Origin of the sequence: Streptomyces bikiniensis, from assembly GCF_000716625.1 — a bacterium.
GTDB lineage: Bacteria > Actinomycetota > Actinomycetes > Streptomycetales > Streptomycetaceae > Streptomyces > Streptomyces bikiniensis.
This window is the reverse complement of the sequence record NZ_JNXJ01000015.1, coordinates 171,540-229,210: the sequence shown is the minus strand read 5'-3', so window position 1 is coordinate 229,210 and position 57,671 is coordinate 171,540. Positions and strand designations below refer to the sequence as shown.

27 protein-coding genes and 2 pseudogenes (1 of these 29 only partly in view) are annotated in these 57,671 nt (G+C 75.2%); 17 read left to right on the top strand and 12 right to left on the bottom strand.

Annotated elements, in window-relative coordinates:
* From OO47_RS34995 to OO47_RS14185, 4 genes and pseudogenes are all read right to left on the bottom strand, one after another.
* Positions 1 to 4,483 (bottom strand): annotated as a pseudogene (locus OO47_RS34995) (amino acid adenylation domain-containing protein) (its annotated part extends 1,424 nt beyond the left edge of the window); the annotation flags it as partial.
* Positions 4,484 to 4,778: 295 nt separating this feature from the next.
* Positions 4,779 to 12,458 (bottom strand): annotated as a pseudogene (locus OO47_RS37770) (amino acid adenylation domain-containing protein); the annotation flags it as partial.
* A 153-nt stretch (positions 12,459 to 12,611) separates the two neighbouring features.
* The gene (gene entS, locus OO47_RS14190) at positions 12,612 to 13,955 is read right to left on the bottom strand and encodes an enterobactin transporter EntS (protein WP_033209057.1); all 1,344 of its coding nucleotides are present in this window, start codon (positions 13,953 to 13,955) and stop codon (positions 12,612 to 12,614) included.
* Positions 13,942 to 14,211: a phosphopantetheine-binding protein gene (locus tag OO47_RS14185; RefSeq protein ID WP_030213667.1), complete on the bottom strand. Its 270-nt coding sequence runs from the start codon at positions 14,209 to 14,211 to the stop codon at positions 13,942 to 13,944. Before OO47_RS14185 ends, entS begins: the two co-directional genes overlap by 14 nt.
* Positions 14,212 to 14,350: 139 nt before the next feature.
* Between OO47_RS14185 and OO47_RS14180 the strand changes: the two genes are divergently transcribed.
* A complete protein-coding gene (locus OO47_RS14180; protein ID WP_030213665.1) occupies positions 14,351 to 14,854 on the top strand; it encodes a GNAT family N-acetyltransferase in 504 nt (167 codons plus the stop codon).
* A gap of 53 nt (positions 14,855 to 14,907) precedes the next feature.
* Here OO47_RS14180 and OO47_RS14175 read toward each other — a convergent pair whose 3' ends face one another.
* Positions 14,908 to 15,117: an MbtH family protein gene (locus tag OO47_RS14175; protein WP_030213663.1), complete on the bottom strand. Its 210-nt coding sequence runs from the start codon at positions 15,115 to 15,117 to the stop codon at positions 14,908 to 14,910.
* 203 nt (positions 15,118 to 15,320) lie between these two features.
* Positions 15,321 to 16,067 carry a helix-turn-helix transcriptional regulator gene (locus OO47_RS14170; RefSeq protein ID WP_051715989.1) on the bottom strand — a complete coding sequence of 249 codons (747 nt, stop codon included), beginning with the start codon at positions 16,065 to 16,067 and terminating at the stop codon, positions 15,321 to 15,323.
* A 138-nt stretch (positions 16,068 to 16,205) separates the two neighbouring features.
* Here OO47_RS14170 and OO47_RS14165 point away from each other — a divergent pair, with 138 nt between their 5' ends.
* The 6 genes from OO47_RS14165 (at position 16,206) to OO47_RS14140 (ending at position 23,985) form a co-directional block, all read left to right on the top strand.
* Positions 16,206 to 17,276, top strand: a complete 1,071-nt coding sequence (locus OO47_RS14165; RefSeq protein ID WP_063831906.1) for a FecCD family ABC transporter permease — start codon at positions 16,206 to 16,208, stop codon at positions 17,274 to 17,276.
* The gene (locus OO47_RS14160; protein WP_051715986.1) at positions 17,276 to 18,352 is read left to right on the top strand and encodes a FecCD family ABC transporter permease; all 1,077 of its coding nucleotides are present in this window, start codon (positions 17,276 to 17,278) and stop codon (positions 18,350 to 18,352) included. Before OO47_RS14165 ends, OO47_RS14160 begins: the two co-directional genes overlap by 1 nt.
* Positions 18,349 to 19,197: an ABC transporter ATP-binding protein gene (locus OO47_RS14155; protein ID WP_234323168.1), complete on the top strand. Its 849-nt coding sequence runs from the start codon at positions 18,349 to 18,351 to the stop codon at positions 19,195 to 19,197. Before OO47_RS14160 ends, OO47_RS14155 begins: the two co-directional genes overlap by 4 nt.
* Positions 19,198 to 19,199: 2 nt before the next feature.
* A complete protein-coding gene (locus OO47_RS14150) occupies positions 19,200 to 20,255 on the top strand; it encodes an ABC transporter substrate-binding protein (protein WP_030213649.1) in 1,056 nt (351 codons plus the stop codon).
* A 135-nt stretch (positions 20,256 to 20,390) separates the two neighbouring features.
* On the top strand, positions 20,391 to 22,262 hold the full coding sequence (locus OO47_RS14145) for an SIP domain-containing protein (protein ID WP_030213646.1): 1,872 nt from the start codon (positions 20,391 to 20,393) through the stop codon (positions 22,260 to 22,262).
* A 313-nt stretch (positions 22,263 to 22,575) separates the two neighbouring features.
* Positions 22,576 to 23,985, top strand: a complete 1,410-nt coding sequence (locus OO47_RS14140) for an amidase (RefSeq protein ID WP_030213643.1) — start codon at positions 22,576 to 22,578, stop codon at positions 23,983 to 23,985.
* 21 nt (positions 23,986 to 24,006) lie between these two features.
* Here the strand turns inward: OO47_RS14140 and OO47_RS14135 are convergent, their stop codons facing one another.
* Positions 24,007 to 24,765, bottom strand: a complete 759-nt coding sequence (locus OO47_RS14135) for a uracil-DNA glycosylase (protein ID WP_030213640.1) — start codon at positions 24,763 to 24,765, stop codon at positions 24,007 to 24,009.
* Between the two features lie 152 nt (positions 24,766 to 24,917).
* Between OO47_RS14135 and OO47_RS14130 the strand changes: the two genes are divergently transcribed.
* From OO47_RS14130 to OO47_RS14120, 3 genes are read left to right on the top strand one after another with little or no spacing between them, the layout of a single operon-like run.
* Positions 24,918 to 25,778 (top strand): ABC transporter ATP-binding protein, encoded by an 861-nt coding sequence (locus tag OO47_RS14130; protein WP_030213638.1) that lies wholly within the window; start codon positions 24,918 to 24,920, stop codon positions 25,776 to 25,778.
* Positions 25,775 to 26,755, top strand: coding sequence for an iron-siderophore ABC transporter substrate-binding protein (locus OO47_RS14125; RefSeq protein WP_030213636.1), 981 nt, complete (start codon positions 25,775 to 25,777; stop codon positions 26,753 to 26,755). Before OO47_RS14130 ends, OO47_RS14125 begins: the two co-directional genes overlap by 4 nt.
* Positions 26,756 to 26,759: 4 nt before the next feature.
* Complete coding sequence (locus OO47_RS14120) at positions 26,760 to 28,826, top strand: iron ABC transporter permease (RefSeq protein WP_030213634.1); 2,067 nt, start codon at positions 26,760 to 26,762, stop codon at positions 28,824 to 28,826.
* 37 nt (positions 28,827 to 28,863) lie between these two features.
* Here OO47_RS14120 and OO47_RS14115 read toward each other — a convergent pair whose 3' ends face one another.
* Both OO47_RS14115 and OO47_RS14110 read right to left on the bottom strand, forming a co-directional pair.
* Positions 28,864 to 29,562 (bottom strand): MarR family winged helix-turn-helix transcriptional regulator, encoded by a 699-nt coding sequence (locus OO47_RS14115; protein ID WP_199812302.1) that lies wholly within the window; start codon positions 29,560 to 29,562, stop codon positions 28,864 to 28,866.
* Positions 29,563 to 29,711: 149 nt separating this feature from the next.
* Positions 29,712 to 30,659, bottom strand: coding sequence for a methionyl-tRNA formyltransferase (locus OO47_RS14110; protein WP_030213628.1), 948 nt, complete (start codon positions 30,657 to 30,659; stop codon positions 29,712 to 29,714).
* Positions 30,660 to 30,940: 281 nt separating this feature from the next.
* On the opposite strand from OO47_RS14110, the gene OO47_RS14105 reads away from it, so the two are divergent.
* The 3 genes from OO47_RS14105 to OO47_RS14095 all read left to right on the top strand — a co-directional run bounded on the left by OO47_RS14105 (position 30,941) and on the right by OO47_RS14095 (position 48,003).
* Entirely contained in the window at positions 30,941 to 32,293 is a 1,353-nt protein-coding gene (locus tag OO47_RS14105; RefSeq protein WP_030213626.1) for a lysine N(6)-hydroxylase/L-ornithine N(5)-oxygenase family protein, read from the top strand.
* Positions 32,294 to 32,451: 158 nt separating this feature from the next.
* On the top strand, positions 32,452 to 33,510 hold the full coding sequence (locus tag OO47_RS14100) for an iron-siderophore ABC transporter substrate-binding protein (RefSeq protein WP_051715984.1): 1,059 nt from the start codon (positions 32,452 to 32,454) through the stop codon (positions 33,508 to 33,510).
* Between the two features lie 132 nt (positions 33,511 to 33,642).
* Complete coding sequence (locus OO47_RS14095; RefSeq protein ID WP_030213618.1) at positions 33,643 to 48,003, top strand: non-ribosomal peptide synthetase; 14,361 nt, start codon at positions 33,643 to 33,645, stop codon at positions 48,001 to 48,003.
* A 100-nt stretch (positions 48,004 to 48,103) separates the two neighbouring features.
* Here OO47_RS14095 and OO47_RS14090 read toward each other — a convergent pair whose 3' ends face one another.
* A complete protein-coding gene (locus OO47_RS14090; protein WP_106969404.1) occupies positions 48,104 to 49,945 on the bottom strand; it encodes an ABC transporter ATP-binding protein in 1,842 nt (613 codons plus the stop codon).
* 62 nt (positions 49,946 to 50,007) lie between these two features.
* Complete coding sequence (locus OO47_RS14085; protein ID WP_030213612.1) at positions 50,008 to 51,705, bottom strand: ABC transporter ATP-binding protein; 1,698 nt, start codon at positions 51,703 to 51,705, stop codon at positions 50,008 to 50,010.
* A gap of 258 nt (positions 51,706 to 51,963) precedes the next feature.
* On the opposite strand from OO47_RS14085, the gene OO47_RS14080 reads away from it, so the two are divergent.
* The 4 genes from OO47_RS14080 (at position 51,964) to OO47_RS14065 (ending at position 56,767) form a co-directional block, all read left to right on the top strand.
* Positions 51,964 to 53,040 carry a FecCD family ABC transporter permease gene (locus OO47_RS14080; protein WP_030213611.1) on the top strand — a complete coding sequence of 359 codons (1,077 nt, stop codon included), beginning with the start codon at positions 51,964 to 51,966 and terminating at the stop codon, positions 53,038 to 53,040.
* Positions 53,037 to 54,143 carry a FecCD family ABC transporter permease gene (locus OO47_RS14075; protein WP_051715982.1) on the top strand — a complete coding sequence of 369 codons (1,107 nt, stop codon included), beginning with the start codon at positions 53,037 to 53,039 and terminating at the stop codon, positions 54,141 to 54,143. The genes OO47_RS14080 and OO47_RS14075 overlap by 4 nt, the downstream gene beginning before the upstream one ends.
* Positions 54,140 to 54,997, top strand: a complete 858-nt coding sequence (locus OO47_RS14070) for an ABC transporter ATP-binding protein (RefSeq protein ID WP_030213600.1) — start codon at positions 54,140 to 54,142, stop codon at positions 54,995 to 54,997. The genes OO47_RS14075 and OO47_RS14070 overlap by 4 nt, the downstream gene beginning before the upstream one ends.
* A gap of 189 nt (positions 54,998 to 55,186) precedes the next feature.
* Positions 55,187 to 56,767: an amidohydrolase gene (locus tag OO47_RS14065; RefSeq protein ID WP_030213597.1), complete on the top strand. Its 1,581-nt coding sequence runs from the start codon at positions 55,187 to 55,189 to the stop codon at positions 56,765 to 56,767.
* Positions 56,768 to 56,837: 70 nt separating this feature from the next.
* Here OO47_RS14065 and OO47_RS14060 read toward each other — a convergent pair whose 3' ends face one another.
* Positions 56,838 to 57,569 carry a maleylpyruvate isomerase family mycothiol-dependent enzyme gene (locus OO47_RS14060; RefSeq protein ID WP_051715980.1) on the bottom strand — a complete coding sequence of 244 codons (732 nt, stop codon included), beginning with the start codon at positions 57,567 to 57,569 and terminating at the stop codon, positions 56,838 to 56,840.
* Between the last annotated feature and the right edge of the window lie 102 nt (positions 57,570 to 57,671).

The following is a 57,671-nucleotide window of genomic DNA, read 5'->3' as shown; positions in this document are numbered from 1 at the left end:
AGAACCGGCGATACGCGCCGCCGCGCCCCGCGAACCAGTGCGCCACCGGCGGCAGGACCAGCGGGCCCGTCGCCTGCTCGGCCGGACGCTCCGGCGCCCTGCCCGCCGGGGCGGCGGGCGCGGCGACGGCGGCCAGACCGGCCGGCGTCGGATGCTGGAACACCTGCCGGGCCGTCACGGTGAACCCGGCCTTGCGGGCCTGGCTGACGTACCGGATGGAGACGATGCTGTCACCGCCCAGCTCGAAGAAGTTGTCGTCGGGACCCACGGCGGGCAGCCCCAGGACCTCGGCCATCAGCCGCGCGAGCAGCTCGGCCGGGGTCTCGGAGGCAGCCACCGGTGCGGCCGGAGCCGTCGCCCGGCGGGGCTCCGGCGGCGCCGGCAGGGCGCGCCGGTCCAGCTTGCCGTTCGGGGAGAGCGGCACGGACGGGATCTCCATGATCACGGCCGGGACCATGTACTCCGGGAGCCGCGTCGCCGCGTGCGCCCGCAGCGCGTCCGGGTCCAGCGGTCCTTCGCCCGCCGGGACGGCGTAGGCGACCAGCCTGCGCACGCCCGGCCGGTCCTCGCGGACCACCGAGACGGCACGGGCCACGCCGGGTGCTCCGGAGAGCACCGCGTCGATCTCGCCCAGCTCGATGCGCAGGCCGCGCAGCTTGACCTGGTCGTCGGTGCGGCCGAGGTACTGGAGCCGCCCGTCGTCGTGCCGGACGACCAGGTCGCCGGTCCGGTACATGCGGGTCCCGGCGGGCCCGTACGGGTCGGCCACGAACCGCTCGGCGGTCAGGTCGGGGCGGGAGAGGTAGCCGCGGGCGAGCTGGACGCCCGCGAGGTACAGCTCGCCGGGCACGCCCACCGGAACCGGCCGGAGCCGGTGGTCCAGGACGTGGACGCGGGTGTTCCAGACGGGGGAGCCGATGGAGGCCGAGGCCGCCGTCGAGCCCGGAAGGGCAGAGGCGGCGGTGACGTCCACCGCTGCCTCGGTCGGGCCGTACAGGTTCTCCAGGGCGACCGCGCGGCTCCCGGCGGAGGCGTGGAACCGGTCCACGAGATCCGTCGGAAGGGCCTCGCCGCTGCACACCACGAGCCGCAGGCCCGGGCAGTCCGCGATCTCCACGCCCGCGACGAACGCGGCCAGCATCGACGGCACGAAGTGCAGGACACTGACCCGCCGTTCGCGGATCACCTCGGCCAGGTACTCCGGGTCCTTGTGCCCGTCGGGCCGGGCGATGACCAGGGGCACGCCCTGGGCGAGCGGCCAGAACAGCTCCCACACGGACACGTCGAACGTGGTCGGGGTCTTCTGGAGGACCCGGTCGGCGGGCGTGAGCCCGTACGCGCCCTGCATCCACTGGAGACGGTTGACGATGGCCTCGTGCTCGACCATGACGCCCTTGGGGCGTCCGGTGGAGCCGGAGGTGAAGATGACGTACGCCGGGTGGCGGGGCAGCAGCGGGGCCGACCGGTCCGCGTCCGTCACCGCGTGCGCGTCCGCGCCCGCCCACTCCGCCGCCACGGCGGCCGAGTCGAGCACGATCCGCTCCGCCGCGAGCACGCCCCGGCCGATGAGGAGTCGGGCGAGGCGGTTGACGCGTGCGTCGAACTCCGTACGGGACAGCTCCTCGTCCTCGAAGACCAGCGCCGGACCCTCGGCCTTCGCCGCACCCGCCGCCACCAGATCCGCCAGGGTGCGCGGACCGTCCACGACGCGGTCGGCCGCGTTCCACCCCTCCAGGGCGTGCCGCTCGTCCCCGTCCATCAGGTCCAGGGCGGACACCGGGGCGCCCGGGTCGGCCGCCACGGCGTCCAGGAGCCGGACAAGGCGTTCCACGAGCCGTTCGGCGCCCGGCCGGCCGAAGAGGTCGGTCGCGTACCGCAGACCGCCCTCGATCCGCCCGTCGTCCTCCGAGCCGCCGAACGCGAACTCCAGGTCCACCTTCGACCCGCCGATCTCCACCGGCAGTTCACGGGCCGCGACCCCGAAGAGGGAGGACACCTCGGTGGACACCGAGTGGTACGTCACCATCGTCTGGAACAGCGGGTTGCGGGCCTGCGAGCGGGCCGCGCCCACCGCCTCCGCCACCGCTTCGAGCGGCAGGTCGGCCTGGGCGAAGCCCGCGAGCCCCGTGTCCCGCACCCGGCCGACCAGCTCCGCGAACGTCGGCTCGCCCGACACGTCCGCGCGCAGCACGAGCGTGTTCAGGAAGAAGCCCACGAGCCCGTCGAGCTGTTCGTCGCCGCGCCCGGAGACCGGCGCGCCGAGGGGGATGTCGTCCCCGGCGCCGAGCCGGTGCAGCAGGGCCGCGACGGCCGCGTGCACCACCATGAACATGGTCGCGCCGGAGTCGCGGGCGATCCGGGCGAGCCCGGCACCCGTCGCGGCGGACACGTCGAAGGGGACCACGTCGCCGCCGTGCGTCGGCGTCGCCGGGCGCGGGGTGTCGGTGAACAGCCCCAGCTCCTCCGGAATCCCGGCAAGGGCCTCCCGCCAGTACGCGGCCTGACGCGCCGCCGTGGAGTCCGACTCCTCGGTGTCGCCGAGGAGTTCCCGCTGCCAGAGGGCGTAGTCGGCGTACTGGACGGGGAGTTCGGGGAACTCCGGGGCCCGGCCGGCGGCGCGGGCCGCGTAGGCGGTGTCCAGGTCGGCCAGGAGCGGCCCGGTGGACCACTCGTCGGTCGCGATGTGGTGCAGCAGCACGACCAGCACGTGCACGTGCTCCTCGTCGGACGCGCTGAGCAGCGTCACCCGCACCGGGATCTCACGGGCCAGGTCGAAGACGTACCGGGAGGCGGCCTCCGCCTCGGCGGCCAGGTCCTCGGCGCGGACGCGGCGCGCCGCGAACGGCACCCGCGCCTCGCCCGGCGCCAGGACGCGCTGGTACGGCTCGCCGTCGGCCTCCGCGAACACGGTCCGCAGCACCTCGTGCCGCGCCACCACGTCCTCCACGGCGGCCCGCACGGCCTCCGCGTCCACGGGCCCGTCGAGACGGACCGCGAAGGGCACGTTGTACGCGGTCCCCGGGCCCCGGACGCTGTCGAAGAGCCACAGGCGCCGCTGGGCGTACGAGAGCGGCAGCCGCTCGGGTCGTACGGCGGGGGAGAGAGCGGGCCGCTCGGAGGCGGTCCGCTCCGCGAGCCGGGCCGCGAGCGCCGCGACCGTCCGCGCCTCGAACACGTCCCGCACCGAGCACTCCACGCCGAGCGCGGACCGCATCCTGCTCGCCGCGCGGGCCGCGAGCAGGGAGTGGCCGCCGAGGTCGAAGAAGTCGTCCTCGACCCCGGCCGTCTCCAGACCGAGCACGGCCGCGACGATCCCGAGCAGGATCTCCTCGCGCGCGTCCCTCGGCGCCCGCGAGGGCCCGGCGACGGCGTCCGGCGGTACGGGCAGGGCCCGGCGGTCGAGCTTGCCGTTGGGGGAGAGCGGAACGGCCGGGATCTCCAGGAACACGTTCGGGACCATGTACTCCGGCAGGCGGGAGGCCGCGTGGGCGCGCACCGCGTCCACGGGGACCGGCCCGTCGCCGGTGCCGACGACGTACCCCACGAGCCGCTGCACGCCGGGCCGGTCCTCGCGGACCAGGGTCACCGCGTGCGCCACGCCGGGTGCCCCGGAGAGTACCGCGTCGATCTCGCCCAGCTCGATGCGCAGGCCGCGCAGCTTGACCTGGTCGTCGGTGCGGCCGAGGTACTGGATCCGGCCGTCAGCGTGCCGGACGACGAGGTCGCCCGTGCGGTACATGCGGGAGCCGGCCGGCCCGTACGGGTCCGCGACGAATCGTTCCGCCGTCAGGTCGGGGCGGGAGAGGTAGCCGCGGGCGAGCTGGATTCCGGCGAGGTACAGCTCGCCGGGGACGCCCACCGGGGCGGGCTGGAGGCGTCCGTCGAGGACGTGGACGCGGGTGTTCCAGACCGGGGAGCCGATGGAGGCCGAGGCCGTGGTGGCGCCCGGGAGGGCGGTGGCGGCGGTGACGTCCACGGCGGCCTCGGTGGGCCCGTACAGGTTCTCCAGGGCGACCGTGCGGCCCCCGGCGGAGGCGTGGAAACGGTTCACCAGATCGGTGGGCAGGGCCTCGCCGCTGCACACCACCAGACGGAGGCTCGGGCAGTCCGCCACGTCCACCGAGTCCAGGAACGCCTGGAGCATCGACGGTACGAAGTGCAGCACGCTGACGCGCCGCTCGCGGATCAGCTCCGCGAGGTACTGCGGGTCCCGGTGGCCCTCGGGCCGGGCGATGACCAGCGGCACGCCCTGGGCGAGCGGCCAGAACAGCTCCCACACGGACACGTCGAACGTGGTCGGGGTCTTCTGGAGGACCCGGTCGGCCGAGGCCAGCCGGTAGGTCCCCTCCATCCAGGCAAGGCGGTTGACGACGGCCTCGTGCTCGACCATGACGCCCTTGGGGCGTCCGGTGGAGCCGGAGGTGAAGATGACGTACGCCGGGTGGCGCGGGAGCAGCGGCGCCCGCCGGTCCGCGTCCGTGACCTCGGTGCCCACGAGACCGTCCAGCTCCGCACGCACCTCGGGCGCGTCCAGGACCACCGGCTCGGCCTCCACGCCGGCCGGCAGCGCGCCGAGCCACGCCCCGGCCGATGAGGAGTCGGGCGAGGCGGTTGACGCGTGCGTCGAACTCCGTACGGGACAGCTCCTCGTCCTCGAAGACCAGCGCCGGACCCTCCGCGCGGGCCGTACCCGCCGCCACCAGGTCCGCGAGCGTCCGGGGGCCGTCCACGACACGTTCGGTCGCGTTCCACTCCTCCAGGACCCGCCGCCGCTCGTCCCCGTCCATCAGCGCGGCGGAGGACACGGGCGCGTCGGGCGCGGCCGCCACGGCGTCCAGGAGGCGGACGAGCCGTTCGGTCAGGCGCTCGGCGCCCGCGCGCTCGAACAGGTCGGTCGCGTAGCGCACACCGCAGGTCATGCCGGCACCGGACGCGTTCTCGGTGCGCCGGAACAGGATCTCCAGGTCGAACTTGGCCGCGCCGCCCCGCACCGGGAACTCCCCGGCGTCCGTGCCGAGCAGCCGGGACAGGTCCGGGCCGCCGCCCTCGTACGCCACCATCGTCTGGAACAGCGGGTGGCGGGCGAGCGAGCGGACCGGCGCCACGGCCTCCACGACGGCGTCGAAGGGCAGGTCGGCGTGGTCGAGGACCGCGAGGCCCGCCGTGCGGGCGCGGTCGAGGAGTTCCGTGAAGGAGGGGTCGCCGGACAGGTCGGTGCGCAGGACGGCCGTGTTGACGAAGAAGCCCACGAGCCCGTCGAGGACGCTGTCGCCGCGCCCCGCGACCGGGGTGCCGAGGGGGATGTCGTCCCCCGCGCCGAGCCGGTGGAGCAGGGCCGCGACAGCCGCGTGGACCACCATGAACATGGTCGCGCCGGAGTCCGCCGCCAGCCGGTCGAGGCGGGCCACGAGCTCGGCCGGGAGCTCGGCCGTGACCGTGTCGCCCCGGTGGGTCGGGACGGCCGGCCGGGGCCGGTCGGCGGGCAGCGCCAGCTCCTCCGGCAGTCCGGCCAGGGCGCCCTGCCAGAAGGCGGACTGGCGGGCGGCCAGGGACGAGGAGTCCGCCGGGTCGCCGAGGAGTTCGCGCTGCCAGAGGGCGTGGTCGGCGTACTGGACGGGGAGTTCGGGGAACTCCGGGGTCCGGCCCGCGAGGCGGGCGGTGTAGGCGGTGTCCAGGTCGGTCAGGAGCGGGCCGGTGGACCACTCGTCGGTCGCGATGTGGTGCAGGAGCACGACGAGCACGTGCTCGTCGCCGGGCGTGCCGAACAGCGTTACCCGCAGAGGGAGTTCGTCCTCCAGGCCCAGGGGCTCCGCGATCGCCGCCTCCACCGCGTCCGCGAGCGCGTCGGGGGCCACCTCGCGGACCGCGAACGGCACCTCGGCCTCTCCGGGCGCCAGGACGCGCTGGTACGGCTCGCCGTCGGCCTCCGCGAACACGGTCCGCAGCACCTCGTGCCGCGCCACCAGGTCCCCGAACGCGGCGCGCAGGGCGTCGGCGTCCGGCCGCTCCCGCAGCCGCAGGGCCAGCGGGACGGTGTACGTGGAGCTCGCGCCGTCCATGTCGTACTGGAACCACAGGCGCCGCTGGGCGTACGAGAGCGGCAGCCGCTCGGGTCGTACGGCAGGGGCGAGGGCGGGCCGCTCGGAGGCGGTCCGCTCCGCGAGCCGGGCCGCGAGCGCCGCAACCGTCCGCGCCTCGAACACGTCCCGCACCGAGCAGGCCCGGCCCGCCGCCCGCACCCGGGCCACCAGGCGCGTCGCGAGCAGGGAGTGCCCGCCGAGCGCGAAGAAGTCGTCCTCGGCGCCGACCGACGCCAGGCCCAGGACCTCCGCGAACGCCTCCGCCAGACGCTCCTCCGTCGCGCCGCGCGGGGCGCGGGACGGCGCGGCGGCCGTCACGGCGGGCGCGGGCAGGGCGGTGCGGTCCAGCTTGCCGTTGACGTTCACCGGCAGGACGTCCAGGGCGACGACCGCCGCCGGGACCATGTACGCGGGCAGGCGCCCGGCGACCTCGCGGCGCACCGCGTCCGGGTCGGCGCCGCCGGTCGTGTAGGCCACCAGGCGCGGCACGCCCGGGACGTCCTCGCGGACCAGGACGGCCGCCGAGGCGACGCCCTCGCAGGCCGTCAGTTCGGCCTCGATCTCGCCGAGTTCGACGCGGAAGCCGCGGATCTTGACCTGGTCGTCGGCGCGGCCCAGGAACTCGATCAGGCCGTCGGCGCGGCGGCGCGCCAGGTCGCCCGTGCGGTACATGCGGGAGCCGGCGGGGCCGTACGGGTCGGCCACGAACCGCTCGGCGGTGAGCACGGGACGGCCCAGGTAGCCGCGGGCGTTCTGGACGCCCGCGAGGTACAGCTCGCCGGGGACGCCGGGCGGCACCGGCCGCAGCCGGGCGTCCAGGACATGCGCCCGGGTGTTGTCGAGCGGGCGGCCCACCACGGGGGTCGCGCAGTCGGTGACCCGGGCGACCAGGGCGTCCACCGTGAACTCGGTGGGACCGTAGTAGTTGACCGTCTCCACGTCGGGGACCGCGCGCAGCTCCGTCCACAGGGCGGGCGGCACGGCCTCGCCGCCGAGCAGGAACAGCGGCGGCCGGTGGTCGCCCGCGAGCAGGCCCGCGTCGAGCAGGTGGCGGCCGTACGAGGGGGTGACGTCGAGCGCGTCGATCCGCGCCTCCCGCACGTGGGCGACGACGGCGTCCGCGTCGCGGCGCCCGTACTCGTCCAGGACGTGCAGCTCGTGGCCCGCGATCAGCCACAGCAGCTGCTCCCACGAGGAGTCGAAGGAGAACGAGGCGGTGTGCAGGGCGCGCACGCGCCGCCCGAGCCGGTCCGCGACCGGGCGGTAGAGCTGCCGCTCGTGGTCCCGGTACAGGTTCGTCAGACCGGCGTGGTGCAGGCCGACGCCCTTGGGGCGGCCGGTGGAGCCGGAGGTGTAGATGACGTATGCCAGGTCGTCCGGCCGGGGCGCGCGGAGCGCCGGGCCCTCGGCGGCGGTCAACCGGTCCCGTACGGCCGGGTCGTCCAGGACGAGCCGGGCCGCGCCGTTCACGTCCGGGACCCGGCCGCTCACGGCCTCCGTGGTGACGACGCAGACGGGCGCGGCGTCGCCCAGCATGTACGCCAGGCGCTCCTCCGGGTGGTCCAGGTCGAGCGGCAGATAGGCGCCGCCGGCCTTCAGGACGGCGAAGGCGGCGACGACGGACTCGGCCGAGCGGGGCACGGCGAGCGCCACGACGGCGTCCGGGCCGACGCCCTCACCGGCGAGCAGCAGGGCGAGCCGGGTGACCCGGTCGTCGAGTTCGGCGAAGGTGAGGCGCAGGTCGCCGCAGACCAGGGCGACGGCGTCCGGGGTCTGCCGGACGCGCTCGGCCAGGATCTCCACGACGGTGGCCCCGGGGTGGTCCACGGCGGTGTCGTTCCACCGCTCCAGGAGCGCCCGCTCGTCGTCGGAGCGCAGCTCGTACGCGGAGACCGGGGTCTCCGGGGCGGCGACGGCCTGCTCCAGGAGGCGCAGGAGGCGGGCGGCGAGCGCGTCGGCCGTGGCCCGGTCGTACAGGGCGGACGAGTAGAAGACCTCCAGGTCCAGTTCGTCGCCGTGGGCGCTGTCGGAGAAGGTGATGTCGAGGTCGAACTTGGTGACGCCCGGGTCGGTGCGGTCCACGGCCGCGTCCAGGCCGAACAGGGCGCGCACGTCCTGGGTGACGGTGCTGTGCGACACCATGGTCTGGAAGAGCGGGTGCCGGGTGAGGGACCGCTCGGGGTTGACCGCCTCCACGACCGCGTCGAACGGCAGGTCGGCGTGGTCGAGCGCGGCCAGGTCGGCGCCGCGCACCCGCTTCAGGAGGGCGGCGAACGTCGGGTCGCCGGACAGGTCGGCGCGCAGCACCACCGTGTTCACGAAGAAGCCGACGAGACCGTCCAGGGCCGGGTCGGACCGGCCCGCGACGGGGCTGCCGAGGGGGATGTCGTCGCCCGCGCCGAGCCGGTGGAGCAGGGTGGCGACGGCCGCGTGCACGACCATGAAGACGCTGGTGCCGGACGCGCGGGCCAGGCGCCGGATGCCGGAGGCGAGGGCGGCGGGCACCTCGTGGTGCACCATGCCGCCCGCGTTGTCGGGCTCGGCGGGCCGGGGCCGGTCGGCGGGCGGGGTCGCCTCGGCCGGGAGCCCGGCCAGCGCCTCGCGCCAGTACGCGGCCTGCCGGGCGGCGGGGGACTCCGGGTCCGCCGGGTCGCCCAGGGCCTCGCGCTGCCAGAGCGCGAAGTCGGCGTACTGCACGGGCAGCGGGGCGAACTCGGGCGCCTCACCGCGGAGCCGGGCCGCGTAGGCGTGTTCGAGGCCGTTCAGGAACGGGCCCATCGACCACTCGTCGCCGGCGATGTGGTGGAGCAGCACCACCAGGGCGTCGGCGCCGCGCTCCGTGTCGCGCACCAGGGTGACCCGCACCGGCGCCTCGGCCGACAGGTCGAAGAGGTGCCCGAGGGCCGTCTCCACGGCCGTGTCGACTCCGCCCGTGGCGGTCTCCTCCACGCGCAGCCGCACCCCGGCGTCGGCCGGGTCCAGGATCCGCTGGTACGGCTCGCCGTCCTGCTCGGCGAAGACCGTGCGCAGCGCCTCGTGCCGGGCCACCACGTCCCCGAGGGCCGCGTCCAGGGCCGCCGGGTCCAGGAGCGTGCCGAACCGGGCCACGAACGGGATGTTGTACGTGGCGCTGGGGCCTTCGAGCTGGTGCAGGAACCAGAGCCGGTGCTGCGCGTCGGACAGCGGAAGGATCTCGGGCCGCTCTCCGGCGGTGAGCGCCGGGCGGGCGCCCGTCGCGGTGCGGGCGGCCAGCCGCTCGGCCAGGGCCGCGGGCGTACGGGCCTCGAACACGTCCCGTACGCCGCAGTCGGCGCCGAGCGCGGTGCGCAGCCGGGCGGCGACGCGGGCGGCGAGCAGCGAGTGCCCGCCGAGGTCGAAGAAGTCGTCCTCCGGGCCGGCCGAGGCCAGCTCCAGGACGTCCGCGTACGCCCCGGCGACGATCTCCTCGCGGGCGTCGCGCGGGGTCCGGCCGGCGGTCGCGGCGGCCCCGGCCAAATCGGGCGCGGGCAGCGCGCGCCGGTCGACCTTGCCGTTGGCGGTGAGCGGGAAGGCGTCCAGGACCACCACGGCCGACGGCACCATGTGCGCGGGAAGCCGCTCGCCGACCGCCGCGCGCAGCCCGGCCGCGTCCGGGGCGGGGTCGCCCGCGCCGGTGACGTAGCCGACCAGGAGCGGGGAGCCGGGTGTGTCCTCGCGGACCACGACCACGGCCCGGTCCACCTCGGGGCGGTCCGTCAGGGCGGTCTCGATCTCGCCGAGTTCGATGCGGAAGCCGCGCACCTTCACCTGGTCGTCGGCGCGGCCCAGGAAGTCGATGACGCCGTCGGGACGGCGGCGCACCAGATCGCCCGTGCGGTACATGCGGGAGCCGGGCGGGCCGTACGGGTCGGCCGTGAACCGCTCGGAGGTGAGCGCCGGGCGGCCGAGGTAGCCGCGCGCCAGCTGGTCGCCCGCCAGGTACAGCTCGCCGGGGCGGCCGTGCGGGACGGGGCGGAGCGCCGAGTCGAGGACGTGGGCGCGGGTGTTCCAGAACGGCAGGCCGATGTCCGGGGTGCCGGTGTGCTCGGGGGAGAGGACGGAGGAGGTGGCCCAGACGGTCACCTCGGTCGGCCCGTACACGTTGGTGACCGAGGCGGCCGTGCGGGCGAGGCGTTCGGCGAGGGCGGCGGGCAGCGCCTCGCCGCCGACGAGGACCCTGGTGCGGGCGAGGGCGCGCGGGGCGCCCTCCTCCAGGAGGGCGTGCCACAGCGACGGCGTCGCCTGCATGACGGTCGGCCGGTGGGCCTCGACCAGGGCGGCGAGGGCCGCCGGGTCGCGGACGGTGTCGCGGCCGGCGAGGACGACCGCCGCGCCGCTGATCAGCGGGACGTGGATCTCCAGGGCGGCGATGTCGAAGGAGACCGTGGTGACGGCGACGAGCCCGTCACCGGGTCTCATGGCCAGCTCGTGGGCCTGCATGCGCAGGAAGTTGGCGAGCGCGGAGTGCGGGATCACCACGCCCTTGGGGCGGCCGGTGGAGCCCGAGGTGTGGATGACGTACGCCGGGTGGGCGCCGTCCGGGACCGGAAGCGGTCCGGCCGGCTCGTCGGCCGGGTCCGCGAGGGCGGACAGGGCGTCGGGGGAGTCCAGGACGAGGGTTTCGGTGCCGGGTACGTCGGGGGCGTCGGCCGCGGCGGCCAGGGTGGTGAGGACGCACACCGGGCGCGCGTCCTCGACCATGAACTCCAGGCGCTCGGCCGGGTATTCGAGGTCGAGCGGCAGATAGGCGCCGCCCGCCCTGAGGACGGCGAGCAGGGCGACGATCAGGTCGGCGCCGCGCGGCAGGGCGATGCCGACGAACCGCTCGGGTCCGACGCCGCGCGCGGCGAGCAGCCGGGCCAGCCGGTCGACCCGGGCGTCGAGCTCCGCGTACGTCAGCTCCTCGGCGCCCGCGACGAGCGCGACGGCCTCGGGGTGCTCGCGCACCCGGGCGGCGAAGGCCTCCACGACGGTGCCGGGCGCGATCGCGCGGGCGGTCGCGGCGGCCTGCCCGGCGAGCGTCGCCAGGAGGGCTTCGTCCAGGAGGTCGGGGCGGCCCACGGGGGTGTCGGGGCCGGCGGTGGCGGCCTCGGTGAGGAAGCGGACGAACTCGGCGCAGCGGGCGTTCAGGCCCTCGGCGTCGTAGGCGCGCGGGTTGGCGTCGAGTTCGAAGGCGATCCGGCCGGCGGCCGTGTCGTGGCGGACGGCCAGGGTCAGGTCGTCCACCGGTCCGGCGGCCACGTTGTGCACGGTGCCGGGGGCGCCGGCGAAGTCGAGGGCGTTGTCGAAGGCCTTGACGTTGACCATCGGGCCGAGCGGGCCCCGGTCGCGGCCGACGAGGCCGAGGTCGCGGCGGATGTCCTCGGCGCGGTAGCGCTGGTGGCGGCGCAGGTCGCGGACGCCGGCGGCGACCTCGGCGACCAGCTCGGCCAGCGGGAGGTCCGGGCGGACCGCGACCCGCAGCGGCAGCACGTTGACCACCATCGCGGGGACGGAGAGGGAGGCCGAGCCGAGGCGGGCCATCGCGGGCAGAGAGAGCAGCACGTCCCGGTCGCCGGTCGAGCGGTGCAGGAAGGCGGCGAAGGCGGCCGTCACGGCGTCCGCCCAGGTGGCCTTCGCGACGCGGGCGAGTGCGAACACCCCGGCGGTGGCCTCGGGCGTGAGCGCGGCCTCGGCGCGCAGGAAGTCGGGGGCGGCCGGGAAGGAGGCGCCGGCCAGCGGCTCGTGGTCGCCCCGGTCCGCGAGCCGGTCCCGCCAGTACGCCCGGTCGGCGGCGTACCGCTCGCCGGCGCGGTAGGCGGCCTCCTCCTCGACGACGGCGGACAGCGGGCCGAACGGCGAGGGGGCGGGCTCCTCGCCGCGCGCGAGCGCCGTGTAGACCTCGGCGGTGCGGCGGGACAGGAGCGAGAAGCCGTAGGCGTCCAGGGCGATGTGGTGGACGCGCTGGTACCAGAGCGTGCGGTCCGGGGCGACCTTGTGCAGGGCGAAGCCGAACAGCGGGGCGATGGCCGGGTCGGCGGGCGTCGCCATGTCGGCGCGCATCGCGGCGAGCGCGGCGGCCTCCGGGTCCGGGGCGCCGAGGTGGTCCACGACCTCCACGACGGGGCCGCTCGGGGGCGCGTCGGCGAGGACCTGGGACGGCTGCCCGTTCGCGTCCTCCTCGAAGCGGACGGTCAGGGCCTCGCACTCCCCGACGACCCGGCGCAGGGCCGTGGCGAAGAGGTCGGGGTCGAGCGCGCCGTCGACGGCGACGTACTGCCCGACGTTGTAGACCGGGGAGTCGGGGTCGAGCCGCTGGCCGTACCAGACTCCGGTCTGGGCCCCGGTCAGGGCGAGGCGTCGCAGAGCACGCTCGGTCATGGATCTTGCTCCAGGGGTCACCCGCGGCGGCTCGGGGCCGGCCGCGGGACGGGACGGAGGGGGAGAAGGGGGGGAGAAGGGGGAGGGGAGGGAGGGCGGGGCGCCGGGGCGGTGCCGGGCCGGTGGCACCGGCGGCGCCCCGCCCGGTCGGTGTCAGCCGGTGGCCGACGGGGCGCCCCCGGCGGGGGCGGGGACCGCGCCCACGGCCGGGGCGGGGGTGTCCTCGCCGGGCGGGCCGTCGTCCCCGGGCTCCTCCTCGCGGGGAAGGGTGGCCTTGCGCAGGCCGGGGACGGCGACGGCGACGACCACGGCGGCCGCGGCGCACACCACGCCGTTCACGACGGCGGCGCCGGCCGGGCTGAACCACTTGGCCACCAGGGCGACTTCGACGTCTCCGACGATGTCGCCGGTGGTGCCCTGGGAGGTGAGGACGCTGACCATGCGGCCGCGCAGCCGGTCCGGGGTGTTGTGCTGGACGAGGGCGTACTCGAGGATCTCGTACACCGTGCCGGCGGCGCCGCCCACGGCCAGCATCGCGAAGGCGACGGCGGCGCTGCCGCTGAGGCCGAAGCCGACGATGGCCAGGCCGCCGGTGAACGCGGCGACGAGCAGCAGGCGTCCGGGGCGGGCGGCGCGGGTGATCCAGCCGCTGGTGGCGGAGACGAGGATCGCGCCGACGGCCGGGGCGGTGTAGAGCAGGCCGAGCATGACGTCGCCGCCGCCGAACCGCTTGTCGACCATCTCGGGGAAGAGGACCATCGGCATGTTGAACAGCGCGTTGATCCCGCCGAGGGCGAGCAGGCCGCCGACGACGCGGTTGCGCACGGCGTACCGGAAGGCCGCGAGCGGCGATCCGGAGTCCTCGGCGCCGTCCTCGTCGTCCTCGTCCACGACCGGGGGCAGCGGCCGCAGCCGGAGCAGCAGCAGGGTCGTGAGGGCGGTGGTGGCGGCGGTGAAGGCGAAGACCGGCGCGGGGCCGGCCAGGGCGAGCAGCACGCCGCCGAGGAAGGGGGCGGCGACCGAGCCGATCTCACCGGTGAGGGAGATCAGGGCGCCGGCGGCGGGCAGCTGGTCGGGGCGGACCAGGGTGGGGGCGACGGCCATCAGGGCGGTGACGCTCACCCCGGTGGCGAGTCCGTCCCACGCGACGCACAGGTAGACCGCCCACAGCTGCGGGTCGGGCGTGAAGGCGTTGACCGCGAGGCCGGCGAAGGCGAGGGCGGCGGAGCCGCGGGCCCACAGGATCAGTTTCCGCCGGTCCATGCGGTCGGCCGCCCAGCCGCCCCAGAGGGAGCCCACCAGGACGGTGACGCTCATGATCATGCTGGAGACGGCGACCCCGAAGCTGGACCCCGTCAGCTCGTAGACCTGCTTGGACAGGGCCACCATGGCCATGCCGAGACCGAAGAGGGACACGATCCGGGCGATGAAGATCGCCCGGAAGTCCCGGCTGGTCCGCAGCGGGCCGATGTCGACCAGGAGGTCACCGGCTCGCACGGGACGCTCCCGCCGACTGCCCGAGGAGTACGGCCCACTCGCGGAGTGTGGGACGCTCGGCGAGTTCGACGAAGCCGACCTCGGCGCCGTCGGCGCGCCACGTCTCCACCAGGCTCATCAGCCGGATGGAGTCGAGGCCCTGGTCGAGCAGGCTCTCGTCCGGGTCGATCTCCTCGGCCTCGACGTAGAGCACGTCGGCGACGTCGCGCACGAGCCGCTCCAGGGCGAAGGTCTGCTGTCCGGCCGTGTCGGCCATGGGTGGGTCCTCTTCTTCCCGTCCGATGGATCACGATTGGTTAGGTAAGGCTTACCTAACTCACTATCGTGTAGTCAAACGGCCGCCGCGATGTCGCCGCGGACCGTCGAGCCGTCAGTCACCAGAGAGCGAGAAGACGTTGAGTGCTGCCCTTCCCTGCCCGGAGCTCCCGCCGGCCCCCGTCGCCGCCGTCCGGACCGCCGGGAGCGAGGACGTCGGCGCGGTCCACCGGCTGTCCCGGCCGTTCGTGCGCGAAGGGGCCCTGCGGGACCGGACGGTCGCCGAACTCGCCCGCCGCGCGACGGACTTCCTGGTCGTGGAGGCCGGTCACGGGGATCCGGCGGGGTGCGTGGGGCTCCGTACCCGTACCGACGCGCGGGGGCGTGTGGCGGTCGTGCTCTACAACTTCTGCGTCGCGTCCGGACACCAGGGACGGGGCATCGGCTCCGCCCTGCTCGACGCCGCCCTCGGCGAGGCCGGCGCGCGGGGTGCCGTCCGCGTCTTCACGGCGACCACCGGCAGCGGACTGCTGTTCCTGCGGTACGGGTTCGCCTTCGGCGGCGAGGAGGACGCGCCGCCCGCGTGGCGGGCCTCGCTCGACCCCGCGCGCGGCTCCCGGGTCCTGGTCCGCGCCCTCGGGTGACGCGGCGGACCGGGGTCGCTCCCGGCCGGGGCGCCGGCCGGGACGCGGCGACGTCAGGAACGGGCGACGAGGCTCGCCGGACGCAGGTCCGTCCAGTGCTCCTCGGTGTACGCGGCACAGCCCTGGCGGGAGTCCTCGCCGTGCACCACGGTCCAGCCGTCCGGCACCTCGGCGAAGGCCGGCCAGAGCGAGTGCTGGTTCTCGGCGTTGACGAGCACGTAGTAGCGGGCGTCGTCGTCCTCGAAGGGGTTGGTCGCGGTCATGGGTCTCTCCTCGCGCCGGTGCGGCCCCGCGCGCCGCGCCCGGTGGGGCGGGTGCGGAGGGGCCGGTGGTTCGGGTCGGTGGGGGCGCCCAGGAACTGGGCGTTTAGGTAAGGCTTACCTAAAATCGCCTAGGGGGCGGTGGGTGTCAAGTCACCCCCGGCGGGCGCCCGTCGGCCCGGAGCGCTGCCCGGATCCGGCCCGGCTCACTCCGCGGAGCGCTCCGCGCACTCCTTGGTCCAGGCCCCCGGAGTGCGCCCGAAGTGCCGCCGGAACGCCAGTATGTAGCCGTTCGTGCTCGTGAACCCGACCTTCGCGGCGACCGCGCCGACCTGATGCCCCTGGGTCAGCAGTTCCAGCGAGTGGTTGAGGCGCACCCGGGTCCGCCACTCGGAGAAGGCGATCCCGGTCTCGGTGCGGAAGGCCCGGCGCAGACTGGTCGAGCTGACGTAGAGGCTCTCGGCCCACTCCGTCGCGGTGCGCGGGTCGTCGGGTCGGCGGAGCAGGGTCCTGGCGACGGTGCGGGCCGCCTCGCTGGTCGGCCGGGGCAGCGGGAGCCGGGCGTCGCGGCGGGTCCGGGCGCAGGTCAGTGCGGCGAACATCGCCGCGTCGTCGGCCTCGGCGTCCGCCCCCCGGGTCCGGGCGAGCAGCTGCCGGCGGACGGTGTCGCCGAGGCGGATCGCGGTGGTCCGGGTGAACGGCAGGTGGTGCACGGCGGGGTCGAACGGCTCCGCCAGGACGAGGGATTCGGGGTCGAACCGGGCGCTGTGCGGAGTGCCCGCCGGAAGCCACAGGGCCAGGGGCGAGGCGAGTTCGTGCTCGCCGTCCGGCGTGGTGACGGTGATCCGCCCCAGAGGGGCGTACAGGAGCTGGTGGAAGTCGTGCGCGTGCGTCGGGTGCCCCGCTGCCGTGATGAGCTCCTCGCCCGCCGTCCTCGTTCCGCTGTCGGCCATGAGGCCACCCCCCGGGGGTCCCGGAGCCGGTCGGACTCCGGCCCCTCGCTGCGATCGGTCGACCTCCGGGTTGGATCCCCGAAGGTTAGGCAAGGGTAACCTAAGTCGCCGTACGAGCCGTGAGATCAAGGACAACAGATGACACAACCGCCCACGTCGGTGGTGAAAGCCCCGGTGCCGGAAGGGAGTCGGGGCGTTCCGCAGGTCCGCACCCGGGTCTCCCGGGGCACGGCCGTCGCCGTGTTCGCCGTCGTGGCGGTGCTCGTGACCCTCGTCGCGGGCATCGGGCTCGGATCCCGGGACATCTCGCCCCTGGAGGTCGTCCGCATCCTGCTCCACCCCGGGGAGCAGGCGTTCGACACCCACGTCCTGTGGACCGAGCGCACCCCCCGGACCTTCCTCGGCCTCGCGGTGGGCGCGGCGCTCGGCGCCTCCGGCCTCGTCATGCAGGCGCTCACCGCCAACCCCCTCGCGGACCCGGGCATCCTCGGCGTCGAGCAGGGCGCCTCGATGTTCGTCGTCTTCGGCATCCTGTTCCTCGGCGTCACCGAGGCCGGCGGCTACTTCTGGCTCGCGCTCCTCGGCTCGTCCGTGGCCGCCACCCTCGTCTACCTCATCGGGACCCGCACCGACGCCGGGAGTTCGGCCGTCGGCCTCGTCCTCGCCGGCGTCGCCATGGCCGCCGTGATGTCCTCCCTCATCACCCTCCTCGTCGTCCGCGACAAGGAGGCCTTCGCCCACCTCCGCTTCTGGTCGGTCGGCCAGCTCACCGGCCGCGCCGAGGTCCTGAGCCAGGTCATGCCCTTCGTGATCGCGGGCCTGCTCCTCGCCCTGCCGCTGGGCCGCACCCTCAACGTCCTCGGCCTCGGCGACGACACCGCCCGCGCCCTCGGCGTCCGGGTCGAACGCGCCCGCCTCACCGCCGCGGCCGTCGCCGTCCTGCTCTGCGCCGCCGCCACCGCCGCCGTCGGCCCCGTCGCCTTCGTCGGACTGGTCGCCGCGCACTGCGCCCGGCTCCTCGTCGGCCCCGACCACCGCTGGTCGCTGCCGATCTCCATGGCCGTCGGAGCCGTCCTGCTCACCGGCGCCGACACGGCCGGCCGTCTTGTCCTCGACCACGGCGAGGTCCAGGTGGGCCTCATGACCGCCATCGTCGGCACCCCCTTCTTCGTCTGGCTGGCCCGCCGGCGCGACCTGGTGCGGATGTGATGACCGCTCTCGACACCCGGCCCCCGCGGCCGGACACCCCGACCACGCCCGCCGTCGTCGCGCACCTGCGCGCCGACCGCCGCGCCCGCAACCGCCGCGCCGCCGTGACCGGCGCCGTGCTCACCGTCGCGCTCCTCGGCCTCACCGCCGCCTCCGTCCTGCTCGGCGGCATCGGCCGGCTCGACCCCGCCGACGTCCTGCCCGCCGCCTTCGGCCTGCGGGACGGCCTCGCCGACTACATGATCTTCCAGCTGCGGATGCCGAGGGCGCTCTCCGCGCTCCTCGCCGGAGCCCTCTTCGGTCTCGCCGGCTCGCTCTACCAGCGGCTGATCCGCAACCCGCTCGCCACCCCCGACATCGTCGGCATCTCCGCCGGTGCCGGCGCCGGAGCCGCGACCGCGCTGCTCTACGCGCCCGCCGCCTTCACCCTGGGCGTCCCGGTCGCCGCCGTCATCGGCTCGTTCGTCCTCGTCGCCGCCGTCCAGGCGCTCAGCTGGCGCGGCGGAGTCGACACGTACCGCCTCGTCCTCGTCGGCATCGGGCTCAGCGCGGTCTGCACCGCCTACACCAACTACCTGTTCACCGTGGCGGACCAGCAGACCATCGCCATCGCCATGCGCTGGACGGTCGGCAGCACCAACGCCGCCGACTGGGACGGCGTCACCACCCTCGCCGTCGGCTTCGGCGCCTGCGCGCTCGCCGCGCTCCTCCTCGCCCGGCCCCTCGCCACCCTGACCCTGGGCGACGACTTCGCCTCCGGCCTCGGCACCCGGGTGACCGCCTCCCGCGTCGGCGTCCTCCTCCTCGGGGCCGCCGCCGCGGCCCTCGCCACCAGCGTCGTCGGCCCCATCGGCTTCGTCTCCCTCATCAGCGGCCCCATCGCCGTACGCCTGGTGGGGACCGAGCGCTCCACCCTCCTCGCCCCGGCCGTCGGCGCCGTCATCGTCATGGGCGCCGACGTCCTCGCCCAGCACGCACCCCTGATCAGCCCGGTGCCCACCGGTGTCCTCACCGCCCTGCTCGGCGCCCCCTACTTCGTCTGGCTGATCCTTCGACGCAGGCAGGGAGCCTCGTGACACACACCGTGACCCCGCAGACCGAGAGCCCCGGGGCCACCGCGCCCCACCAGCTCGAAGCCCGCGGCATCAGCGCCGGGTACGGGAAGACCCCCGTCATCGAGGACCTGTCCCTGGAGATCGAGAAGGGCCGGATCACCGCCCTCGTCGGCCCCAACGCCTGCGGCAAGTCCACCCTCCTCAAGTCCATCGCCCGACTGCTGCCCCTGGCCGCCGGATCGGTCCTCCTCGAAGGGGCCGACATCCACCGCCTGCCCACCCGCGAGGTGGCGCGCAGGCTCGGCGTCCTGCCGCAGTCCCCGGTCGCCCCCGAGAGCATCACCGTCGGGGACCTGGTCTGGCGCGGGCGCCACCCGCACCGGCAGTTCGGCCGCCGCCGCGACGAGCACGAGGACGTGATCATCGCCGAGGCCCTCCGGGCCACCGGCACCGCCGAACTCGTCGACCGTCCCGTCGACCAGCTCTCCGGCGGCCAGCGCCAGCGCGTGTGGATCGCCCTCGCCCTCGCCCAGGACACCCCCACCCTGCTGCTCGACGAACCCACCACCTACCTGGACGTCGCGCACCAGATCGAGGTCATGGACCTCCTCGCGGACCTCAACGAACAGACGGGCAAGACCATCGTGCTCGTCTCCCACGACCTCAACCAGGCCGCCCTGTACGCCTCGACGATCGTCGCCATGCGCGACGGACGCGTCATCCGGCAGGGCCCGCCCGAAGAGGTCCTCGACGAACGGACCGTGGCCGAGGTCTTCGGCCTCACGTGCGTCGTCGTACCCCACCCCCACACCGCAAGGCCGCAGATCTTCCCCCTCGGCCGCCGTCACCACTCGCAGGAGAACTGACCATGAACCGCCTCGCCAGACCGCTCGCACGGCGCTCCACCGCCCGCACCCTGATCGCCGCCGTCGCGTGCGCCACCCTGCTCGCCGGCTGCGGCGGCAAGGACGACGAGGCCGGCGGCGAGAAGCCGTCGGGCGGTGTGAGCACCGGCGCCGCCGAGGCTGCCTTCCCGGTCACGCTCCCCAACGCCTGGGGCAAGACGGAGGTCGAGAAGAAGCCGCTCAAGGTCGCCACCGTCTCCGACGGCGACACCGACATCGCCCTCGCCCTCGGCATCGTCCCGGTCATCACCCCCGACGCCGAGGACGGCGGCCCCGTCCCCGAGTACAAGCAGCGCGCCCTCACCAAGCTCGGCGCCGGCAAGCTCAAGACGTACGACGACACCGACGGCACCGACTACGAGGCCATCGCCGCCGAGGCGCCGGACGTCATCCTCGGCATGAACACCTGGTCGATGGACACCGACTACGCCAAGCTCGCGCCGATCGCCCCGGTCGTCACCTTCACCGACAAGGCGCACTCCGACACCCTCACCTGGCAGGAGCGCCTGAAGACCGCCGCCAAGGCGCTCGGCCTGACCGCCGAGGCCGAGAAGGTCATCGCCGCCAACGAGAAGGCCACCGCCGACGCGGCCGCCGCGCACCCCGAATTCAAGGGCAAGACGTACACCTACGCGGTCGTCCACCCCGAGCAGATCACCTTCATGTCCTACGCCGACCAGGACCCGGGCGTCTTCGAGCAGCTCGGCTTCAAGAAGACGGACAAGGCCAAGAACTACAAGGCCGACAAGAACGCCGTCAGCCTGGAGAACCTGGACGAGCTGGAGGCCGACGTCCTCCTCATGACGTACCCCTTCGGCGACAACGGCCTGCTCAGCGCCAAGGAGCTGGAAACCAACAAGCTGTTCCAGTCCCTGAAGGTCGTCAAGGGCAAGCACTACGCGGTCATCCCCTCGGAGAACACCCTCTCCTCCGCCGTCGCCTACCCGGACGCCCTCAGCGCCCCCTGGATCGTCGAGAAGCTGACGCCGATCCTCGCCGGGGCCGTCGCCGGCAAGTGACCCCCGCTCCCCCCGGGGAGCACCTCACCACCCGCACGGGCCGGGTGGGCCGGGCGCACCGCGCCGCCGGCCCGCCCGGCCCACCGGTCCGTCCCGCGGCGCCCGCCCGGCACCGCGCACGAAGGAGCAGCACCCATGCCCACCCGCAGCCCCCGCTCGGTCGTCACCTTCCCCATCGTGCTGCGCGAGCTGACCGTGCTGCGCGCCGAGAACCTCACCCCCGGGATGCGCCGCCTCACCCTCGGCGGGCCCCAGCTCGACGCCTTCGTCAAGGACGGCCTGGAACTGCCCGCCCTGCGCACCGAGGGCTTCGACGACCACGTGAAGTTCTTCTTCGCCGACGAGACCGGCCGCCTCGTCCTGCCCCGGCAGCAGGTGAGCAGCCTCGACTGGTCCGACGGACGGCCCGTCGCCAAGGACTACACCCCGGTCAGCCACGACCCCGAGAAGGGCGAGATCGTCTTCGACTTCGTCCGCCACGAGGGCGGCGTCGCCTCCACCTGGGCCGAGAACGCCGCCCCGGGCGACAGCGCCTGGATCGCCGGACCGAAGATGTCCCACAGCCACCCCGAGGGCGCCGACTGGATCCTCGTCGTCGGCGACGAGACCGCCCTGCCGGCCATCGGCCGCTGGCTCGCCGAGATGCCCGAGGGCACCAAGGCCCGCGTCTTCATCGAGGTGGGGGAGGACAGCCACCGCCAGGAGCTGCCCACCAAGGCCGACGCCGAGATCGTCTGGCTCTCCCGGAACGGCGCCCCGGCCGGCACCACCGACCTCCTGGAGCAGGCCGTCCGCGCCGCCGAGTGGCTGCCCGGCACCGTCTTCGCCTGGGTCGCCGGCGAGGCCGTCACCCTCAAGGGCATCCGCCGCCACCTGGCGACCGAGCGAGGGGTACCGCGCGAGCAGACGCACATCACGGGGTACTGGCGCCGCACCGCGCCCGCCGCCCCCGCCGTCCCCGCTCCGGCCGGGGCGCTGCCCGACGCCCCCGTGGTGACGGAGGAGGACGAGGACGACGCGCACGAGCGACTCCACGAACTCACCGACCTGGCGCCCCCCTACGCCATCCGGACCGCCGTCACCCTCGGCGTCTTCGACCTGGTCGACCGGGGCGTGCGGAGCGCCGCGGAGATCGCCCGGAGCGCCGGGGCCCACCCGGCCACCCTCAAGGCACTCCTGGACTACCTGACGGGGATCGAACTGCTCGCCACCGACGGCGAGGGCAACTACAGCCTCACCCCGGTCAGCGAGGAGCTGGTCGAGGACGACCACTCGGCGGAGGAGTACCACCTGGAGGGTGCCGAGGCCGCGTTCGACGCCTCCCTCTCCGGTCTGCTGCACACCGTCCGCACCGGGAGGGCCGGCTACCGCACCCTCGCCGGGCGCACCCTGACCGAGGAGATGGCCCGGGAGTCCCGGATCGCCGACACCGCCCGCGCGGCCGTCGAGGACGAGGCCCGCTGGATCGCCCCCGGTGTGCTGCGCGCCCACGACTGGCCGTCCGTCACCGAGCTGACCGCCACCGGCCACGGCGTGGCGACCGTCGTCGAGACCCTGGTCAAGGAGTGCCCCGGGCTGCGCGCGCGGATCGTCGCGATGCCCTCGGTGCTCCGGGTGCTGCGCGAGGCGATCATCGACGAGGAGCTGCTGCCCCGGATCGACCTGGTCGCCGGCTCCGGCGCCGTACCGGCCGGCACCCGCACGCTGCTGATGTCGCGTCAGCTGGAGTGGCAGGACGACGAGGACGCGGTGCACACCCTCGCCGAGGCCGTCGCCTCGCTCGCGCCGGACGGCACCCTGCTCCTGGTCGAGCAGGTCGCGACCGGCGACCCCGAGGACGTGGAGGCGGTCCTGCACCACCTGCGCCTCAAGTGCGCCTTCGGCTCCGGGGTGCGCGACGCCGGGGAGATCGAGGCCCTCGCCGCGAGCGCGGGCCTGACCGTGCGCTCCCGCACCGACGTCGGCTGGGACCACCGTCTGTGGACCCTGGAGCGCGCCGCCTCCTGACGAAGTGGTTCTGCATGTCGTGGACGAGCAGGGCGGCGCGCTCCGGGGCGATGCGCCAGGGGGCGCTGGAGCGGGGGAGGGCCGACCGGTCGGGCAGGGCGTAGGAATCGATGGCCGGCAGTCCCATGGCTGTGTCCTCCCTGCCGCGACGGCCGGGGGCCGGGCGCGCGAAATCCAGTTACCTTGGCCTGACCTGACCAACCGTCTTTCGGGACGGGTGAAAAGGGCTCACCTTTCTTCCTACCCTCGCCTGTTACCCGTCGGTACGCGATGATGGCGCCCAACCGACCACACACGGGGACTTGGGGCAGCGGTGACGACTTTCGAGGAACGGACCACGGTGCACGCCTTCCGGGACGACGCCCTGGGGGAGCACGACGCGACAGGCCTCGCGGCGGCCATCCGGCGGGGCGAGGTGGGCGCCGCCGAGGCGGCCCGGGACGCGGCCGAGCGGGTACGGGCCGTGGAGGAGCGGCTCCACGCGGTCCAGGCGCACGCCGAACGCCCGGAGCCCGGACCGGTAACCGGCCTCCTCGCCGGGGTCCCGGCCTTCGTCAAGGACAACACCGACTACCGGGGGCTGCCCACCGGCCACGGCAGTGCCGCCTTCACCCCCCGGCCCGCCCGCCGCCACGCGGCCTTCACCCGCCAGTTCCTCAGCAGCGGCGTCACCGTCCTCGGCAAGACCAGGCTCCCGGAGTTCGGCTTCAGCCCCTCCACGGAGTACGAGGACGCCGAACCCGTCCGCAATCCCTGGAACACCGCGCACTCGGCGGGCGGCTCCTCGGGCGGCAGCGCGGCGCTCGTAGCCGCCGGAGCGGTGCCGATCGCGCACGCCAACGACGGCGGCGGCTCCATCCGGATCCCGGCCGCCTGCTGCGGACTGGTCGGGCTCAAACCGAGCCGGGGCCGGGTCGTGCCCAGCGCCCAGGGCCGCCAACTCCCGCTCGACATCGTCTCCGACGGGATCGTCAGCCGCTCCGTACGGGACTCCGCCGCCTTCCTCGCCGCCGCCGAGCGGCACTGGCGCAACCCGAAGATGCCGCCCCTCGGCCTGGTGGAGGGCCCCTCGGAGCGCCGGCTGCGCGTCGGCTTCCTCCTCGACTCGCCGACCGGCGTCACCTCCGACGCCGCGACCCGGGCCGCCGTCACGGAGACCGCGGCCCGGCTCGAACGGCTCGGCCACGCGGTGCAGCCGGTGGGGATCGCCGTCGACCCCCGCTTCACCGACGACTTCCTCACCTACTGGGGATTCCTCTCCTTCCTCCTCGGCACCACGGGCCGCACCCTCGGCGCCGACTTCGACCGCCACCGCATGGACGGCCTCAGCCGGGGCCTGCGCGCGACCTACCTGGAGAACTGGCGGAACACCCCCGGCGTCCTGCGGAGGCTGCGGCGCACCAAGGAGGCGTACGCGGCGGCCTTCCGCGGCCTCGACCTGATCCTCTCCCCGGTCCTCGCCCACCCCGCGCCCCGGCTCGGCCACCTCGCCCCGAGCGTGCCGTACCCGGCGCTGGTCGAACGGATCCTCGCGTACGTCGCGTTCACGCCGATCGACAACGTCGTGGGCACGCCCTCGCTCTCGCTGCCCGTGGGCGCGACGGAGGACGGACTGCCCGTCGGCGTCATGTTCGCGGGGCGCCCCGGCGCCGAACGGACCCTCCTGGAGCTCGCGTTCGAGCTGGAGGCGGACCGGCCCTTCCGGCGCGTCCAGGACCTCTGAGCCCGGGCCCCCGGAGCCCGGTCACTCCGCCACGCGGAGGCCGGCCGCGCGGGCGGCCTCCGCGAGGACCTCGCGGAACATCTCCCGGGTGAGCCGGCCGGTGAACACGTTCCGCTGGCTCACGTGGTAGCTGCCGAACACCGCGAGCGGCGGGTCCCCGGGGGAGGCCGGTGCCAGGACCGTCCGCACGCCGTGCCCGAACTTCGGGCGCGGCCGGGGCGCCAGCCACCCGGCCTCCGCCAGGGCGGGCAGCGCCGCCTGCCAGCCGAAGCCGCCCAGGACCACGACGGACCGCAGCGTCGGGCGCAGCAACCGCGCCTCGCGGACCAGCCAGGGGCGGCAGGTGTCCCGCTCGCCGGGCGTGGGCCGGTTGTCGGGCGGGGCGCAGTGCACCGGCGCCGTGACCCTGACCCCGTACAGTTCGAGCCCGTCGTCGCGGCCCGTGACCGTCTCCCGCGAGGCCAGGCCGAGTTCGTGCAGCGTCGCGTACAGCAGGTCGCCGGCCCGGTCCCCGGTGAACATCCGGCCGGTCCGGTTCCCGCCGTGCGCGGCGGGCGCCAGGCCGCTGATCAGCAGGGCGGCGTCCGGCGGCCCGAACCCGGGCACCGGTCGTCCCCAGTACTCCTGGCCCCGGAACGCGGCGCGCCCGACGCGGGCGGTCTCCTCGCGCCACGCCACCAGGCGCGGACAGGCCCGGCAGCGCACGAGCCGCGCGTCCAGGCCGGCGGTGGTGCGGGCCCGGGCGGCGGCCCGTGCGGGGTGGTCCTCGGCAGTGCACACGGTCGATCCGCTCCGTCCGGAAGGGGGAAGTCCTCTCCGGGACCCCCTACCCGCCCCGCGCTTCACGCTGCCGAATCGGCCGATTCTCGTCTTGCCCACGCGGGTGCGACCCCCCGTTTCGCCTAACACTTAGGTTAGGCTAACCTACGGCTGTGCGAGCTGGAGAAGAGAGATCCGCGGACGGTCGTCCCCGCGGCCACGAACTGGCGGCCACGGGAATCACCGTGGCCTACGAGGGCGTCGACGTCGTCCACGACGCGTCGCTGACCCTGCGGCCCGGCGAGGTCACCGTCCTCGTCGGCCCGAACGGCAGCGGGAAGTCGACGCTCCTGCGGACGATCTCGCGGCTCCAGAGTCCCCGGACCGCCACCCTCGTCATCGACGGCGCCACCGACGGCCTCGCCCTGTCCCCCCGCGACTTCTCGCGCCACGTCGCCCTGCTCACCCAGGGACGTCCCACGCCCGGCGGCCTGACCGTGCGGGACGTGGTCGAGTTCGGCCGCTACCCCTACCGGGGCCGCTGGGGCAAGGCCGACCCGGACGGCCGCGCCGCCGTGGACCGCGCCCTCGCCCTGACGGGCGTCGCCGAGTTCGCGGACCGGGGCGCCGAGCACCTCTCCGGCGGACAGCTCCAGCGCGTCTGGCTCGCGAGCTGCCTCGCCCAGGAGACCGGCGTCCTCCTCCTCGACGAGCCCACCACCTACCTCGACCTGCGCTACCAGGTCGAACTCCTGGACCTCGTCCGCGATCTGGCGGACGACCACGGCATCGCCGTCGGGGCCGTCCTGCACGACCTCGACCAGGCGGCCGCCGTCGCCGACCGGGTCGTGCTCCTCCACGCGGGACGGGTCGTCGCCGACGGCTCCCCGCAGGACGTCCTGACCGCGGAACGGCTGACCGACACGTACGGCATCCGCATCGAAGTCGACACCGACCCCCTGACCGGCCGGCTGCGCACCCGCGCCATCGGCCGGCACCACACGCGAAGCGAAAGGCTCACGACCCCGTCATGAGACGCCTCCTCCTCACCGCGGCCACCGCCACCGCCGCGGCCCTCGCCCTGACCGCCTGCGGCACCACCGAGCCCGCCGCCGACAAGAAGGCCGAGAAGACCGCCGAGAGCATCACCCTCACCGACTCCACCGGCACCAAGGTCGTCCTCGACGGGCCGGCCAAGAAGGTCGTCGGCACCGAGTGGAACGTCGTCGAGACCCTGATCTCCCTCGGCGTCGACCCCGCCGGCGTCGCCGACGTCAAGGGCTACAAGGCCTGGGACACCGCCGCCCCGCTCAAGAACGACGCCAAGGACATCGGCACCCGCGGCGAGCCGAGCGTGGAGACCGTCGCCGGTCTCGCGCCCGACCTCATCGTCGCCACCAACGACCTGAAGCCGGCCGTCGTGAAGCAGCTGCGCACGGTCGCGCCCGTCCTGGAGCTCAAGGCCGCCGACGGGGCCGACCCGATCGGGCAGATGACCAAGAACCTCGACCTCATCGCGCAGGCCACCGGCACCACCGCCAAGGCCGACCAGCTCAAGAAGGACTTCGAGGCGAAGATCGAGGACGGGAAGAAGAAGCTCGCCGCCGCCGGTCTCGCCGGCGCGAAGTACGCCTTCGCCGACGGCTACCTCAACGCCAACCAGGTCTCCCTGCGGGCGTACACCGGCGGCTCGCTCATCGGCGCCGTCAACGAGAAGCTCGGCCTGAAGAACGCCTGGACCGTCCAGGGCGACCCGGCGTACGGCCTCGGCGCCACCGACGTCGAGGGCCTCACCAAGATCGGCGACGTGCACTTCGCCTACATCGGCAACGACCAGGACCCCTCCAGCAACCCCTTCACCGGCGTCCTCACCAAGGACAAGGTCTGGACCTCCCTGCCGTTCGTCAAGAAGGGCAACGTCCACCGCCTGCCCGACGGCATCTGGATGTTCGGCGGACCCGCGTCGATGAACCGGTACGTCGACTCCGCCGTCACGGAGCTGACGAAGTAACACCATGGCCGTCACCGCAACCCCACCCTCCACCCGTCCGACGGCGGTCACGTCCCGGAGGGGCGCGGCCGCGGTGACGGCCGCACTGGTCCTCCTCGTCGCGGGCCTCGCCCTCGTCGACCTCACCCAGGGCACGGCCGACGTCGGCGCCGCCGAGATAGGGAAGGCGCTCACCGGCCGGGCCGACCCCGCCGACGCCTCCGTCATCGTCGCCTCCCGGCTGCCCAGGGCGGTCGCCGGACTGCTCGTCGGCGCCGTCCTCGGCATGGCCGGCTCCGCCCTCCAGGCCGTCAGCCGCAACGTCATCGCCTCGCCCGACACCCTCGCGGTCAACGCCGGCTCCTACCTGGCGCTCGGCCTCGCCGCCGTCACCGGCGTCTCGCTCCCGCTCTTCGCCACCTCCGGTGTCGCCTTCGCCGGCGGTCTGGCCGCGGCCGCCGTCGTCCTCGGCCTCTCCGGCCTCGGCGCCGGCACCGTCCGCCTCGTCCTCGCCGGAAGCGCCCTCACCCTCGGCCTCACCGCCGTCACCGAGGGCCTGCTCCTCCTCTACCCGAGGGAGACGGAGGGCCTCTACACGTGGAACCAGGGCAGCATCGCGCAGAGCGGCTTCGACGGCGTCCTGCAGATGGCGCCCATCGCGCTCGTCGCCCTCGCCGGACTGCTCCTCCTCGCCCGCCGGGTCGACGCCCTGGCCCTCGGCGACGACGCGGCCCGCGGCCTCGGCGTCCCCGTCCGCTCCACCCGGGTCACGGCCGTCGTCCTCGCCGCGCTCCTCTCGGCGGCCGCGGTCACGCTCGCCGGGCCGATCGGCTTCGTCGGCCTGTGCGCCCCCGCGCTCGTCCGCGCCCTCGCGCTCCGGGCCCGGCGGCTCCACCGCTCCCGTACGGGCCTGCCGGTCGCGGGCCTCACCGGCGCCGCCCTCGTCCTCGGCTCGGACGTGCTGCTGCGCGCCCTCGTCCCCGCGGACCTCGCCGTCGCCGTGCCCACCGGCGTCGTCACCAGCCTCGTCGGCGGCGCCTTCCTGATCGCCCTGGCCACCAGGGTCAAGGACACCGCCGGAGCCCCGCCGGTCGACCGGCTGCGCATCAGGAGCCGTACCGTCTTCCTCGTCACCACCGGCGCGCTCGTCGCCGTGGTCGTGGGAGTGGTCGTCGCCGGCGTGCTGCTCGGCGACTCCAAGCTGCTCCTGGGCGATGTCGTGAACTGGGCCCAGGGCCGGGCCGGGCGGACCGTCTCCTTCGTGCTCGACACCCGGGTGCCCCGGGTCGTCGCGGCGCTCCTCGCGGGCGCGGCCCTCGCCCTGTCCGGCACGCTCGTCCAGGCCGTCACCCGCAACCCGCTCGCCGAGCCCGGCATCCTCGGCGTCTCCCACAGCGCCGCGCTCGGCGCCGTCCTCTTCGTCACCACGGTGCCGTCGGCCGGTTCCTGGGGCATCGCCGGCGCCGCGTTCGCGGGCGCCGCCCTCGGCTCCGTCCTGGTCTTCGGCCTCGCCGCGCGCGGCGGGTTCCAGCAGAACCGGCTCGTCCTGGTCGGCTTCGGCGTCGCCACCGCGGGCGCCGCCCTGATCAGCCTGCTCATCGTCCTCACCGACCCGTTCAACGCGACGAAGGCGCTCACCTGGCTCTCCGGCTCCACCTACGGACGGACCCTGCCCGACGCGCTGCCCCTCGCCGCGGTCCTGGTGGTGGGTCTGGTCGTGGCCTTCCTGCGGCGCGCGGAGCTCGACCTCGTCTCGCTCGACGAGGACACCCCCCGGCTCCTCGGGCTCGACCTCGGCCGCGGACGCCTGGGCTTCCTCGCCCTGAGCGTCCTGCTCAGCGCCACCGCCGTGGCCGCCGCCGGCACGATCGGCTTCGTCGGACTCGTCGCCCCGCACGCCGCCCGCGCCCTGGTGGGCCGCCGGCACGCGCGCGTGGTGCCGGTGGCGGTGCTCCTCGGTGCGGCGCTCGTCTGCACCGCGGACCTGGTGGGCCGGACGGTGATCGCACCGGCCCAGCTCGGCGCCGGCATGATGACCGCCGTCATCGGCACGCCGTACTTCCTGTACCTGCTCGTCCGCAGCCGCCGCTGAGGACCCCCGGGGGTACGGGACGGCCGCGCGGCCCCGGTCAGGGGCGCGCGGCCGTCCTCGTTCCCGCCTCCAGATGGGTGTGCACCCGGCGCAGCAGCGAGGAGAGGAGCAGGCGCTCCTCCGCGTCGAGGGGGGCGAGGACCTCGTCGTCCGCCGAGGCGATGTCCGCGCCGAGTTCGGCCAGGGCGGAGCCGCCCTCGGGGGTCAGGCGCACCACGATCCGGCGCCGGTCCTCGGGGTCGCGGTCGCACTCCACGCACCCCGTCTTGACGAGGTCGTCGACGATCCGCACCAGGTCGCTGGCGTTCATGTCGAGCCGCGCGGCGAGGACGGTCTTCATCTGGGGGCCCAGATCGGAGAGGAGGGCGAGCACGGTGAGGTGCCAGAGCCTTAATCCCCGTGCGGTCAGCCGGTCCTGGAGCCTACGCCGCGCGGCCTTGCCGAGCGCGTACATCAGGTACGCGTTGAGGCCGAGCACGCTGGGCGGCGTCATGCTCAGGGAGGGCGGACCCGCGGCCGCCGGGCGGTCCGCGCCGGCCTCCGGGGCCGCGGCCCCGACGACGGCGCCGGCAGGGGCGGTGCCGGTGGCGGGCGGGGCGGTGAGGAGCGTCAGGTCGGCGCCCGTGAGGCCCTTGAGCACCTGCGCCCAGTCGGTCGGCATGTTCGATATGCCGACCACGGCGAACCGCGCGCCGTCCGGGCCGTGTGCGGTGCCGGAGTAGACCGGTTGCTCCATTGCTGTTCCTCGCTGTCCACGTGCGGTGGGGCGGCCCCCAACTACCCTGTTCTGGTTGGGGGTTGGGTGTCCTTAACCCAATGTCGTCCCACGGTACCGGCCCGCCCCGGGACCGTCCGGGGCGGGCCGGAGTTCCTGCTGACCGGCCGTCAGGGACGGGCGGTCAGATAGCCCCCCATGGAGGTGAAGTACTCCGTGGCGGGCAGTTCCCGGCCGTCCGCGGTCCGGACGCGGGTGATCGCGAGGCCGTGGTTGCGGCCGGTGCGGGCGTCGGCGCCGGCGACGATCACCACGCCCTCGCCCTCCCGGTAGAAGATCCGCCCCGGGGTGCCGCCGTAGCGCCCCTCGGAGACGGTGGCGGAGACGACTTCGAGCCGCTCGCCCCGGTGGAAGGTGAAGGCGCTGGGGTACGGCGCGGACTGGGCGCGGACCAGGCGCTCCAGGACCTCGGCGGGCCAGGTCCAGTCGATCCGGACGTCCTCCTCGGCCCGCTTGTGGAAGAAGGTGGCCTGCGACCGGTCCTGCGGGGTGAACTCCGCCCGCCCCGAGGCGATCAGGTCGAGCGCGCCGACGGTGACCGGGGCGATGAGGTCGACGGTCTTGTGGAAGAGGTCGGTGGCCGTGTCCTGCGGCCCGACCGCGACCGCCCGCTGGAGGACGATGTCGCCGGCGTCCAGCACCTCGTCCATCATGTGGGCGGTGACGCCGACTTCGGTCTCGCCGTTGATCAGGGCCCAGATGAGGGGGGAGAAACCGGCGTACTTCGGCAGGAGGGAGTCGTGGACGTTCAGGGTGCCGTACCGGGGCAGCGTGTAGACGCGCGGCGGGATCCAGGTGCGCCAGTTGTTGGCGACGATGATGTCCGGGTCGGCCTCCTTGAGCAGCCTGAACAGCTCCTCGTCGTCGGGCCGGTTGCGGATGACCACGGGGACGCCGTGCTCCTCGGCCAGGTCGGCGACGGAGTCGCTCCAGATCTTCTCGTAGGCGTGCTCGCTCTTCGGGTGGGTCACCACCGTCACGACGTCGTGCTCGGAGTCCAGGAGCGCCTGCAGGGTGCGATGGCCCCAGGTCTGATAGCCGAACATGACGACCCGCATGGGCACGTTCCTCCTAGGGGGAGCGGTGGACCGCCGAAGCGGTGGAGCACTCTAAAGTAAAGCAAGGCTAACCTAAGGATGCAACGAGGCCTATTTACCGGCCAGTTGACCGGTTCGGCATGGCTCATGTCCGATTCGTCCCATCGACAGCTCAGGCGGATCAGGTTAGCTTTACCTAAGTTCGGGTCGGTGATGCGATGTCGCCGGTGTGCCCGGACTCCGCCGTTCCCCACGCCTGACAGCACGCCTGACAGGCGGCTGTCCCGCACGATGGGAGTGACATGTCTCAGGCTCTTCCTGACGACGCACCGCTGATCCACGACCTCATAGGAATCGGCTTCGGGCCGTCCAACGTGGCCATGGCGATCGCGCTCAGCGAGCACAACGCGAGCGTCGGAAGAGAGGACACGGTCACCGCCCACTTCTTCGAGCGGCAGCCCCGCTTCGGCTGGCACCGGGGCATGCTCATCGACGACGCCACCATGCAGGTCTCCTTCCTCAAGGACCTGGTGACCCTGCGGAACCCGAGCAGCGAGTACACCTTCCTGCGCTACCTGCAGAGCAAGGGCCGGCTCATCGACTTCGTCAACCACAAGAACCTCTTCCCGCTGCGCGTCGAGTTCCACGACTACTTCGAGTGGGCGGCGGCCAAGGTCGACGACATGGTCTCCTACGGCCACGAGGTCGTCTCCGTGGACCCCGTCGTCCGCGACGGCGTGATCGAGTACCTGGACGTGACCGCCCGCTCCGGCGACGAGACCGTGGTCCACCGGGCCCGCAACCTCGTCGTCGGCACCGGCCTGCGCCCGCTCATGCCCGAGGGCGTCGAGCGCGGCGACCGCGTCTGGCACAACTCCGAACTGCTCGCCAGGGTCGACGGCCTGGAGGGCACCGACCCCGCCCGCTTCGTCGTCGTCGGCGCCGGCCAGAGCGCCGCCGAGAACGTCGCCTACCTCCACCGCCGCTTCCCGGACGCCGAGATCTGCGCCGTCTTCTCGCGCTACGGCTACAGCCCCGCCGACGACAGCGGTTTCGCCAACCGCATCTTCGACCCCGCGGCGGTCGACGAGTACTACACGGCGCCCGACGACATCAAGCGCAAGCTGATGGAGTACCACGGCAACACCAACTACTCCGTGGTGGACATCGACCTCATCGACGACCTCTACCGGCAGGCCTACCAGGAGAAGGTCCTCGGCACCGAGCGGCTGCGCTTCGTCAACGTGTCCCGCCTCACCGGGGTCGAGGAGCGCCCGGACGGCGTCCGCGCCACCGTCGCCAACCTCGTCACCGGCGAGGACACCGTCCTCGACGCCGACGTGGTGGTCTTCGCCACCGGCTACCGGCAGGCCGACGCCCTCGGCCTCCTCGGCGACGTCGCGGACCGCTGCCACCGCGACGGGTCCGGCCGCGTCCGCGTCGAGCGCGACTACCGCGTCACCACCGACCCCGAACTGCGCTGCGGCATCTACCTCCAGGGCGGCACCGAGCACACCCACGGCATCACGTCTTCCCTGCTCTCCAACACCGCGATCAGGGTCGGCGAGATCCTGGAGTCCATCCTCGAACGGGGACCGGGGGACTCCTCCGACCCGGTCCGCCCGATCGCCGGCGGCATCGGCACGAGCCGCTAGCCGCCGGCCGCGCCGGACCCGCTCCACCGGCCCACCGGACCGGCCGCACGGCCCCGGGCGCCCCTCGGTTCCACCCCCCCACACACCGCCGCGCACCACCGGCAGCGCCTCGGCCGGACGCGCGGCAGCACCGTGAAGTCCCCGTGAAAGGAACACACGTGTCCACTGGTACACGCCCCGCCCTGGCGCGGTTCGCCGGAAACATCCCCCGCGCGGCCGTCGCCGTCGCCGCCGCGCTCGCTCTGGCCGCCTGTGGGAGCGGCACGGAGAAGACCGAGGGGGCCGCCAAGCCGTCGGGCGGGCCGAGCGCGAGCACGTCGTCCGCCGGCGCCTTCCCGGTGACCGTCGAGCACAAGTACGGCAGCACGACCATCGACGCCGAGCCGAAGAAGGTCGTCACGCTCGGCCTCTCCGACCAGGACGCGGTGCTCGCCCTGGGCGTCAAGCCGGTCGGCTCGGTGGACTGGTTCAAGGAGAAGCCGTACGGCAAGTGGCCGTGGACCAGGGACAAGTGGGGCTCGACCCCGCCGCAGATCGTCGGCGAGCGCGACGAGTACAACATCGAGAAGATCGCGGCCCTCAAGCCGGACCTGATCGTCGCCCAGTACTCGGGCATGAAGAAGGAGCAGTACGACACCCTCTCCAAGATCGCCAAGGTCGTCGCCCAGCCCAAGGAGCACCCCGACTACGGCGCCCCCTGGCAGGTCATGACCCGCCAGATCGGCAAGGCGCTCGGCAAGACCCCCGAGACCGAGAAGCTGATCACCGACGTCGACGCCCGCTTCAAGGCCGTCCGGGACAAGCACCCCGAGTGGGCGGGCAAGACCCTGACCGTGGCCGACAGCTTCGAGGCCGGAAAGTACTCGGCCTTCACGAAGACCGACCCCAAGGCGATCTTCTTCTCCGAGCTCGGCTTCACGCTGAAGCCCGAGATCGACGCCCTCGCCAAGCCGGGCTGGAACGTCGCCGAGCTCAGCGCCGAGAAGCTGAACGTGCTGGAGGCCGACCGCCTCGTCTGGGTCACCTCCAGCACCGGGGCCAACGAGCGCATCAAGGCCGAGCCGCTCTACAGGAAGCTGAAGGTCAGCCAGGAGAAGCGCGACCTGTTCGTGCCCTACCAGGACCCGGACGTCGGCGCCGCCTTCTCCTTCAACACGGTCCTCTCGATCCCCTACGCGATCGACGAGATCGAGCCGCTCCTGACGGCCGTCAAGTAACCGCCGGCCCCCTCCGCACCCCTCCGCCCGTCCGTCGCCCGCCACCGGCCGGCGGACGGGCGGAGTGCGCACGGGCGGCCGCGCCCCGCTCCACCCCACCGACGCACCACCAGGGAAAGGCATCCTCGAACGATGTTTGACGCCGAGTCGGACCGGACGACCGCCGCCGGACTCCCCCTCGCGGGCGGACAGTCCGGAATCTGGCTGGCCCAGCAGATCGAGCCGGACGGCTCGGCCTATCACATCGCGTTCGTCCTGAGACTCCGCGGAGACATCGACCCCGACCGCCTCGCGACCGCCGTCCGGCGGGCCGTGGAGGAGGCGGAGAGCCTGCACGTCCGGATCATCGACGCCGACGGCACCCCGCGCCAGATCCCCACCCGCTTCCCCGTCGAGGTGGCCCACGTCGACCTGCGGGGCGAGACCGACCCGGAGGCGGCCGCCCACCGCTGGATGGAAGCCGACCGCGACCGCCCCGCCGGCCTCGCCCCCCTCGCCGGCCCCGGCCGCCCCACCGACCGCGACCGCCCCGCCGACCGCGACCGCTCTACCGGCCGTGACCCCCTCGCCGGCCCCGACCGCCCCGCCGACCCGGTCGGCGGCCCGCTGTTCGCCCAGGCCCTCCTCCGGCTCGCCGACGACCGGATCTGGTGGTACCAGCGCTACCACCACCTCCTGATCGACGGCGCCGGCGTCGCCCTGATCAGCCGCCGCGCCGGCGACCTGCACACCCTCGGCGACGCGGCCCCGGCCCCCGACTGGTCCCTGACCCGGCTCGTCGCCGCCGACACCGCGTACACCTCCTCCGAGCAGCACGCGGCGGACCGCGCGTACTGGCGGGAGCGGATGGCCGGCCGGCCCGAACCCGTCCGCCTCGTCCCGCGCACGACCGCCCCCATGCGCCGCCGCGTCCGCGACACCGCCGTCCTCGGCCCCGAGACCGTCGCCCGGCTGTGCGCCCGCGCGGACGAGGCCGGCGTGCCCCCGTCCCGCCTCCTGCTCACCGCCGCCGCCGTCCATCTGCACCGCGCCACCGGCGAACGGGACCTCGTGCTCGGCCTCCCCGTCACCGCCCGCCGGGACCCCGCGACCCGGGACGTTCCCGGCATGGTCTCCAACATCCTGCCGCTGCGCCTCGCCGTCCGCCCCGACACCACCGCCGCCCGGCTCCTGGACACCGTCGCCACGGCCGTCTCCGAACTCCTCGCCCACAGCCGCTACCGTGCCGAGGACCTCGCCAGGGACCTCGGCCTCACCGACGGCGTACGGGAACTCGTCGGCCCCACCGTCAACGTCCTGCCCCAGCCCGACGGCGTCCGCTTCGACGGCGCCGAGGCCGAGTTCGTCCCGCACTGGCTCGGCCCGGTCGGCGACCTGACCCTCACCTTCGGCGACCCCGGGGGCCCCGAAGGCCTCCGCGTCCACTTCGACGCGGACGCCGACGCCTGCGACGGGGCGGCCCTCGCCGGGCACCGGCGGCACTTCCTCGCCGTCCTGGACGCCCTCACCGAGGACCCCGACCGGCCCGTCGGACACATCGAACTGACCTCCCCGGAGGAACGCGCCCGGCTGCTCGGCGAGTTCGGCGCCTCGCCCCGGCCCGCCCCCGAGACGACCTGGCCCGCCGCCTTCGCCGAGCGGGTCCGCCTCGCCCCCGACGCCGTCGCCCTCGTCTGCGAGGACCAGGAGCTGACGTACGCCGAGCTGGACGCCGCCGCGAACCGCCTCGCCCGGCTCCTCGCCGCCCGGGGCGCCGGCCCCGAGGACGTCGTCGCCGTCGCCCTGCCCCGCTCCCCGGACCTGGTCGTCGCCCTCCTCGCCGTCATGAAGGCAGGCGCCGCCTACCTGCCGCTCGACGCCGACCACCCCCGGGACCGCATCGCCTACATGCTGGAGGACGCAGGCGCCCGCACGGTCGTCACCACCCGCGCACTGTCCGGCGCCCTGCCCGACGCGCCCGGCACCGCCCGCGTCCTGCTCGACGACCCGGCCACCGCCGCCGAACTCGCCGCCCTCGACCCGGCGGACCCCGCCGTCCCCGTGACGCTCGACCACGCCGCGTACGTCATCTACACCTCGGGCTCCACCGGCCGCCCCAAGGGCGTCGTCGTCTCCCACGACGGCGTCGGCAGCCTGATCGCCACCGCCACCGACCGCATCGGCGTCACCGCCGACAGCCGGATCGTGCAGTTCGCCTCCGCCGGCTTCGACGTCACCGTCTGGGACCTCGTCATGTCCCTGTGCGTCGGCGGCCGGGCGATCCTCGTCCCCACCGAGCGCCGCGTCGCCGGACCGGCCCTCACGGACTACATCGCCCGCCACCGCGCCACCCACATGATCCTGCCGCCCTCCCTCGTCTCCGCGCTGCCGCCGGAGTGCGACCTGCCCGACGGCTCCGTCCTCGTCGTCGGCACGGAGGCCGTCCCCGGCGAACTCGTCGCCCGCTGGGCCGGACGCGTCCGGGTCGTCGTCGCCTACGGCCTCACCGAGGCCACCGTCAACTCCACCCTCTGGCCCGCCGACGCCGACCGCCCCGGTCCCGCCCCCATCGGCCGCCCCGACCCCAACACCCGCGCCTACGTCCTCGACACGGCCCTGCGGCCCGTCCCCGCCGGCGCCGAGGGCGAGCTGTACGTCGGCGGGCGCGGCCTCGCCCGCGGCTACCTGGGCCGCCCCGGACTCACCGCGGAGCGCTTCGTCGCCGACCCGTACGCCGACGAGCCCGGCGCCCGCATGTACCGCACCGGCGACCGGGTCCGCTGGAGCCACGACGGCAACCTCGAATTCCTCGGCCGCGCCGACGGCCAGATCAAGATCCGCGGCCACCGCGTCGAACCCGGCGAGGTCGAGAGCGCCTTCATGGCCTGCCCCGGCATCGCCCAGGCCGCCGTCCTGGCCCGCGACGACCACCGGGGCGTCAAGCGGCTCGTCGGCTACCTCGTGGCCGCGGCCGGCACGGACGCGGAGGCGGCCGACGCCGCCGTCGCCGGGGCGCGCGCCCGGATCGCCGCGACCCTCCCCGCCCCCATGGTCCCCTCCGCCCTCGTCCGCCTCGACGGACCCCTGCCGCTCACCCCCAACGGCAAGCTCGACCGCCGCGCCCTGCCCGAGCCCCGGTGGACCGCCCTGGCCGGCGACGACGCCCCCACCACCCCCGCCGAGACCGCGCTCGCCGCCCTCTTCGCCGAGGTCCTGGGCCTGCCGTCGGTCGGCGTCCACGACAGCTTCTTCGAACTGGGCGGCGACAGCATCGTCGCGATCCAGCTCGTCAACCGCGCCCGCGCCACCGGCCTCGCGCTCACCCCGCGCGACGTCTTCCGGCTCCGCACGGTCGCCGCCCTCGCCGCGCACGCCGCCCCGGCCACCGGGGGGCCCGCGCCGCTCCCGGCCACCGCCCTCGACGAGGACGCCCTGCCCGTCGCACCGCTCCAGGAGGGCTTCTTCTTCCACGCGGTGTACGACGAGGACGCCGACGACCTGTACGTGGTCCAGGAACTCCTGGACCTCGCGGGACCCGTCGACCCGGACCGGCTGCGCGACGCCCTCCGACTGCTCCTCGACCGCCACCCGCTGCTGCGCGCCTCCTTCCGGCAGCTGCCCGGCGGCGAGGTCGTCCAGCGGCTCGCGGACCGCGCGGTCCTCCCCTGGTACGAGGCGGACACGGCCCGCACCGGCCTGGACGAGATCCTGCGACAGGACCGGGACCGGGGCTTCGACCTCGCCGAACCGCCGCTGCTGCGCGCCACCCTGGTCCGCGACGGACACCGCCACCGGCTCCTGCTCACCCTGCACCACATCGTCGCCGACGCCTGGTCCGTCACCGTCCTGCTGCGCGAACTGACCGCCGCGTACGCCGGGGAGACCCTGCCCGCGCCCGCCGACCCGCGCCCCTACCTGGCCTGGCTGGCCGCGCGCGACCGCGACGCCGCCCGCGCCGCCTGGCGCGAGGCGCTGACCGGCCTGGAGGAACCGACGCGGCTCCCCCTCCTCGCCGGGCCCCCCGCCGGGGGCGGCGCGGACACCCCCCGCACCCGGACCGAGCGCGTCGACGTGCGCCTGCCCGAAGCCCTCACCGCCGAACTGACCGCCCGCGCCCGCCGCGAGGGCCTCACCCTGAGCACCGTCCTGAACGGCGCCTGGGCCCTGCTCCTCGGCGGCCTGACCGGCTCACGGGACGTCGTCTTCGGCACCACCGTCTCCGGCCGCACCACCGAGGTCGAGGGCCTGGACGCGGCCGTGGGCCTCTTCGTCAACACCGTCCCCGTCCGTGTCCGGACGCGCCCCGACGAACCCCTCGCGGAGCTGCTGCGCCGCGTCCAGGACGACCACGCGGCCCTCCTCGACCACCACCACCTCGGCCTCGCCGACATCCAGCGCCTCGCGGGCGGCGGCGAACTCTTCGACACCCTCGTCGTCCTGGAGAACCACCCGGCCGGCGCCCCCGCCCGTGAACCGCTCGTCACCGGCACCGAAGTGCTCGACGCCGTCCACTACCCGCTCGCGCTCGTCGCCGAGCCCCGCGACGGGCACCTGTCGCTCCGCTTCACCCACGACCCGGCCCGCCTCGACCGGCTGACCGTCGCCGTCCTCGCGCGCCGCTTCGAGGCGCTGCTGCGCGCCTTCGCCGCCGACCCCGCCCGCCCGATCGCCCGCATCGGTCTCCTCTCGGACCGGGAGGCGGAACGGCTCGCCGCACTGAACGCCACGGACCGCCCGCTGCCCGCCCCGGACGCCACCCTCGCCTCGCTCTTCGCCGCGCAGGTGGCCCGGACCCCCGACGCGCCCGCCGTCGTGTACGAGGGCACCACCCTCACGTACGCGGAACTCGACCGCCGTGCCGAGGCCCTCGCCCGGCGGCTGCGGGCCCGGGGCGCGGGCCCCGAGGAGTTCGTCGCCGTCGCGGTGCCCCGCTCGGCGGAGCTGGTGGTCGCCCTCCTCGGCGTCCACAAGGCGGGCGCCGCCTACCTGCCCGTCGACCTCGACCACCCCGCCGACCGGATCGCGTTCGTGCTCGCGGACTCCGGCGCGCGCACGGTCGTCACCACCGCCGGGGCCGCCGACCGGCTCCCCGACGCCCCGGGTCCCGCCCCCGTCCTCGTGGACCGCGAGGAGGAGGCCCCGGACCTGCCCCGCACGGACGCGCCTCGCACGGATCTGCCCCACACGGACGCACCCCGCACGGACGCGGGCCCCGACCACCCCGCGTACCTCATCCACACCTCCGGCTCCACCGGCCGCCCCAAGGGCGTCGCCGTCACCCACCGGGCGATCGTCAACCGCCTCGCCTGGATGCAGGGGGAGTACGGGCTGACCGCCGACGACCGGGTCCTGCAGAAGACCCCGGCGAGCTTCGACGTGTCCGTGTGGGAGTTCTTCTGGGCCCTGACCGAGGGCGCCGCCGTCGTCCTCGCCCGCCCCGACGGCCACCGCGACCCCGGCTACCTGGCCGACCTGGTCCGCGCCGAGCGGATCACCACCCTGCACTTCGTCCCCTCGATGCTGGCCGCCTTCGTCCAGGCCCTGGAGGCCGCGCCCGGCGGCCCCGACTGGGCGGCGACCCTGCGCCGGGCCTTCTGCAGCGGCGAGGCGCTCACCGGCCCCGACGCCCGCCGCTGGGCGGAGCTGACCTCCCGCCCCGGCCGGGGACCCGTACCGCTGCACAACCTGTACGGACCCACCGAGGCCGCCGTCGACGTCACGCACTTCCCGTACGAGGGCGCCGACGAGCCCGCCGTCCCGATCGGCCGGCCCGTCTGGAACACGCGCCTGTACGTGCTCGACCCCTTCCTGCGGCCCGTCCCGGACGGCGTGCCCGGCGAGCTGTACCTCGCCGGGGTCCAGCTGGCGCGCGGCTACCACGGCCGGCACGCCCTGACCGCCGAGCGGTTCGTCGCCGACCCCTTCGGGGCGCCCGGCAGCCGCATGTACCGCACCGGCGACCTCGTCCGCCGCCGGGCCGACGGCGCCGTCGAATACCTCGGCCGCACCGACCGGCAGGTCAAGATCCGCGGCAACCGCGTCGAACCCGGCGAGATCGAGACCGCCCTCGCCGGCCTGCCCGGTGTCGCCCGCGCGGCCGTGATCGTCCGCGACGGCGCCCTCCTCGGCTACGCGGTGCCCGCCCCCGGCGCGCCCGCGCCGGACGCCGACGCCCTGCGCGACGCGCTCGCCGGCACCCTGCCCGCCCCGCTGGTGCCGAGCGCCGTCGTCGTCCTCGACGCGCTGCCCCTGACGCCCAGCGGCAAGCTCGACCAGAACGCCCTGCCCTCGCCCTCCGCCGCCCCCCGGGCGGGCGGACGCGCGCCCCGCGACGCCCGCGAACGCGCCCTGTGCGAGGTCTTCACCGCCGTCCTCGGCATCCCGGACATCGGCGCCGACGACGACTTCTTCGTCCTCGGCGGCGACAGCCTCACCTCGATCGCCGTCGCGACCGGGGCCCGCGAGAGGGGACTCACGATCAGCCCGCGCGACGTCTTCCGGCACCGCACGCCCGCCGCGCTCGCGGCGGCGGCACCGGCCGCACCCGAGCCGGTGGAAGGCCCCGAGCCCCCGGCCGTGACCGTCACCGCCACCGACGCCGGACAGGCCGCCGCCGCGCTCCAGGCCGTCCTCGCCCGGCAGAGCCTGGAGGGCGCGGCCGTCGACCCCGCTCTCCAGGCCCTCCTCGACCGGCTCACCGCCGCCGCGGGCACCCCCCAGGAGCCCCCGGCCCAGGCCGCCCCGCTCGGCGGCCTGGAGCTGACCGAGGAGGAGACCGCCCGCGTCGCCGAGATCGCGGCGGGACTGCCCGTCACCGACGTCTGGCCGCTCTCCCCGCTCCAGGAGGGCATGTACTTCCACGCCACCTACGACACCGGGGACGCCCTCGACGTCTACCTGTCGCAGGAGACCCTGGACCTCGACCACCGCCTCGACGCCGACCGGCTGCGCGCCGCCTGCCGGGCCCTCCTGGACCGCAACGAGGGCCTGCGCGCCGGATTCACCGGCGACGGCCTGCCCCGGCCCGTCCAGTTCGTCGTGGACGGCGCCGAGATCCCGCTGACCGAGACCGACCTGTCCGCGCTGCCCGCCGACGAGGGCCACGCGCGCGTGGAGGAACTCCTCGCGGCCGACCGGCGCCGGCGCTTCGACCTGGCGGCCCCGCCGCTCTGCCGCCTCCGCCTGATCCGCCTCCCCGGAGGACGTGACCGGCTCGTCGTCACCCACCACCTCATCCTGTGGGACGGCTGGTCCGCCTGGCTCTTCCTGGAGGAGCTGTTCACCCTGTACGAGAACGGCGGCGACCCCACCGGGCTGCCCGCCCCCGGCTCGTACCGCGACTACCTCGCCTGGCTGGACGGCCAGGACACCGCCGAAGCCGTCGACGCCTGGCGCGGCGCCCTCGCCGGCTTCGACGAACCGACCCTGGTCGCCCCGACCGGCCGCGACGCCGGCCCGGTCATCCCGGCCGACTTCGACGCCGTCCTCACGGAGGAGGCGACCGACCGGCTGCGCGCCGCCGCCCGCCGTCACGGCCTCACCCCGAACACGGTCCTCAACGCCGCCTGGGGCCTGGTCCTCTCCGCCGTCACCGGCCGCCCCGACGTCGCCTTCGGCACGGCCGTCGCCGGACGCCCCGCCGACCTGCCGAACGCCGCCGGCATCATCGGCATGTTCCTCAACACCGTCCCGGCCCGCACCGCGTTCGCCCCCGACGAGCCCCTGCTCGACCTGCTGCGCCGCCTCCAGGGCGAGCGGGCCGCCGTCATGCCGTACGAGTACGTCGGCCTCGGCACCCTCCAGCGGGAGACCGGCCACCGCCGCCTCTTCGACACCCTCTTCGTGCTGCGTTCCGCCGACGGCGAGGACCGGGCCGCCGAACTCCGGCGCCGCCACGGCATCACCGGCGTCTCCAACGTCGACGGCACCCACTTCCCGCTGACCCTGATCGTCACCCCCGGCACCCGGCTCCGGGTCACCCTGGCGGCCCGCCCCGACCTGTTCGACGCCGAGGCCGCCACCACCGTCCTCGACCGGTTCACGACCGTCCTGGAACGGCTCGCGGACCTCCTCGACGGACCGGACGCCGCCACCGTCCGCACCGCCGCCGTCGACCTGCTGCTCCCGGCCGAGCGCACCGCCCTGACGGCCGGACTCGCCGCCGGACGCGAGCCCGTGCCGAACGAGACCGTCGCCGACCTGCTCGCGGCCCAGGTCGCCCGCACCCCCGACGACACCGCCCTGGTCTCCGGCGAGGACTCCCTCACGTACGCCGCACTCGACGCGCGCGTCAACCGGATCGCCCGGCTGCTGCTCGCCCGGGGCGCCGGACCCGAGAAGGTCGTGGCCCTCGCGCTGCCCCGCTCCCTCGACATGGTCGCCGCCCTCTTCGCCGTCCTGCGCACCGGTGCCGCCTACCTGCCCCTCGACCTCGACCACCCGGCCGACCGGCTGCGCCTCATGGTCGAGGACACCGGCCCGCTCTGCCTGGTCTCCACCGCGTCCGTCGCCACCGCCCTCGCCGCGGACGCGCCCGGACTCCTCCTGGACGACCCGACCGTGGTGGCCGAGCTGGCCGCCCTGGACGGCGGCCCGCTCGCGGACGCCGAGCGGCCCGCGTTCGCGCACGACGTGCCGGACCGCCTGGAGCACCCGGCGTACGTCATCTACACCTCCGGTTCCACCGGCCGCCCCAAGGGCGTCGTCACCCCCTACCGGGGTCTGACGAACATGCAGCTCAACCACCAGGAGGAGGTCTTCGCCCCGGCCGTCGCCGCGGCCGGCGGACGGCGTCTGCGCATCGCGCACACCGTCTCCTTCGCCTTCGACATGTCCTGGGAGGAGCTGCTCTGGCTCGTGGAGGGCCACGAGGTGCACGTCTGCGACGAGGAGCTGCGCCGCGACGCCGAGGCCCTGGTCGCCTACTGCGACCGGCACCGGATCGACGTCGTCAACGTCACCCCCACCTACGCCCAGCTGCTCGTCGAGGAGGGCCTCCTCGACCACGACGAGGCCACGGGCCGGCACCGGCCCGCCCTGGTCCTGCTCGGCGGCGAGGCCGTCTCCGACACGGTGTGGAACCGGCTGCGGGACACCGACGGCTGCTACGGCTACAACCTGTACGGGCCGACCGAGTACACCATCAACACCCTCGGCGGCTCGACGGCCGACAGCGCGACCCCCACGGTCGGCCGGCCCATCCGCAACACCCGCGCCCACGTCCTGGACCCCATGCTGCGCCCGGTCCCGCCGGGCTGCCCCGGCGAGCTGTACATCGCGGGCACCGGTCTGGCCCGCGGCTACCACGACCGCCCCGGCCTCACCGCCGAACGCTTCGTCGCGGACCCCTTCGGGGCGCCCGGCGAGCGGATGTACCGCACCGGCGACCTCGTGCGGCAGCGGCCCGACGGCCTCCTCGACTTCCTCGGCCGCACCGACGACCAGGTCAAGATCCGCGGCTACCGCGTCGAACTCGGCGAGATCGCCACGGCCCTGTCGGCGCACCCCGGCGTCGCCCACGCGGCGGTCGTCGTCAACACCGGCACCGGCACCAAGCGCCTGGTCGGCTACTACGTACCGGAAGAACGGGACGAGCCCGACCCGCGGGCCCTCCGCGCCCACCTCAAGACCGCCCTGCCCGACTACATGGTCCCGGCCGCGCTCGTCGCCGTGGCCACCCTTCCGCTGACCGTCAACGGCAAGCTCGACGTCCGCGCCCTGCCCGCCCCCGGCCCCGCCCGTGCCGCGGGAGCCGGCCGCGCCCCGCGCACCCCGCGCGAGGAGACGCTGTGCGCCCTCTTCGCCGAGGTCCTGGGCCTGCCCGAAGGCACCGTCGGCATCGACGACGACTTCTTCGACCTCGGCGGGCACTCGCTCCTCGCCACCCGCCTCGTCAGCCGCGCCCGCACCGCGCTCGCCGCCGAACTCGCCATCCGCGACCTGTTCGAGGCCCCCACGCCCGCCGAGCTGATCGAGCGCGCCGACCGCGCCTCGGGCCCCGCCCGGCCCGCCCTCACCGCCGGCGAGCGCCCCGACGAGCTGCCGCTCTCCCACGCCCAGCAGCGCCTGTGGGTCGTCCAGCGGATCGAGGCCGCCTCCGCCGCCTACAACTTCCCCCTCGTCCTGCGGCTGCGCGGCCCCCTCGACGCCGACGCCTGGGAGGCCGCCCTGGCCGACGTCACGGCCCGGCACGAGGCCCTGCGCACGGTGTTCGCGGAGCGCGACGGCCGGGTGTTCCAGCGGGTGCTGCCCGCCGGGGAGGCGCGGCCCGCCGTCGAACGGCTCACCGCGACCGAGGACGAGCTGCCCGGCCTGGTCGACACGGCCGTCAACCGGCCCTTCGACCTCGCCGCCGAACTCCCGCTGCGCGCCGCGCTCGTGGAGCTCGGCCCCGGGGACCACGCCGCGATCCTGCTGCTCCACCACATCACCACCGACGAGTGGTCCGACCGCCCCTTCCTCCGCGACCTCGCCACCGCCTACGGGGCCCGGACCGCGGGCACGGCACCGGAGTGGGAGCCGCTGCCCGTCCAGTACGCCGACTACGCCCTGTGGCAGCAGCGCCTCCTCGGCGACCCCGCCGCACCGGACAGCCCGGCCGCCCGGCAGCTGGAGTACTGGCGCACGGCCCTGGACGGCGCCCCCGAGGAGCTGGAGCTGCCCGCGGACCGGCCGCGCCCGGCCCGCCCCGCCTTCACCGGCGCCGCACTCGACGTCGTCTTCGACCCCGACGTCCACGAGGGCCTCAAGCGGCTCGCCCGGGAGACCGGCGCCAGCATGTTCATGGTGGCGCACGCCGCCGTGGCCGCCCTCCTGCACCGCCTGGGCGCCGGCACCGACATCCCCCTCGGCGCGCCCATCGCGGGCCGGAGCGACGAGGCCCTGGACGACCTCGTCGGCTTCTTCGTCAACACCCTGGTGCTCCGCACCGACCTGAGCGGCGACCCGAGCTTCACCGCACTCCTCGCCCGGGTCAGGGAGACCGACCTCGCCGCGTTCTCGCACGCGGACGTGCCCTTCGAGGTGGTGGTGGAGAAGCTCAACCCGACCCGGTCGCTCTCCCGCAACCCGCTCTTCCAGGTGATGGTCGGATACCACGCCCGCACCGGCGACGCCCTCGAACTGCCCGGCCTGACCGCCGAACACCTCCCCTTCCGCATCCGCTCGGCCAAGTTCGACCTGGTCTTCTCCTTCACCGAGCACACCCCGGCCGACGGCGGCCCCGGCTCCCTCGGCTGCCGCCTGGAGTTCGCCACGGAACTCTTCGACCGGGAGACCGCCGAGCGGATCGGGGAACGCCTCCGGACCCTCGTCGCGGCCCTGGTCGCCGCCCCCGACCGGCCCGTCTCCCGGGCCGAGATCCTGGACGACGCCGAACGGCGGCTGGTCCTGGAGGAGTTCAACGCCACGGCCCGCACGGTCGACGAGGAGACCTTCCCGGCCCTCTTCGCCCGGCGGCGCGCCGAGCGCCCCGACGCGATCGCCGTCGTGGAACGCTCCCGCCCCGTGACGTACGCCGAACTCGACGCCCGCGCCGACCGCGTTGCCGCCCTCCTGGCCGCCCGGGGCGTCGGGCCCGAGAGCGTGGTCGGCGTGGCCGTGCCCCGCTCGGCCGACACGGTCGCCGCGGTCCTCGCCGCCATGAAGCTGGGCGCCGCGTTCCTCCCGCTCGACCTCGCCCACCCGGCCGACCGGCTCGCGTACATGATCGAGGACGCGCGCGCGGCCCTGGTCGTCGGCACCGAACCGGTCGCGGGCAAGATCCCCGCCGTGCCGGGCGTCCCGGTGCTGCTGCTCGACGCGCCGGAGACCGCCACCGCACTCCGCGACCTGCCGGACACCCCGTACGGCGGCGGACCCGCCGTCCTGGACTCGGCCGCGTACGTCATCTACACCTCCGGCTCCACCGGCCGCCCCAAGGGCGTCGTCGTCCCCCACGAGGGGATCGCCGGCCTGGTCGCCACCGCCGTCGACCGGATGGGCCTGGAACGCGACAGCCGGGTCCTGCAGTTCGCCTCCGTCGGCTTCGACGTCTTCGTCTTCGAACTGGCCATGGCCCTCTGCCACGGCGGCCGGCTCGTCCTCGTCACCGACGAGGCCCGGGTCGCGGGCCCCGCCCTCACCGACTTCCTCGCCGACCAGCGGATCACCCACATGATCCTGCCGCCGTCCCTCGTCTCCGCCCTGCCGCCCGGCTGCGCCCTGCCCGAGGGGTCGACGGTCCTCGTCGGCACCGAGACCGTGCCGCCGGACCTCTTCGAGCGCTTCGGCACCACCGCCCACCTGATCTGCGCGTACGGGCTGACCGAGGCGACCGTCAACTCCACCCTGTGGTCCGCCCGCGAGCACCCGGGCCGCCCGTCCGGCCGGGTCCCCATCGGCCGGCCCGACCCCAACACCCGCTGCTACGTCCTGGACGAGCGCCTCAGGCCGGTCCCGCCCGGCGTCGCGGGCGAGCTGTACGTCTCCGGGCGCGGCCTCGCGCGCGGCTACCTCGGCAAGCCGGGCCTGACCTCGGAGCGGTTCGTGGCCGACCCGTACGGCCCGCCCGGCAGCCGCATGTACCGCACCGGCGACCGCGCCCGCTGGCGCGCCGACGGCAACGTGGACTTCCTCGGCCGCGTCGACACCCAGGTGAAGGTACGGGGGTTCCGCATCGAACTCGGCGAGATCGAGGCGGCGCTCGCCTCCCACCCGTCGGTGGCCCAGGCCGCCGTGGTGGCCGACCGCGACGGCGACATCGTGCGCCTGGTCGGCTACGCGGTCCCGGAGGCGGGGGAGGGGGAGCCCGACCCGCAGGAGCTGCGCGCCCACGTGGCCGGCGTCCTGCCGGAGTACATGGTCCCGGCGCTCGTCGTCCCGCTCGGAGGACCGCTGCCCCTCACGCCCAACGGCAAGCTCGACCGGAAGGCGCTGCCTGCGCCGGACTGGGCCGCCATGACCGGCGACACCCGCCCGGCGAACGCGACGCAGGAGAAGCTCGCGGAGCTGTTCCGCGAGATCCTGCGGCTCGACCGGGTCGGGGTCCACGACAACTTCTTCGCGCTCGGCGGCCACTCCATGGCCTCGATGCGGCTCCTGGGCCGCATCCGCGCCGCGTTCGGGGTCGAGCTGAGCATCCGCGACGTCTTCGACGCCCTCACGGTCGCCGGCCTGGAGGCCAAGCTGAAGGGCGCCGCCGCGGCCCGCCCCGCGCTGCTGCCCGCCGGGGCCCCCGAGGGCCCCCGGCCCGCCGCGCCCGTCCAGCGCCTCCAGTGGGACGCGTACCGCCGCGCCCCCGCCTTCGACCACGCCCTGGTGCTCCGCTCGCCCGGGGGTCTGGACGCGGACGCCCTGGCGGCCGCGCTCGCCGACGTGGCGGCCCGCCACGAGCCGCTGCGCACCGCCTTCGCCGAACGCGACGGCGTCCTGCACCTCACCGACGCCGCGCCGCCGGTCCTCGTACGGGAGGAGAGCGCGGACCCGGAGGCCCGGCTGCGCGCACTGGCGGCGGGGGCCCCCGAGGCGGACCGCGAGGCCCCGCTGCGGGCCCACCTCCTGACCGGCCCCGACGGACGGCAGGCGCTGCTCCTGGCCCTGCACTACCTGGCCGTCGACGAATGGTCGGTCGTCCCCCTCTTCCGCGACCTGACCTCCGCGTACACGGCCCGTACGGAGGGCCGGGCGCCCGACTGGGAGCCGCTGCCCGTCGCGTACGCCGACTACGCCCGCTGGGCCCGCGAGGTCCTCGGCGACCCGGCCGACCCGGCCAGCAGGGCGGCCCGCCAGCTCGCGTACTGGCGGCGGACGCTCAAGGACGCGCCGGCCGGACCGGCGCTCCCGACCGACGCCCCGCACACGTCCGCGTCCGGCGCGGGCCGCGTCGGCTTCGTCCTGGACGAGGAGCTGCACGCGGCCGTGGACGAGCTGGCCCGGACGACCGGCACCAGCATGTTCATGGTCCTGCACTCCGCCCTGGCGGCCCTGCTCACCGCCCACGGCGCGGGCACGGACCTGCCGCTCGGCACGATGGTCGCGGGCCGTACGGACGACCGGCTCGCGGACCTGGTGGGCTGCTTCTTCAACACGCTCGTCCTGCGCACCGACACGGCCGGGGACCCCACCTTCGCCGAACTCCTCGCCCGGGTGCGGGAGACCACCCTGAGCGCCCTCGACCACCAGGAGGTCCCCTTCGAGGAGGTGGCCCGGGCGGCCGGACTGCCCCCGGAGGGCCCGCAGGTCATGGTGATCCACCACGAACAGGCGGACCTGGACCGCCTGGAGGGCGGCGTCGGCTCCCTGGACGCCGTGCCGACCGGCGCCGCCCGGGCCCGGTTGACGCTCGGCTTCTACGAGCCGCTGGGGGAGGGCCCGGTCCACTGCGTCCTCGTCCACGCGACCGACCTGCTCGGCGCCGCCGGGGCGCGCCGGTTCGCCGACGAGCTCCGGGCGCTGCTGCGCGCCGTGGTCGCCGACCCGGAGGAGCCGGTCTCGGAGCTGTTCACCGCCATGGGGACGAGGGGCGGCGACGCATGACCGCCGACCCGCGCCCGACGGTCCCGGCGGGCGGGCGGGGCTGAGCTCCGGAAACGGGTGTGGTCCCCCTCCTGGTGGGAGGGGGACCACACCCGTTCCGTCAGTCCCGTACGGCGGCCGGCTCGCGGCGGCTGTCGGACCAGGCCGACCACAGTCCGGCGTAGTGTCCGCCCGCCGCGACCAGTTCGTCGTGGGTGCCGGTCTCGACGACCCGGCCCCCGTCGAGGACGACGATCCGGTCCGCCGCGGCGGCCTGCGGGAGCCGGTGGGCCACCATCAGGCCCGTGCGGCCCTCCAGGGCGCGCAGCGCGGCGGCCTCCAGGACCCGGGCGCCCGCGCTGCCCGCGTCGGCGGTGGCCTCGTCGAGGAGGGCGACCGGCGCGTCCGTGAGGACGAGCCGGGCCAGGGCCAGGTGCTGGGCCTGCGTCACCGTGAGCCGGTGGCCGCCCTCGCCCACGACCGTCGCGAGTCCCTCGGGGAGCGCGTCGGCCCACTCCAGTGCGCCGACGTGGTCCAGGGCCGCGCGCAGCTCCTCGTCCGTGGCCTCCGGACGGGCCAGGCGCAGGTCTTCGGCGAGGGTGCCGGAGAAGACGTGCACCTCCTGGCTGATCAGGGTGACGGCCCGCCGCACTCCGGCGGGGCCCAGTTCGCGGCTGTCCACGCCGCCCAGGGCGATCGTGCCGGACGCCGGCTCGTGGACGCCCGCGATCAGCTTGGCGAGCGTGGTCTTGCCCGCGCCGCTGGCGCCGACCAGGGCGACGCGCTCGCCGCACCGCACGTCGAGGTCCACCCCGTGGAGCACCGGGTGGCCGTCCACGTAGGCGTGGCCGAGGCCCGTCACCTTGACCGAGCCGTCCACCGGCGCGGCGGGCCGCGCCTCGGGCTCCCGCTCGGCCGGCAGGCTCGACACGCCGACCAGGCGGGCCAGGCTCGCCCCGGCGGACTGGGCGTCGTCGATGAGGAAGAGCGCGGCGTTGATCGGGTTGAACAGGCCGTGGAAGTAGAGCGCCGCCGCCGTGGCCGTGCCGATGCTCACCGAACCGGCGTCGACGAGGAGGAAGCCGGTGACGAGGATCGAGGCCATGCCCAGGAACTCGGCGGCGTTCAGACGGGAGAAGAAGCCGGAGACCAGGCGCATGCCGCTCGCCGCCAGGTCGACGGCCGCCCCCGACCGCTTCTCCAGCAGGTCCGCGTGGCGGTCGGCCAGCCGGAACGCCCGTACGGTGCGGACGCCGCCGACGCTGTCGAGCAGCTGGTGCTGGAGGGCGCCGGTCGCCACCCGGTGCTCGGCGTAGATCCTCGCCGCGCGCGGGATGTACCAGCGGACGGTCAGGACGTGCACCGGGACGGCGACGAGGACGGCGAGCAGGAACCGCCAGTCCAGGACGGTCAGGCCCACCAGGGTGAGGACGATGGTGAGGAAGGCGTTCGCGAACTCGGGCAGCGCCTGCCGGACCGCCCGCGCGATCAGCGTCACGTCGCCCGTCACCCGGGCCGTCAGGTCGCCCGAGCCGGCCTTCTCGACCCGTTCGAGCGGCAGCCGCAGCGCCCGCGCGATGAACCGCTCCCGCAGGTCCGCGAGGACCGTCTCGCCGAGCCGGGCCACCAGCGACTTGCCGACGGCGGTCGCCACGCCCCGGGCCACGGCCACCGCGAGGAGCAGCGCCATCGGCACGGTCAGCGCGGCCGTGCCGACGCGGTCCACGACCAGGTCCACGATCCGGCCCAGCAGCGGGGCGGTCAGCAGCCCGATGCCGGTGCCGGCGACCAGGACGGTCAGCGAGGCCACGGCGAGCAGCCGGTGGCGGCGCAGCAGCCCGCGCACGACGGCGAGGGTCTGCGCGCCGGTCGCGGTGGGCAGGAGGGCCCGCTCGGGCGCGCTGCCGGTCGTGCCGGTCGCGGTGGGCAGGGGCGCCCGCTCGGGCGTGCCGGATCCGCTCATCGTCCGTCCTTCGTCCTCGTCCTTCGCGCCGGCGCCCGGGGCGGTCGCGTCGCGGCCGGCCGTCATGCCAGCACCGCCGAGCGGTACGTCGCGTGGGAGGCGACGAGTTCCGGGTGGCTGCCCTCGGCGGTCACCCTCCCCCCGTCGAGCACCACCACGACGTCGGTCCCGGCGAGCAGGGCCGGGCTGGTGGTGACCAGGACCGTGGTGCGGCCCCGGCGCAGCTCCCGCAGCCGGACGGCGATGCGGGCCTCGGTGACCGTGTCGACGGCCGTGGTCGGGTCGTGGACGACCAGGACCGGCGGGTCGGCGGCCAGGGCCCGGGCGAGCGCGACCCGCTGGCGCTGGCCGCCGGAGAGCGAACGGCCCCGCTCGGCCAGGACGGTGTCCACGCCGTCGGGCAGGGCCTCGGCGACGTCGTCGGCCGCCGCGGCGGCGAGCGCCGGGCCGACGTCCGGCGCGTCGCCGTCCGCCCCGGCCCGTACGTTGGCGAGGAGGCTGTCCTCGAACAGGTCGGCGTCGTGGTGGGCGACCAGGACCGCCCGGCGGGCCTCGCCGGGGTCGAGGTCGGCCAGCGGGACGCCGTCGAGCTCCACGGTCCCGGCGTCGGGCTCCCGTTCGCGGCCCAGGCAGAGCAGCAGGTCGTTCGCGGCGGCCGGGTCCCGGGCGACCACGCCGACGACGCTGCCGGGCGCGACGTCGAGGTCGAGGCCGCGCAGCGCGCCGTGGGTCAGGCCCCGCAGCCGCAGCCGCCCGGCGACGGGGGAGGGGAGCGGGATCGTCCCGGCGGCGACGGCCGGGGGAGAGGCGAGCACTTCTGCGATCCGGTCGGCCGAGGCGCGGGCCTGCGCGAACTCGCCGTTGACGTAGGTGAGGAGCTGGAAGGGACCCAGGAGGTACTGGGCGAGGCCGACGGCCGCCACCAGCTCGCCCACGCTGATCGTGCCGCGCATCGCCAGATGGGCGCCGAACAGGCCGATCACCGCGATGAAGACGCCCGTCAGGGCGAGGATGGCCCCGTCGTGCCAGGCCCGGCTGTTCGCCGCCCGCAGCGCCGAGGCCAGCGAGCTCCGGCTCGTCTCCCGGTACCGGGCCACCGCCGCGCCCTCGGCGCCGATGCCCTTCAGGACGCGCAGCCCCGCCACCAGGTCGGCGGCGACCCCCGACGCGTGGGCGGCGTGCTCCTGCTCGGCCTCGCTGCGCCGCTCCAGCGGCCGGCTGATGAGATGGCCGATCCACAGCAGGGGCGGCACGCCGAGGAGGACGAGCAGCCCGAGCGGGACGGAGGTGCGGAGCAGGGCCACCGCGCTGACGGCGAGTCCGGCGAGCGCGGACAGCGCGTACGGCAGGGCGGAGGCGACCGAGCCGACCCGGCGGGCGTCGCCGGTCGCGACGGCGGTCAGCGCGCCCGGGAGCCGGCCGGTGTCGGCGCCGCCCCTCGGGTCGAGGACCCGGGCGGCGAGGTCCTGCCGGATCCGGTGCGCGGCGCTCTCGCCCGCCCCCTCGGCGAACCGGGCGGAGATCCGGTAGCAGGTGGAGAGCACCAGGAAGAGCGCGGCGAGGACGAGCAGCCAGCGCAGCAGCGCTCCGGCGGACCCGGTCCCCACCGCCTCGTCGATGGTCAGGCCGATGACGACCGGCACGAGGGCCTCGCACGCCTGGTGGGCCATGGCGAGGAGCGACGCCCCGCCGACCCGGCGGCGCTGGTCGCCGAGCGCTCTCCGGAGGACGTGGCCCCCCGTTGGTCCTCCAGCGGGCATGCGGAGCCTCCACGAAGAGAGAAGATGGTTAGGTAAGGCTACCTTGACGAGGAGTGCTGCCAAGAGGTCGAACAGGACACCGCGGGGCGCCGGGGACGCGTGCGCGACCGGCGGCCCGGAGGCCGCGTTGACCCGCCGGGGCGATGCGGTTAGGCTCACCTAAGTCGACCTGCTCGGCACGTCAAGTCGCGTGCGGCGCAACCGCCTTGGGCCCCACGGCCGGGCGGGGGCGCGAACCGCCGTCAGGGGGAGTGGCCGTTGTCCGTCGAAATCCAGACGGCGCCCGGAGGAAGGACCGACGGCCCCGGCGGGCCCGCCGCGCCCCCCGTGCGCCCGGCCACCGCCGCCCTGCGCGGCCTGGGACTCCTCGTGACGCTCGGAGCGCTGCTCCTCGTCTCCCTGCTCAGCGTCTGGGTGGGCACCCGGGGCATCCCCTTCGCCTCCACCTGGGAACTGCTGTGGCACCCCGACGGCTCCGAGGCCTCCGTCATCGTCCACGACTACCGCGTCCCCCGCACCCTCCTCGGCCTCCTCGTCGGAGCGGCGCTCGGCCTGTCGGGCGCGCTGATGCAGGCCCTGACGCGCAATCCGCTCGCCGACCCCGGACTGCTCGGGGTGAACCTGGGCGCCTCCGCCGGCGTCGTCGTGGCCATCGCCTTCCTGGGCGTGGCCTCGCCCCTCGGCTACGTCTGGTTCGCCCTCGCCGGAGCCGCCGCCGCCTCGGTCGGCGTCCACCTGCTCGGCTCCTCCGGCCGCACGCTCGCCACCCCCGACCGGCTCGTCGTCGCCGGAGCGGCCGTCACCGCCGTCCTGTACGCCTTCAACTGGGGCGTGCTGCTCTTCGACCCGGAGGCCTTCGACCAGTTCCGCTTCTGGACGGTCGGCTCCCTCGCGGGCCGCTACCACGACATCGTCCTCCTGGTCCTGCCGTTCGTCGCCACCGGCCTGGTCGTCGCGCTCCTCCTCGCCCCCTCCCTCAACGCCCTCGCCATGGGCGACCAGGTGGGGCGCGCCCTCGGCGTGAACGTCGGCCGCACCCGGCTCCTCGCCGCCCTCGCCGTGATGCTGCTGTGCGGGGCCGCCACCGCCGCCGCCGGACCGATCGGCTTCGTCGGCCTGGCCGTCCCGCACATCGCCCGCTTCGTCGTCGGCCCCGACCAGCGCTGGGTCCTCACGTACTCGATGCTCCTCGCCCCCGTCCTGCTCATCGGCTCCGACGTCCTCGGCCGCGTCCTCGGCGCCCCCGGCGAGGTCCAGGTCGGCATCGTCACCGCCTTCATCGGCGCCCCCCTGTTCATCGCGCTCTGCCGCCGACGGAAGCTGGTGATGCTGTGAGCGTTCCCGTACGAGAGGCGAAGGCCGCCGCGCCCGGACCGGCCGGGGCCCCCGCGCCCCGCGTCGTCGGCGGCCGGGTCGTCCGCGCCGGCCGCGGCGCCGTCTCCCTGCGCGTGCGGGGCCGCACCGTCGCCGTCACCGCCCTGCTGCTCGCCGCCCTGGTCCTCGTCGTCGGCACCACCCTCACCACCGGGGACTTCCCGCTCACCGTCGGGGAGGTCCTCCGCGCCCTCACCGGCAACGACACCGGGGCCGCCGACTTCGTCGTCAACACCCTCCGGATGCCCCGCGTCCTGACCGCGGTGTTCGTCGGAGCGGCCCTCGCCGTGAGCGGGGCGATCCTGCAGAGCCTCACCCGCAACTCCCTGGGCAGCCCCGACATCATCGGCTTCACCAACGGCTCCGCCGTCGGCGCCCTCGTCGTCATCGTCCTCCTGCACGGCAGCATGACCCAGATCGCCCTCGGCGCCCTGGCCGGCGGTCTCGCCACCGCCCTCGCCGTCCACCTCCTCATGATCGGCCGCGGACTCCAGGGCTTCCGCCTCGTCGTCATCGGAGTCGGCGTCAGCGCCCTGCTCCTCGCCGTCAACTCGTACCTGATCACCCGGGCCACCTTCCAGGAGGCCCTGGAGGCCCAGTCCTGGCTGATCGGCAGCCTCGGCAACCGGACGTGGACGCACGCCAACGCGATCGGCCTCGCCCTCGCCGTCCTGCTGCCCCCGGCCCTCCTCCTCTCCCGCCGCCTCGCCCTGGTGGAGATGGGGGACCTCACCGCCACCGCGCTCGGTGTGAACGTCCACCGCACCCGGACGACGCTCCTCGTCATCGGCGTCGCCCTCGCCGCGTTCGCCACCGCCGTGACCGGCCCCATCTGGTTCGTCGCCCTGGCCGCCCCCCAGGTGGTCCGCCGGCTCACCGGATCGCCCGCGCCCGCGCTCCTCTCCTCCGCCCTCATGGGCGCCGTCCTGCTCGCCCTGAGCGACCTCGTCGTCCAGCGGGCCTTCGCGCCCGCGCTCCTCCCCGTCGGCACGGCGACCGGCGCCCTCGGCGGGATCTACCTCATCCGGCTGCTGATCACCGAGTCGCGAAAGAGCCGCGCATGACCGCGAAGAACCCCTCCGGCCCCCGGCTGCGCGCCGAGGACCTCACCCTCTCCTACGACCGGCGGACGGTGGCCACCTCCCTCAGCGTCGACATCCCCGACCGCTCCTTCACGGTCATCGTCGGGCCCAACGCCTGCGGCAAGTCCACCCTCCTCTCGGCGCTCGCCCGGATGCTCACCCCCAAGGCCGGACAGGTCTACCTCGACGGCGCCGCCATCTCCTCGTACCGCTCCCGCGAGGTCGCCCGCCGCCTCGGCCTGCTCCCGCAGTCCTCCAGCGCGCCCGGCGGCATCACCGTCGGCGACCTCGTCGCCCGCGGCCGCTACCCGCACCAGCGGCTCCTGAAGCAGTGGTCCGCCGAGGACGAGGCGGCCGTCACCGAGGCCATGCGCCAGACCGGCGTCCTCGACCTCGCCGACCGGCCCGTCGACGACCTCAGCGGCGGCCAGCGCCAGCGCGTCTGGCTCTCCATGGTCCTGGCGCAGCAGACCTCCGTCCTGCTCCTCGACGAGCCCACCACCTTCCTCGACATCGCCCACCAGGTCGAGGTCCTCGACCTGTGCGCCGAACTCCACGCCCGCAAGGGCCACACCGTCGTGGCCGTCCTGCACGACCTCAACCAGGCCTGCCGCTACGCCACCCACCTCATCGTGATGCGCCCCGGCGGCGTCGTCGCCGCCCAGGGCGACCCGGCCGCCGTCATGACCGCCGAACTGGTCGAGGACGTCTTCGGACTGCCCTGCCGGATCATCGACGACCCCGAGACCGGCACCCCGCTCATGGTGCCCGCCGCACCCCGGCGGTACGACGCGGAGGGCACCACCGGCGGCACGGTGCTCACCAGGACGCCCTGAGGCAGGACCCCCGGGACGAGACCTCTGAGGCAGGACGCCCCCGGGACGAGCCCCCTGAGGCAGAACGCCCCGGGGCGAGACCCCTGAGGCAGAACGCCCCGGGGCGAGACCCCTGAGGCAGAACGCCCCGGGGCGAGACCCCTGACGCACGACCGAGGCACGACCCCCTAGGGACGGGACCCGCCCATGATGCTGTGCACCCGACTCACCAACGCGCGCTTCCTCACCATGGACCCCGACCACCCGATCGCCCACGACCTGGGCATCTGGCACGGCCGGATCGCCGGTCTCGACGAGGCCGTGAGCGGCCTGCCCGCGCGCGAGGTCGTCGACCTCCAGGGCGCCACCGTGCTCCCCGGCTTCATCGACAGCCACGTGCACCTGGCGTGGACGGGCCTGAAGGCGGCTTCCCCGAGCCTCGCCGGAGTCGAGCGGATCGAGGACGCCCTCGCCGTCGTCGCGGACGCGGTCGCCCGCAGGAACACGCCCGGCGCCTGGGTCCACGTCGGGGACTACGACCAGCGGGCCCTCGGCCGGCACCTGACCGCCGCCGACCTCGACCGGGTCGCCGCGGGCCACCGGATCTTCCTCATGCACACCTCCGGCCACGCCTGCGTCGTCAACGGCGCCGTCCTCGACCTGCTCCCCGCCGACGTCCCCCACGACGACGGGCTCCTCGTGGAGAGCGCGATGGGCGCCGTGCGCCGGCTCCGCCTCCCGTACGCGCAGGAGGAGCTGGCCGACGCCGTCGAGCACGCCGGGCGCGTCTGCCTCGCCGAGGGCGTCACCGCCTGCGCCGAGGCGGGCATCGGCGGCGGACTGCTCGGCCACAGCCCCGCCGAGCTCGGCGCCTACCAACTCCTGCGGGACCGGGGGCGGCTGCCCCTGCGCGTCCAGCTCATGCCGGGCGCCGACACCCTCAAGCCGCTCGGCGCCCACGAGCGGGACGGCATCCCCCGCGGCCTCGACCTCGGCCTGCGCACGGGCTTCGGGGACGACTGGCTCTCCGTCGGGGCCCTCAAGATCTACACCGACGGCGGCATGATGGCCCGTACGGCCGCGCTCACCGAGCCGTACGAGGGCACGGACGGCACCGGGCAGCTCCAGGCCGACCCCGAGCACCTCGCCTCCCTCATCGTGGACGGACACCTCGCCGGCTGGCAGCTCGCCGTCCACGCCATCGGGGACCGCGCCGCCGACCTCGCCCTGGACGCCCTGGAACGGGCCCAGGAGCTGCGGCCCCGCCCCGACGCCCGCCACCGGATCGAGCACGCCGGCCTGATCCGGCCCGACCAGCTCCCGCGCCTCGCCCGGCTCGGCCTCGGCGCCGTCGTCCAGCCCAACTTCCTGCGGTACTTCGGCGACGACTACGCCACGGTCATGGGCCCGCGCCGGGCCCCCTGGATGTACCGGGGACGCGGCTTCCTCGACCACGGCGTCACGCTCGTCGGCAGCTCCGACCGGCCCGTCGCCGACGGATCGCCGCTGCGGGCGATCCAGTTCATGGTCGAGCGGGCCTCCCTCTCCGGCCGCCCGATCGGCCCGGACGAGGCGATCACCGTCGACGAGGCCCTGCACGCCTACACGGTCGCCGGCGCCCACGCCTGCCGGTGGGACGACAGCGCGGGCAGCCTGACCCCGGGCAAGCGCGCGGACCTCGTCGTCCTCGGCGACGACCCGCACGCCGTCGACCCCTCCCGGATCGGGGACATCGAGGTCGTGGCGACCTTCGTGGACGGCCGGGAGGCGACGGAGGGGAAGAACCTGTGAGCGCCCCCCGGCCCCCGGGCCGACACCCGGCCCGGCCGCGGGCCCGGGCGCCGGGTCCGCCGCCGCCCGGTCAGCTCCGCCAGGCGGGTACGGCCGGCAGCGGGCCGGGCGGGTCGAGGGTGAGGCCGTGTCCGGCCGCGCGGCCGGTCAGCCAGCCCAGGAGGGCCGACGCCGGTCCCGACACCCGTGGCCCGCGCCCGTCGCCGACCGGGCGCAGCACCCGGTCCTCGTCGGCGATCAGCACCATGCCGGGCACGTCGTCGCGCTCCCGCAGCCCGGCCGCCGTGGTCGCGAGTTCACGGGCGACGAAGAACGGGGGCCAGTCCGCGGGCCGGTGACCGCACCCCAGGTCGGTGTGGTGCACCTCCACCTCGCGCAGCATGCTGCCGACCGCGCCCCGCACGGGGCGCGTCCTCCCGCCCAGCCGGCGCACCGGCACCTCCCACGCCGCCTCCGGGTGCTCGGCGGCGGCCGTCAGGAACCCGCCCAGCGCACCGCGCAGGTCCGCCGCCGGCGCGGCGGCCGACCGCCCGGCTCCCTCGTCGATCTCCCGCTCCCGCTGCGCCTCGTCGTCGTACTGCGCGAGGTCCGCGCCCGTACGGGCGGCGGTCAGCAGCCGGGTGCGCGAGTCGGCGCTGCGGGCGACGTGCGTGAGCACGTGCGCACGGGTCCAGCCGGGCAGCAGCGAGGGGGCCCGCACGTCGTCGTCCGTCAGGGCCGCCGCCGAGCCGTGCAACCGCTCCACGGACGTGCGCAGCAAGGGCAGCAGGGCGGCGGGCGCCGCACTCCCGTCGTACGTCATGGTCTGTCTCCGTCCGGTGTCCGCGCGTCCCCGCACCGGTTCCCCGGAAACCGGCCCGCACCCCGCCGTCCGGGCCCGATCCGGAAGGGACTCCCCGAGGGG

Bases quoted from the DNA above. Each gene is read 5' to 3' on its own strand.
- OO47_RS14185 (WP_030213667.1), bottom strand. From the start codon at position 14,211: ATGGCCGACACGGCCGGACAGCAGACCTTCGCCCTGGAGCGGCTCGTG.
- OO47_RS14110 (WP_030213628.1), bottom strand. From the start codon at position 30,659: ATGCGGGTCGTCATGTTCGGCTATCAGACCTGGGGCCATCGCACCCTG.
- OO47_RS14160 (WP_051715986.1), top strand. From the start codon at position 17,276: ATGACCGCTCTCGACACCCGGCCCCCGCGGCCGGACACCCCGACCACG.
- OO47_RS14165 (WP_063831906.1), top strand. From the start codon at position 16,206: ATGACACAACCGCCCACGTCGGTGGTGAAAGCCCCGGTGCCGGAAGGG.
- OO47_RS14070 (WP_030213600.1), top strand. From the start codon at position 54,140: ATGACCGCGAAGAACCCCTCCGGCCCCCGGCTGCGCGCCGAGGACCTC.
- OO47_RS14145 (WP_030213646.1), top strand. From the start codon at position 20,391: ATGCCCACCCGCAGCCCCCGCTCGGTCGTCACCTTCCCCATCGTGCTG.
- OO47_RS14085 (WP_030213612.1), bottom strand. From the start codon at position 51,705: ATGCCCGCTGGAGGACCAACGGGGGGCCACGTCCTCCGGAGAGCGCTC.
- OO47_RS14090 (WP_106969404.1), bottom strand. From the start codon at position 49,945: ATGAGCGGATCCGGCACGCCCGAGCGGGCGCCCCTGCCCACCGCGACC.
- OO47_RS14175 (WP_030213663.1), bottom strand. From the start codon at position 15,117: ATGACCGCGACCAACCCCTTCGAGGACGACGACGCCCGCTACTACGTG.
- OO47_RS14120 (WP_030213634.1), top strand. From the start codon at position 26,760: ATGGCCGTCACCGCAACCCCACCCTCCACCCGTCCGACGGCGGTCACG.
- OO47_RS14150 (WP_030213649.1), top strand. From the start codon at position 19,200: ATGAACCGCCTCGCCAGACCGCTCGCACGGCGCTCCACCGCCCGCACC.
- OO47_RS14115 (WP_199812302.1), bottom strand. From the start codon at position 29,562: ATGGAGCAACCGGTCTACTCCGGCACCGCACACGGCCCGGACGGCGCG.
- OO47_RS14125 (WP_030213636.1), top strand. From the start codon at position 25,775: ATGAGACGCCTCCTCCTCACCGCGGCCACCGCCACCGCCGCGGCCCTC.
- OO47_RS14060 (WP_051715980.1), bottom strand. From the start codon at position 57,569: ATGACGTACGACGGGAGTGCGGCGCCCGCCGCCCTGCTGCCCTTGCTG.
- OO47_RS14105 (WP_030213626.1), top strand. From the start codon at position 30,941: ATGTCTCAGGCTCTTCCTGACGACGCACCGCTGATCCACGACCTCATA.
- OO47_RS14170 (WP_051715989.1), bottom strand. From the start codon at position 16,067: ATGGCCGACAGCGGAACGAGGACGGCGGGCGAGGAGCTCATCACGGCA.
- OO47_RS14095 (WP_030213618.1), top strand. From the start codon at position 33,643: ATGTTTGACGCCGAGTCGGACCGGACGACCGCCGCCGGACTCCCCCTC.
- OO47_RS14065 (WP_030213597.1), top strand. From the start codon at position 55,187: ATGCTGTGCACCCGACTCACCAACGCGCGCTTCCTCACCATGGACCCC.